A 56,790-nucleotide genomic window follows, 5' to 3' on the forward strand; every position below is an offset into this window, starting at 1 on the left:
GGCCTCGACCCGCTCGGCCTGCTCCGACAGCTTGCTCAGCGCACCGAGGTCGTAAAGCAGGTCGCGGGCGCCCTCGCCCTCGGCCAGGACCGATGCCGTCACGTCCGCACCGCCGTGTCGTGCCATCTGCGCCGCGAACTGCCCCGCCTGCGAGGCGCTGCGCTCGGCGATCTCGGCGTGCTCGTCGGCCTCGGCACGGAGCTTCTGCTCGGTCTCGGCGGCTTCCTGCGCCTTGCCCTGGGCGGTGAAGAACTCGTCACCGAGGCGCTTCGCCTCGGCCTCGGCAGCCTGCACCTGGTCCGACAGGCCGGAGATGATGCCGCGGATCTGCGTGATCTGCTCCTGCTTCGCGGACTCCTGGCCCCGCGCCGCCAGGACCTCGTCCCACGAGGGGTACTTCGCGGCGCTCGCGCTCGGCGCGTCGACGAGCACCGTCGCGAGCAGGCCGGCCAGGGCGAGGCCGGTGGCAGCGATGCGGAGACGGAGAGCGGGGCGCGGGACGCGGTGGCTGGTGGAGCGAGTCACGGGGTCGAGCCTATACATCCGTACAGCCGACTCGACACGCCGCCGCGCCGCCTGTGGAGAACTCCCGACGGCTCCGGGCGCCGCGATCGTCCCGCAGGAGCCCTGTTCGTGCCTCAGAATCCCCGTTCACGTCGGATCGCGTCCGCGCTGCCCACCACGTCGCGCTGCAGCACCGCCGCGCCGACCGTGCCCGCGTAGTCGTAGACGTCGAACCCGGTGCAGTGCGTGATGGTGGCCGGGGCACCGAGCGAGTCCTCGACCGCGGTGGTCCAGACGTCGTTCGCACCGATCACCACGAAGGTCGGCTCCGCGTCCCGGTAGGCACCGAGGTCGACGAGCCACGGGTAGGTCTCGAAGGTGTCCCGGACCTGCAGGAGCTCGACGTCGTCCGACGCGTACGCGGCCAGGGGCCGGACCGTCCAGAACTGCCCGACGCCGGTGACCTTCCGCCCGTCGGCCCAGCGGTCGAGGCACGCTGCCGGTGCGTACCGGGCCGATGCGACGGCGCCGACCGTGCTCGGTGCCACGGCCACCCCACCGACCAGGACGACCGCCGCCGCGACCGCCACGGTCAGCTGCACGCCGCGCCGCGGCCGGTGGACCCGGGTCCGGCGTACGGCGGAGCGCACGAGCTCCGCGACCGCGACGAGGGCCAGCAGCGGCACGGTCACGATCGGCTCGAGGTACCGCGGGGTCTGCGAGCCGGCGACGACCACCCCGACGGACACCGCCACGACCGTCACGAGCGGCAGCACCGTCGCGACGAGCACGGTCCGCGCCGTCCGCACGCGCCAGGCCCAGACCGTGCCGCCGACCGCGAGCACGACACCGGCGAAGAGCAGCAGCAGCTCGGCGTCGCCACGGGCCGACGCGGCGCGGTCGTCGGTCAGCGCCGCGAAGAAGGCGAGCGTCCGCCCGGCCTGCTCCGGGTGGACGTACGTCGACGGGTCGAGCGACACGAACGGCGCGAGCGGGATCCGGAGCAGGTACCCCACGACGGACCCCGCGACGAGGGCGCCCGACATCCACACCGTCGGGCGCCACGGGACACGGCGCGCGAGCGAGAGCAGCACGAGGGTCACGACGACGGGTGCCGCCGACCACGGCACGTAGAGCGGGTTCGACGTTGTGGTGCACGCCGCGACGAGCCCGGTGACGACGAGGACGGTCGCGGAGGCCCGGCCGGTCCGCACGGCACGGAGCGCCAGGACCGCGGTCCCGAGCATCGCGAGCAGCGCGCCGTAGTAGTAGGTCGTCGTCAGCAGCAGGGAACCCAGCTCGAGCGAGGTCGCGGTGGCGGTGTACTCCGTCAGCACGATCGCGGTCACGAACCCGAGCGCGAGGGCGGACACCGTGATCCGCGCCGACCGTCGGGCGGCGGGCATGAGCTCGTTCGCCGCGGCCCGCACCAGCGCGTACACGGCGAGCAGCACGAGCACGCCGTTGAGCGCCAGGGCCTGCTGCGGGGTCGCCGTGACGAGGGAGCAGAGCAGGTAGACGGGCAGCTCCGGGAAGAAGAACAGCGCCGGCGACATCGCCCACTCGAACGGCTGCCCGAGGCGGATCGACCGCTCGACGAGCGGCAGCAGGACGGAGTCGCCGTCGTACCAGAGCAGGGCGACCCGCTCGGTGACCAGGACGTGGCCGAGGGCGATGACGGACAGGGCGAGCGCGACGGCGGCGCCCAGTGCCTCCCGGCCGACCGCTGCCCACCGACGGCGGGACGGCGGACGTGGGGCGGCGATCGCGACCGGCTCCGGGGCCGCAGCGCGGCCGGACGGACCGGGCGCGACGGGGGACATGAGCGGAGCGTACCGAGCGAGCCGTGACGCCGCCTGGCGATGGCGTTCCGGGGCCGAGCGACTACCCTTGTGGGCTGTGACCGACACGCGCGACCAGCTGATCCAGCACATCTCCGCAGACGCGGTGTTCCACGGCGACTTCACGCTCACCAGCGGCAAGCAGGCGTCGTACTACATCGACCTGCGCAAGGTCAGCCTCGACCACCGGGTCGCTCCGCTGATCGGCCAGGTCATGACGGACCTGCTGCAGCAGGTGCCGGACGTGGACGCTGTGGGAGGCCTCACGATGGGCGCCGACCCGATCGCGAGCGCCGTGCTGCACCAGGCCGCGGCGCGCGGGCTCGCCTACGACGCGTTCGTCGTGCGCAAGGAGCCGAAGGACCACGGCCGCGGCCGTCAGGTCGAGGGGCCCGACGTCCGCGGCAAGCGCGTCGTCGTCCTCGAGGACACCTCCACCACGGGCGGCTCGCCGCTGAAGGCCGCCGAGGCGCTCGAGCGCGAGGGCGCGATCATCGCTGCCGTGGCCGTCGTCGTCGACCGCGACACCGGCGCGAAGGAGCGCATCGAGGCGGCCGGCTACCCCTACTTCGCGGCGATCGGGCTGGCCGACCTGGGGCTGAGCGCGTGACCGGGGAGCGTCCGGACGACGCGCGCGACCCCGACGGTACGGCCGGCCCGGCAGACGGGGCGGACGACCGGGAGGCCCTGCGCGCGTCCGCCCCGGACGCTCCGTTCCGCGGTCTCCGCAGTGCCGCCGACATCTTCGGTGCGCCGCGCGCGGCCGACGAGTGGCCCTCGCGCCGCGAGCGGCGCGAGGCGGAGCGGGCCGCGCGTGAGACCGGTGCGCCGCTGCCGGAGCCGTTCGAGCCGGCGCCGAGCGAGCCTGCCGCTGCCGCCGACGCGTCCCCGGTGCCAGCGGGACCCGACCCCGACGACGCCGGGGCGACGCAGGCGATCCGGATGGACACCGAGCTCCGCGAACCCTCGGAGAACCCGCAGGCGGCCGTCGAGCACGAACGCGAGACGCTGGGGGAGCGGATCCCGCCCGCCGCGCCGGTTCCGCCGACGAGCACGGCCTCGCACCCGTCCTCGATCTCGCTGCCCACGGCGATGCGCCACCGCGACGAGCGCGCCGCGGAGAACCGCGCCGTCGACGAGGAGCGTCGGCGCGCGGACCCCTTCGGCCAGGGGCGGAGCGACGTCGACTGGCTCGGCCGCGCCACCGGCTCGCAGGCACCGGCTCCGGCGCCGACCCCGACCGGTCCCGTCGCGCAGCCCCTCGGGGTCGGGAACGTCCTGCCGCCGGCACCGGCCGCGCCGACCAACGAGCCGCCGAGCTTCACCGAGCTGCTCCGCCTGCAGGGTGCAGAGGATGCCGCGTCGACCGGCGCGACGGAGCGTCCGTTCGACTGGGCGATCCGCGACGACGAGACCGGTGAGGTCCCGACGACGCTGACGACCGACCGGTTCGACACGACGGCCTTCGGCGGTGGGTCGTGGTCGCTCGCGGACGAGTCGGACGACGACGTCGTGTCGGGCGAGGTGGACACCCCGGCCGGGGGGCTCCCGAGCGGACTGCTCGCGGCACCGGCACCGGCGCCGGTGCCGACGGCCGAGCCGGTGCCGACGGACGCGCCGGACCCGGTTCCGGCTCCGGCCCCCGACCCGGCTCCTGCTGCCGACGTGGCTGCGGACCACGCGGCGGAGGACGGCCCGGACGATGGCGTCCGCACGACGGCGCTGCCGGCCGTGCAGGCCGAGCAGCACGACGATCACGTCGACGATCGCGACGACGATGCCCGCACGACGGCGCTGCCGGCTGTGCAGGCGGATGACCGACACGACGTGCGCGACGCCGGCTCGGGCGACGCCGACTCGGGTCTCCCGCAGCCGGTCGGTGCGGCAGCCACCCCCTGGTGGGCGGAACCCGACACCACCGTGCCCCCGACGGCAGCCCCGCCGCTGGTCGAACCGTCGCCGTCGGACGGCGCAGCGGCGTACCCGGCGCACCTGCCGCCCTCGGTCGGCCAGGACCTGCGCGGGCTGACCGGCGCGGCCGAGGACCGGCACCACGACCGCCGCGAGGACCAGGACGACCAGGTCGTCGAACGCCTGCCCGCTGCGGCTCCGGACGACCTCGACCAGGACGAGTGGGACGGCCGCGAGACGAGCGACACGAGCGTCATCAAGGACCTGTTCGGCACGGCGGCGGTCGGGCAGCTCGGCGGCACCGGGTACGACCCCGAGGACCCGGGCACGCGCATGATGCCCGCGGTTCCGGCTCCGGCCGCCACCACGGCCCGGACCCCTGGTCGTGACGCGACGACCGGCGCTCCGGCAGCGGGCGACGCCGGCGGCCGGGACAACTTCATCAACGAGGGCTTCGGACGGCTCGCGGGCGAGGGCAAGCGGGGCAAGCAACTGCTCGTCATCGGTGCAGTGGTGCTCATCGTGGTGCTGCTCGTGGCGGTCTTCGGGCTCACCCGCTGGATCCTCGGGAACTCGATCAGCGAGGAGACCGCTCCCGCGGCGAGTGCGACGTCGGCGGCTGCGTCGGCGGCTCCGTCGGACGAGCCGACGGCCGAGCAGTCCTCCGAGGCAGCGGCCGCCCCTGCGCAGCCGCTGCAGTTCGCGACGACACAGGCGACACCGGGCGAGCACGCGTGGACCGACCTCGCGGGCGGCGAGTGCCTGTCGCCCTTCACCGACGCCTGGGCGCAGACGTTCACGGTCGTCGACTGCTCGGCCGCGCACGCCGCGCAGCTGACCGCCCGGATCCAGGTCGAGGCGGGGGCGTGGCCCGGGCCGGAGGACCTCGCGGCCCAGGCTGCGAAGGTGTGCCAGACGTCACAGGCGATCGACACCGCAGCGGCGGCGGACTACGGCGACGTGCAGGTGCAGGGCTCCTACGCGCCGGACCAGGAGACCTGGGACCGCGGCAACACCTTCATCTCGTGCTTCGCGACGCGCTCGTCCGGCGGGCAGCTGACGGGCTCGTTGGCCCCCGACGGCGCCTGACCACCCGCCCGCCGGGTTCCTCATCCGCAAGACGCAACGTCGGCGGCTGTTCGCAGCGCTCTCCCGCTGCGAGGAACCGCCGACGTTGCGTTTCGCGAGAGCGCCTGACCGCCCGCCCGCCCGCCGGGTCAGGACGCGGCGGGGACCTCCGCGGACGCCTCGTCCAGGGTACGGAGCTCGTCGGCGCTGAGCTCCAGGTCCGCGGACGCCAGCAGCGCCGGCAGCTGCTCGGTGTTGCGCGCACTGGCGATCGGCGCGACGACGTCCGGCTGTGCCTGCAGCCACGCGAGGGCGACCGATGCGATCTCGACCTCGTGCGCCTCGGCGATGCGGGAGAGTGCATCGACCACCGCGAGCCCCTCGTCCGAGAAGTAGCCCGACACCTGCCCCTCGCGGTCCTTGCCGGCGAAGTCGTCCTTCGTCCGGTACTTGCCGGTCAGGAACCCGGCGGCCAGGGCGAAGTACGGCACGACGCCCAGCCCCTCGGACGCCGCGAGCGGGGCGATGTCCGACTCGTAGGGCTCACGGTTCACCAGGTTGTAGTGCGGCTGGATCGCGACCGGCAGCGCCAGCCCGTTCTCCTTCGCGATGCGGATCCACTCCTCGGCACGCGACCGGGAGTAGTTCGAGATCGCGGTGTGCCGGACGAGGCCCTCCTGCACGAGCTGGTCGAACGCGCGCACGGTCTCCTCGAGCGGGGTGTCCTGGTCGTCGAAGTGCGCGTAGTACAGGTCGATGCGGTCGGTCCCGAGTCGCTCGAGGCTCGCACGGGCAGCCGCAGCGACGTTCGACGCCGACAGGCCGCTGTACTGCGGGTGCTGCGAGACCTTCGTCGCGATCACGACGTCGTCGCGCTTCCCGGACGCGCGGAGCCACGAGCCGATGACGCGCTCCGACTCGCCGCCCTCGTTGCCCGGTGCCCACGCCGAGTACACGTCCGCGGTGTCGACGAAGTCGCCGCCGGCCGAGGTGTACGCGTCGAGCACCCGGTGCGAGGTCTGCTCGTCGGCGGTCCAGCCGAAGACGTTGCCACCGAGGGCGAGGGGGAACACGTGCAGGTCACTGGTTCCGATGCGGGGCATGACGATTCCTTCCGGTGCGGTACGGGTCCCGTCCACGCTATGCCCCGGTCCCGTGCACGTGACCAGCGGGTTCCCGGTGTTGCATGAGGGGATGACGACCCTCGCCGACGACCTCACCGACCCCCGCTCGTCCGTCCGCCTCCGCGTCGTGATGGCCGCCGGCACCGAGGCGCGCCTCGAGGACCTCGAGGTGCTCGTCGACCACTGCGCCGTCGAGCCGGACCTGCAGGTGCGCGAGGCCCTGACCTGGGCACTCGTCAGGCTGCCGGCGGAGACCGTCGTGCCCCGGCTGCTCGAGGAGCTGCACCGCCCGGAGGCGCAGGCGCGCTCCCAGGCGCTCCACACCCTGTCGAAGATCCGCGACGGGTCCGTGTACCCCGAGGTCGCCGAGCGGCTCGGTGACGACGACCCCGGTGTGCGTCGGACGGCCTGGCGCGCGGCCGTCCTGCTCGCTCCGGCCGACGAGGGACCCGCCCTCGCCCGACGACTGGCACGCGAGCTCGGCCAGGGCGACCGGGAGACCCGACTCGCGCTGAGCCGGGCGCTCGTCACCCTCGGCGAGGAGGCCGTCGCCCCCGTCCTGACGGACGCCGCGGAACGCCGTGGCGCGGCCGTCCGAGAGCACGTCACCGAGACCGAGCGCCTGCTCGCCGACCCCGACGCCGGGTCGGCCCTCGCGCTCGAGCGCGCCCGACGCGAGATGGCGCTCGGACGCGGCGGGCGCGCCTCGGGGTGACCACCTGACGGACGGGAGGCTCGTGGCCGTGTCCGCCACGAGCCTCCTGTCCGTCACATGCGCGCCGAGCACGTGTCCCGCCGTTCCGGGGCGGGTCGCGGAAGACCCGGATTCGGGTCGCCGAACAGGCCCGATCGGCTTGCGCGCGCCGATCGGAGCGCGCCAAGGTGGATGTCGAAGGGGAGTAGCTCCCAGCGCGTGCATCGACACACTGGCCATCACGACGATCGGCCCGGTGCACCACCTGCCGGTCCCACCCGGCGGGCGAGCGAGACCTTCGGCCGTTCTGCCGTGCCGAAGCGCTCCCCACCCCTGCGCGATCGGTGCGGCCCTCCCAAGGGACCACCCCGTGATCGACACCGCATCCGTCCGCGCCGCAGAGGCCGGAACACCGACCGCCCGCATGGGCCGCAGCGCCTGGGGGCGCATCGCGATCTGCATCGCGATCGCCCTGCCCGCCGTCGTCTTCCGCGTCACCGGCTTCGCCCCGAACCCCGTCGTCGACCTGCTCGTCTTCGGCGGGGCCGTCGTCGCCGCCTCGTTCCTGCTCGCCTGGGCCGCCGAGGCCGCGCAGAAGGACATCTCCGGTGCCCTCGCGATCGCGATCCTCGCGCTCATCGCGGTCCTGCCCGAGTACGCCGTCGACCTGTACTACGCGTTCCGCTCCGGGTACGACCCGTCGTACGAGCAGTTCGCCGCCGCGAACATGACCGGGTCGAACCGGCTGCTGCTCGGGTTCGGCTGGCCGCTCGTCGTCGTGATCTCGCTGCTCGTCGCCCGCCGGTACGTCCGCGCCGGCACGCTGCCCCGGTCGGCCACGAAGGTGCTGCAGCTCGAGCAGTCCTCGCGGCTCGACATCGGGTTCCTGGCGCTCCTGGCCGTCGTCGCGTTCCTCATCCCGCTGATGGGCTCGATCCCGCTGTGGTTCGGGTTCGTGCTGCTCGCCGCGTTCGTCGCCTACCTGTGGCGGGCGTCGCAGGCGCCGGACGACGGCGACGACGAGGAGATGGTCGGCATGGCGGGCAACATCGCCTCGATGCCGCAGCGTGCGCGCCGGTGGACGATCGTCGCGCTGTTCGTCGTGGCCGCCGCCGTCATCCTGTCGTCGGCGGAGCCGTTCGCCGAGGCCCTCGTCGCCTCGGGCAGCGCGCTCGGCATCGACAGCTACTTCCTCGTGCAGTGGCTCGCGCCGCTCGCGACCGAGGCGCCAGAGTTCATCGTCGCCGCGCTCTTCGCGCTGCGGGGCATGGGCGGCGCGGCGATCGGCACGCTCATCGCGTCGAAGGTCAACCAGTGGTCGCTGCTCGTCGGTTCGCTGCCGATCGCGCACGTGCTGGGCGGTGGGACCTCGGGCGGGCTGCCGCTCGACGGCCGGCAGGTCGAGGAGTTCGTGCTCACCGCGTCGCAGACCGTGCTGGGCGTGGCGATCATCATCGCGCTGCGCTTCCACCGGTGGTCGGCGATCGCGCTCGTGGCGCTGTTCGCGGTGCAGTTCGTCGTGACGGACACCAGCGGGCGGTGGGTGTTGAGCGGCGTGCACGTGGTCGCGGCGCTCGTGGTGCTGTGGGTCAACCGGAAGGACGTCGTGCCGACGCTGCGGGCACCGTTCCGGCGGGGTGGGGTCGCCGGCGCTCCGGCCGCGTAGGCGGCGGCAGCGGGGCGGCGGGGCCGAGGCGGCGGGCTTGCATCGCACCGCGCCCGCCGAGCGGGCAGGACACGCCGCGTGCGTTCCGACGTGTGCGCAGGATCCGTCGCCTACGACCGTCGAGGGTGACGGAACGGGCTCGCTCGGGCCAGCGCACGGACGGGAGGCGCGGGGCGGGCTGGCACCGCGCCTCCCGTCCGGCCGTGGGGCACCAGCCGCACCGAACGGGCAGGACATGCCGCGTGCATGCCGTTGGGCGGGCGGGATCCGTCGGCAGCAGCCGCCGAGTGCGACAGGAAGTGCCCGCTCGAGAAGCGGGCGGGCCGGCGGGCCGGCGGGCCCGGGCGGCGGCGGCCTCAGTCGGCGTCGGGGGCGAGCCAGATGGCGGAGGCTGCGGCGGCGGGCAGGTCGACGAGGGACTCCTCACCGTCGGGAGTCCGGCGCGCGACGGCGATCACCCCCGCGTAGTCACGGACGCGCTCCACCCGCAGGTGGGTCCCCAGGGCGACGCCGAGCTCGTCGAAGTACCGCAGCAGTGCCGGGTCGTCGTCGGACACCCGGTCGACGGTCCCGCACGCGCCGGGCTCGATCGACCCGAGCAGTGTTCCGGGCGACGACGGGACCGAGCCGTCCGCCGCCGGGATCGGGTCGCCGTGCGGGTCGTGCGTCGGGTGGCCCAGGTCGGCGTCGACCCGGTCGAGGAAGGTCTCGGACACCGCGTGCTCGAGCGCTTCGGCCTCGGTGTGGACCTCGTCCCACGAGTAGCCGAGCCGCTGCACCAGGTAGGTCTCGATGAGTCGGTGGCGGCGGACCATCGCCACGGCGACCTGCTGCCCGAGCGGGGTGAGCACGACGCCGTAGTAGGGGGTGTGCTCGATGAGGCCGTCGCGGTCGAGCTTCCGGAGGTTGCCCGACACCGTCGACGCCGAGACCCCGAGCGCCGCCGCGATGTCCCGCGTCGCGAGCCCCTCGCCGCCACGCTCGCCGGCCTTCCACACGAGCTTCACGTAGTCCTCTGCCATGGTGGAGAGGGAGGGCAGGCGCATGCGTCAATGGTACGGACGACGGGCGACCACGACGGCATCCGTCCGGCGTCGCCGCTGGCCGGTACCCCCGTCGATCCTGCTCGGCCTGTTGCCGCTCGTCGCCTTCGCCGCGGTCAGCGCCTGGCGCTCGCGGCCGAGCGACGACTACGGCACGCTCGGGCAGACGGTCGACAGTGTCGTCGGGGCACTCGTGCTGCCCGAGGGCATCGCGGTGCTCGTGCTCTGCGCCTACGTCACCGCCCTCGGCTGGTGGCCGATCGCGACCGTGGACCGGCGCCGGACGACACTGCGCTGGACGCTCACCGCGCCGGCCCTGATCGCCGCGGTGTGCCTGGCCCGACTGCCGCTCGTCGAGTGGGACGCGCAGCCGGTGCGGTACTTCGTGCTGCTCGGGGTCGGGGTCCTCTTCGTCGGGGTGTTCGAGGAGCTGCTCACGCGCGGCGTCCTGCTCGTCGGGCTCCGACGGCGGCTGCCCGAGTTCGGGGTGTGGATCGCGTCGTGCGCGCTGTTCGGGCTGCTGCACTTCCTCAACGTCCTCGCGGGTGCGGGGGTCGGCGTGACCGTCGTGCAGGTCGTCTTCGCGGCGTCGTTCGGGTCCACGCTGTACCTGGCCCGGCGCCTGACCGGGAACCTGCTCGCGCCCGTGCTGCTGCACGCCGCCTGGGACTTCGGGTCGATCGCGGTCTCGGCGACCGTGCCGACGCAGGACCTGGCGCGGATGGCGCCCGCCGGGTTCATCGGGTTGTTCGCCTTCGCGGTGCTCGCCCTCGGGCTGGCCGCCGGCGGCGTGGTCGCGTGGCGGGACGACCGGGCCCGTCGCCTCGGGCGCCGGTGGCGGACGGTTCCGCCCATGGGGGCGCTCGCGGTGCAGGTGGACGAGCCGCGCCTCCCGTCCGCGGTCTGACCCGGCAGCCGCCCGAGGGCCGGTCTCCCCCGCGAGAGCGACAGGCTGCCGCGAACAGTTGCGCGCGTTCTGTCGCTTTCGCGGAGAACCCGCCCGCGCCCGCGCCCGCGCCCGCTGCCCCCGCCCCCGCCCCCGCCCCCGGCCGCTACCGGGCGCTGCGAATGCGCACAGCCTGGGGCCCGGTTCACCCCCGGGTGGGGGACCGTTCGCCGTCCGGCAACCACCCGTCCCTAGGTTCACCCTGTTTCCACACCGGTACAACAGGAAGGGGCGTCGCCCCCGGGCGACCACCACCACATGCGCAGATCCGCCGTCCGCGGAGTGACCGTCGCCACCGTCGCGACCGCACTCGTGCTCGGGTCACCGCTCGCCGCCCAGGCCGCGACGTACCCGAGCGACTCCACCACGCCCGACCTCGTGTCGCTGCTGAACGGGTACGACCAGTACTGGACGTCGAGCGGGGGGAACGACCTGCACGGCACGGTGAACGACCCGGCGACGCTGGCGAAGAACGACCAGCTGACGTCGTGGATCAACCAGCACGCCACGACGGCGCAGCAGTTCCGGGCGCTGCAGGACGCCGAGTACGACAACACCGCCCGCACTGCCTACGACCAGTCGTTCACGGTGTCGCAGGGGCTCGGCGCCGAACTGAGCAAGCTGTTCGTCGACGGGCGTCACGCGGGGGAGCTGCCCCTGACCGACGCCCTGATCAAGTCCACCGGCGGCACGAGCGGCGGCTACGTCAACACCGGTGACGCGAAGGCGCACTACAGCTACCCGCGGCCCTACCTGCCGTCCGACACCGCGGCGACGCTGCCCGCCGGCGACGACACCGTGAACTGCAACCCGGCGAAGATCAACGCGTCGTCGCTCGCGGCGAACCGCACCGGCAAGGCCTGGGCGGACGCGAAGGGCAACCTCACGATCACGCGGGTGCCGGCCACGACCGACACCACGCACGAGTTCTCGCCGAACGACGTCGTGCTCGACGCCGGCTACGGCCAGAAGGGCATCTGCACCGGCGGCTCGTACCCGTCCGGGCACACCACCACCGCGTACCAGGCGGGGATCACGCTCGCCACGCTCGTGCCCGAGCTCGCACCGGAGATCCTCGCCCGCGCCTCCGAGGCCGGCAACGACCGCATCGTCCTCGGCGTCCACTACCCGCTCGACATCATGGGCGGACGCATCGACGGCGAGGCCGCCCTGGCCGCCCGCTGGTCCGACACGCAGTACCGCACCGAGGTCCTCGAGCCGGCCCGCGCCGAGCTCACGAAGTACCTCGAGGCGGAGTGCGGCGACACCCTCGCGAACTGCATCGCGGCGGAGCAGCCGTACACCGACGACCCCTACGGCGGCCAGGCGATGCCCGGCGGCACCGCGCAGGTCGTCACCGACCGCGCCTCGGCCGCGCAGGTCTACCGCGAGCGCATGACCTACGGCTTCGCGCAGACCGGGACCGCTGGTCTCGCCCCGTCGGTCCCGACCGGCGCGTCGAACCTGCTCCTGTCGACCTTCCCGACCCTGACCGACGCGCAGCGCGAGCAGGTGCTCGCACAGACCGAGATCGCGTCGGGGTACCCCCTCGACCAGTCCGGCACCGCGAACGGTTCGTGGGAGCGGCTCGACCTCGCGGCCGCGACGAGCGCGACCGTCGCCGTCGGCGCGGACGGCACCGCGAAGGTCGTCTCGACCGGTGGTCAGGCGCGCGTCGTCTCCGGTGTGCTGACCGCCCCGGAGGGCACCTCGGTGCAGGCCGGCAAGACCCTCGCCCTCGCCGGCACCGGTCTCCCCGCCGGCGCCACCCTGCAGGTCGTCCTGCACTCCGACCCGGTCGTGGTCGGCACGCTCACCGTCGGCGCGGACGGCACCGCGACCGGCTCGGTCGTGATCCCCGCGGACGCCGCGGTCGGCGCGCACACGCTCGACCTGGTCGACGCGTCGGGTACCTCGGTGCTCGTGTCGCCGCTCGCGATCACCGTGACCGCGGCGCCGAGCCAGGGTGGCTCGACCGGCGGCACGGGCACGGCGAGCGGCACCGGCGCCACCGGGACGGTCCCCGCCGGCGTGCACCTGCCGGTCGTCAGCGGCTGACCCACCGGACGGGAGGCGCGGGACCGGACCGTGGCGTGCCTCCCGTCCGCACCCACCCGACGGGAGGCACGGGACCGGCCCGCCCCGTGCCTCCCGTCCGTCGCCCCTGACCCCCTCGCCCCCTCGCACCACCGGAGGCCCCTGTGCCGTACCTCAAGACCTGGACCACCGTCGGCATCGCCGCCGTCGTGGTCGCCGCCGCCGCGATCGCCGTCCCGGTGCTGACCGGCGGCGACGCTGTGCCCTCCGCGGCGGACCGCACCCCCACGGCCACGGCGAGCACGATGCCGAGCGTCCCCGACGTCGACGCGACGGCGCTCGCCGCACTGCCCGAGGCCCGCTACTCGGCCGTGGTCGGCGGCCTGCTGCCCGTCGACCGGACCGTGTCGTCCGCCGAGGTCTTCCGACTCCGCGCCGACGCCCCGCTCTTCGGGTCGGACCGGCAGCACCCCGTCGCGCGCTTCGCTGCCGCCGACTTCCTCGGCCAGCCGACCACCGTCGTGGGGCTGCGGCACGAGGGGGCGTGGGAGCTCGTCCTCACGCCGGCGCGGCAGGAGCTGCCCTCGGCGGCCGACGGGCACGCTGCTGCGCAGACCGCCGCCTGGGTGCCGCGGGACACGCTCGTGCAGCAGGCGACGCCGACCTCGCACGTGGTCATCTCGACGGCCGACCAGACGGTGTCGATCGTGTCGTCGTCCGGGCAGGTCTCCCGGAGCTTCCCCGCCGGGATCGGCACGTCGGACACCCCGACGCCGACGGGGGTGACGGGCTACCTGGAGCAGCGGTACGTCGACCCCGCGCAGGGGACCGGTGACCACCCGATCCAGCTGACGTCGCTGCACTCGAGCGCGGCCGACGAACCGTACGGCGGCTCGGACGGCGGGCTCATCGGCCTGCACTGGAACGCCGCCGCCGCGGGTGCGGTGTCCCACGGGTGCGTGCGGCTCTCGTCCGACGGGGTCGCGGCGATCGACGCGCTGCCGCTCGGGACCCTCGTCACGGTGGAGTAGTCCGGTGCGGTTGCCGGTGCCGGTGCCGGTGCCGGTGCCGGTGCCGGTGCCGGTGCGGGAGCGCACCCCGGCCCGCGGTCGGGCGCTCCGGGTACGCTCGGGCCGGTGACCGACGGGACCGGACAGTTGCCCAGGACCGTGCCGTCCGGGGCCGGTGCCACCGTGCGTCGACTGGTCCACATCTCGCGGCCGGTCCTGTGGATCAACACGATCGGCTCGGGGTTCGTCGCAGTGTGGCTGACCGGCGCGCTGTTCGACCTCCGAGCGCTGCCGATCCTGATCTGGCTGACCCTGCCGTTCAACCTGCTCATCTACGGCGTGAACGACGTCTTCGACCAGGACACCGACGCCGCCAACCCCCGCAAGGGGTCGATCGAGGGCGCCAGGATCCGGCAGTCCGAGGTCCGGCTCATCGTCTGGGCCGTCGCCGTGGTCAACGTGCCGTTCCTCGTCGCGTTCCTGCTGACACTGCCGCCGCTCGCGAACGTCGCGATCCTGCTCTACGCCGCCGTCTTCGTCGGCTACTCGGCACCGCCACTGCGGTTCAAGGCCCGGCCGTACCTCGACTCGCTGAGCAACGCGGCCTACGCACTGCCGCTCGTCATCGTGCCGTACGCCCTCGGGGACGAACCGGTGTGGCCGGCCGCGGTCGGGCTGATGGCCTGGAGCGTCGCCAAGCACGCCTTCGACGCCGTGCAGGACATCGTCGAGGACCGTGACGCCGGCATCACCACGACCGCGGTGCGACTCGGACCCCGGGGGACCGCGCTGTGGAGCGGCGCCTGGTGGATCGTCTCGACGGTGTTGTTCGCCGTGGTGAGCCTCCCGGTGGCCGCCGTCAACCTGCTCATCGCGGGCGTCCTCGTCGTGAGCCTGCTCCGTGCACCGACCCCGGAGACCGGGCACCGCCTGTACCGGCTGTCGGTCGCCTTCCCGTACATCGCGGGGTCCTTCGCCGGGGTGCTGCTCCTGGTGTCCATCGTGCTCGGAGGTACGCGGTGAGTCGTGTCGTCGTCGTCGGAGGCGGGATCGGTGGCCTCACCGCCGCCGCCCTGCTCGCCCGTGCGGGGCACCGGGTGACCCTGCTCGAGGCCTCGGACCGGCTCGGTGGCAAGAGCCGGCGCATCCAGCTCGGGTCGGACCGGATCGACACCGGGCCGTCGCTCGTCACCTTCCCGGCGGTGTGGGACGAGCTGCTGCGGCGACTCGGCGGCCGCTCCGGCGAGGACGGGCACCTCGACCTGGTGCGCATGCCCGAGGTGGGGCGGTACTTCCACCGGGGCGAGGAGACCGCGCTGCCGGTGGGCCCCGACCACCCCTGGTACCCGGCGTGGCGACGGTTCGCCGACCTGCACGCGCCGCTCGCCGACGACGTCACCCGGCTCCTGCTCGCCGACCCGCTCGACCGGGCCGCCCTGCCGGCCGTCCGACGCCTGCTCTCGGTGTACGGCTCGCGGCTCACCACGCGCGCCTACCTCGACGGGCTGCCGTGGCTGCCGGACGGGCTGCGCGAGATCATCGCGATCCACACCCTGAACGCGGGGGTCTCACCCGCACGCACCCCGGCGCTCTACGCGAGCATGCCGGCGATCATGGCCGAGACCGGCGCGTGGGTACCGGAGGGCGGCGTGTACGAGGTCGTGCTCGCCCTGCAGCGCCTGGCCGAAGCAGCGGGTGTCGACGTCCGCACCGGCGAGGCCGTCACCCACATCGACCGCGGTGGGGTCACCACCGAGGGCGGACGCCACCCCGCCGACCTCGTGGTCAGCGCGCTCGACGCCGACCGGCTGGCCGCGCTGACCGGGCCGTCCCCGCTGACCGCGCTGCCGCGCCCACGCTCCCGGCCCCGGGCGCTCTCCTGCTCCGCCGTCGCGCTGTACGGCGTGCTGCGCGAGGAACTGCCGGAGGGCCTCGCGACGCACAGCGTGGTGCTGCCGACGAAGCCGGACGCACTGCACCGGAGCCTCGAGGCGGGCGACGAGCCGGCGGACACCATGGTGTTCGTCAACCACTACCGCGCGGGGGAGCTCTCGCCGAACCCGCACGGCACCGTGGGGGTCCTGCTCACCGCGCCGGCGGACGGCGGGCACTACGACATCGACCACCCCTTCGTGCGGCGCGAGGTCGAACGGGTCTCGGTGGCGCTCGGCCTCGACCGTCCGATCACGGACCTGCTCGACGACCACGTGGTCCTCGACCCGGAGTACTACGGCACAGGGGGTGAACCGCACGGGGCGCTCTACGGGGCCGCGCGTCCGCCGTGGCAGAGCGGCCCGTTCCACCGGCCCTCGTACAACGACCGGTGGCGGCCTTGGCTCTGGCGGGTGGGCGCATCCGTGCACCCCGGTGGCGGGATCCCGGCGGTCGTCGGCGGAGCGATGATCGCGACGACACGGCTGCTCCGGTCGAACCCGGCCTGAGCGCGCCCGCGCCGTCGCGCCCGCACCCTCGCTACATCTCCACCTCGATCGGCTCGGCACGGACGAGCTCGTGCACGCCCGCGATCACCTCGCTCGGGCGGAACGGGTAGCGGTCGATCTCGGCCTGGTCGCTGATGCCCGTCATCACGAGGACGGTGTGGAGTCCGGCCTCGATGCCCGCCTGCACGTCGGTGTCCATGCGGTCGCCGATCATGCCGGTGTTCTCGGAGTGCGCGCCGATCCGGTTCATCGCCGACCGGAACATCATCGGGTTCGGCTTGCCGACGACGTACGGTTGCTTGCCGGTGGCCTTCTCGATCATCGCGGCGATCGCCCCCGTCGCGGGCAGGACGCCCTCGGCGCTCGGCCCGGTGGCGTCGGGGTTCGTCACGATGAACCGCGCGCCGTCGCGGATGAGCCGGACGGCCTTGGTGATCGCCTCGAACGAGTAGTTGCGGGTCTCGCCGACGACGACGTAGTCCGGAGCGGTCTCGGTCATGATGAAGCCGGCTTCGTGCAGGGCCGTCGTCATGCCGGCCTCGCCGATCACGAACGCCGACCCACCGGGCATCTGCGAGCGGCAGAAGTCCGCGGTGGCGAGCGCCGACGTCCAGATGCGCTCCTCGGGCACCTCGAGCCCGGACCAGCGGAGCCGGGCGCTGAGGTCACGTGGCGTGAAGATCGAGTTGTTCGTCAGGACGAGGAACTCGGTCCCCTCGTCCAGCCACTGCTGGATGAGCTCGGGAGCCCCCGGCAGGGCCTGGTTCTCGTGGACGAGCACGCCGTCCATGTCGGTCAGCCAGCACTCGACTTCGTCGCGGGTCGCCATGGCCACAGCGTACTGGGGCGGCCTCGCGCCGGACCCGGTGGTCACCCGGCTGTGGAGAACTGGCCGACCGGACACCGAGCGGCGTTCGGCTTTGGGCTACGATTTTCGGGACACGTACCGGATCAAGGAGGCCCCCTGTGCTCGTCGACCCCGGCAACCCGACCGCCCAGCCGCGGACCGCGGCCGACCCCACCCTGCGCGCGCACCCGCAGAGCGGCACCGAGTCGGCACCGACGCCCGCTGCCGCCACCGCACCCCGTCGCCGCCGCGGCCGCCCCAACGTCCTGAGCCGCGAGCAGGTGGTCGACGCCGCCACCACCATCGCGAACGAGGAGGGCCTCGACCGCCTGTCCTTCCGCGCCCTCGGCGCGAAGCTCGGCGTCGCACCGATGACCGTCCACCGCACCATCGGCGGCCTCGACGACCTGCACGCCGAGCTCGTCCGCCGCACCGTCGACGAGTTCACCGCGACCTTCGTCTGGCCGGACGACTGGCGCTCCGTCGTCCACGTCTTCGCGTGCACCTTCCGCGACCTCATGCGCACCCACCCCCTCGTGCTCGAGTCGCACAGCCAGCGCGCCCCGCTCGCGTCCACCGAGTCCGACGCCGTCGTGGCGAAGGTCGTCGGGGCGCTGCAGCAGGCCGGGCTGCCCGAGCGCGAGGCCATGTACGCCTTCTTCGTGGTCTACGACTTCGTGGTCGGGCACGCCGGCGTGCAGGTCGGCCGCGGCGACTCCGAGGCCGGGCGCCCCGAGCGGCACCGGGTCGTCGGCGAGATCCTCGGCGAGCACTCCTACGACGAGCGCTTCACCCTCGGGCTCGAGATCATCACCGCCGGCATCGAGGCCCGTGTCCGCGCGCACGGCACCGCGACGTCGTGAGCACGGTCGACCCGCAGCAGGCGCGACGCGAGCGCGAGGCCCGGTACCGCGGTTCGACCACCGCGCTGACGATGACCGTCGTCGGCGCGCTGCTCGTCGCCGCCGCGGGGGCGGTCGGCGGACTCGCGGTGTCGGAGTTCGTCCTGCGCTTCCGGATGATGATGGTCAACAGCGTGTTCTCGGACAGCCCCGATCCTGAGACGCACTGGTGGGCGGTCCCGGGTGCGGTCTTCGGCACCCTGGTGGCCGTCGGCGTGTACGCGAGGTGGAACCACCGCTGGTCCGGACGCACCACCGACCTGGTCGGGCTCGGGCCGCTGCCGCTCTGGTTCGTCGGGGCCACCGCGTGCACCTGGTGGGCGACGACCACGCAGTGGCCCGCGCCGGACCGCGTCGGCGTGGCCGTCGACCCGACGTTCGGACACGACGAGACCTGGGGCATCGGCACCTGGATCTGGTACACCTCCGTGTGGTGGTTGCCGGGGCTCCTCACCGTCGTGACGGCCCTCGCGCTCGTGGCCGGCGGTGCGACGCGGGTCGGCCGCGGGAACCGTCGCGCCCGGCTCACCGACGTCATGGCGAACGGTCGACGCACGACGGGTGAGGTCACCGCGATCAGCGGCGGCACGACCCCGGACGCGTCGCGCACGCTGCTGCGGTGGACGTTCGCGTTCGTGGACCTGCACGGCGTCCGGCGCTGGGTCGAGCGGACCGAGGGCTTCACGCACGGCGCGGCACCGGTGCTCGGCGGGACGGTCACCGTGCTCTACGACCCGGCCCGCCCCGGCGACCGGAAGCGCATCTTCACGACGACCGGCAGCGGCGACGAGCCCGAGGACTTCCTGCGCCCCGGCACGACGTGACGACGGTCGAAGGTTGGCACTTCTCCACGAAAACTCGAAGCTCCTAGGCTCGTCAGCCGTGTCAGAACAGAACGCCCAGACCCCGCAGGACCAGTACCAGCCGTACGCAGCGGCGCCGGCCGCCCCGCAACGCACGAACACCCTCGCGATCATCGCGCTCGTGGCCGCGTTCGTCGCTCCGATCGTCGGGTTCGTCCTCGGCTTCGTCGCGATGTCCCAGACGAAGAAGCGTGGTGAGGGGGGCCGTGGCCTGGCGCTCGCCGCGGTCATCGTCGGCGGGGTGATCACGGTCTTCTACGCCGTGCTCTTCATCGCGCTCGTCGCGGTCGCGATGTCCGAGCCGTCGGTCACGTACCCGACGTCGTACTGACCCCACCCGGCCGCCGGCTGACGACGGTCGCCGGACGGGAGGCGCGGGGCACGCGCCCTACGCTGGTCAAGTGACGGGACGGCTGAGTGTCGAGCGGGCGCTCGCCGTCTTCGCCGCCGGCGACCGTCGCGCCGCCTGGGAGCAGCTGACAACCTTGGCGCGACGCGAACCCTCCGAACCCGCCTACCGTCGAGCCCTCGTGCAGACCTACCGTGCCGCCGGTCACCCCGACCAGGCGGCACGGTGGGGTGCCGCCGAACCAGCGCTCCTCGACGAGCGAGAGCGGCGGATGCTGCACCGCGCCGCTGCCCGTGCACGGTCAGCGTCGGAACTCCGGTCGTACCTCGCGCTGCCGGTCCTGCCGCCGGAGCTCGAAGCGTTGCTCCCGCCGCGCGCCGAGCAACGCCGACACCGGTCGGAACCGCTCGCCGACGGACTCGAGAAGGGCGCCGTGGTCGTGTCGGCCTTCCTCGCGGGGCCGGCGATCGCGATCGGCGTCGTCGTGACGCTCGTGTCGGCCTTCCTCGGAGACCCGTCCGCGCACGGGGCGGCGCAGGCCACGGCCTCGGGCGTGCTCTTCGCCGCAGCGGGGGTCGGGGTGCTCAGGCTCGCCGCGTCGGTGCTCCGCGGCCGCTGGGTCGTGGCGGCGCTCCTGCTCGTGGTGGTGGTCGTCGCGGTGGTCCTGCTGTCGGCCGCCGACCTGACCTCGTCGGCGCCGTTCGACCGGGCGGCCCTACCCTGGGGACCGTGAGCGCACTGCCCGAGCCGACGCACGAGGCCACCACCAACGGCGTCGGGCCCCACCCCGAGCCGTGGCCGGACGACCCGCGGCTCGACCCGGAACTGCTCGCGGCGGGGGACACCCGGAACGTCGTCGACCGCTTCCGGTACTGGTCGATGGACGCGATCGTCGCCGAGCTCGACACCCGCCGGCACGCCTTCGACGTCGCGATCGAGAACTGGCAGCACGACCTGAACATCGGGTCGATCGTGCGGAGCGCCAACGCGTTCCTCGCCGGCACCGTGCACATCATCGGACGGCGTCGCTGGAACAAGCGCGGGGCGATGGTCACCGACCGCTACCAGCACGTGCGGTACCACCCGGACGTCGCGGCGTTCCTGGTCGCGATGCACGAGGAGGGTCGGCCGGTCGTCGCCGTCGACAACACCCGCGGGGCCGAGCGCATCGAGACCGCGGCGATCCCGGAGCGCTGCGTGTTCCTGTTCGGGCAGGAGGGGCCGGGTCTGACCGACGAGGCCGTCGCCGGAGCCGACGCGCACCTCGAGATCACCCAGTTCGGGTCGACGCGGAGCATCAACGCCTCGGCCGCGGCGGCGATCGTCATGCACGCCTGGGTCGTCCAGCACGCGGTCCTGCCCACCGACTGATCCGCGGACGGCGCGAGCGTCGCGGGCGTGCGCGTCAGCGGGCGGCGGTCGTGCGGCGGGCGACGAGCCGGGGCTCGACCAGGGTCTCCTGCCCGGGAGCACCCGGGTCGGCGATGCGCGCGAGCAGACGCTCGCCGGCGCCGCGGCCGATCTCCACACTGCGGTCGTCGATGCTCGTCAGGCCGACGTAGGACGACGCCGCGAGCGGGGTGTCGTCGTAGCCCATCACCGACACGTCCTCGGGGACCCGCAGCCCACGCGCGGCGAGCCCGGACATCGCGCCGAGCGCCATCACGTCGTTCGCGGCGAACACCGCCGTCACGTGGGGGTGGGCGTCGAGCAGGTGCCCGACGGCCTCGGCCCCGGCCTCCTCGGTGGGCTCCACGGGCATGACGTGCGTGACGAGGGAGGCGGGCGACGGGGCGGAGGTGATCCGTGCCTCCAGGCCGGTGAGCCGTTCCGCGGACGCAGCCGAGCGTCCGCCGACGAAGCCGATGCGCGTGTGCCCGAGCGCGAGCAGGTGGTCGGCTGCCATCCGGCCGCCGGCGCGGTCGTCGTTCGCGACGGTGTCGGCGCGGGGGAGCACCGCGCGGCCGCCGGCGACCACGACCGGCATGCTCGCGGGGATCGCGAGGTCGGTGTCGGGCTCGCCGGCGATGACGATGCCCTCGACGCGCATGGACAGGAAGCCCTCGACGGGGGAGACGTCGAGCCCGGTGTTGAGGAAGCGATCGGCGACCACCAAGCGGTGCCCCTGGTCCTGCAGTGCCTCGCGCAGGCCGGTCAGCAGGTCGACGAACCACTGGTTGCGGAAGTCGTCGAGCACCACGCCGATCGTGCGGCTGCGGGTGCCGGCGAGGGAGACGGCGGCGGTGCTCGGCCGGTAGTCGAGTTCCTGGATGGCGCGGAGGACCGCCTCGCGGCGCTGGTCGCTGACCTTGGGGGAACGCTGCAGCACGAGCGAGACGAGGGACTTCGAGACGCCTGCGCGTGCGGCGACGTCGTAGATGGTCGCCGGTTTGCCGTCTGCGGTGGCGGACCTGCCGTCTCCCATGATCTCCCTCGACCGGTAGTGGTGTCCCTCGATGGTAGCGGGCCGGCCGCGCGCAGTTGTCAGGACATGGGGGGCAGCGCTCGCGGCGTGGAGGCGGCCCGGCGTGGAGGCGGCGCGTGGTGCCGCGTGCCCGCGCACAACCGGAAGCACGTCGCGCCACGGGGTTCCGTGGCGCGACGTGCTTTCCGTTGTGCTGACGACGACGCCCCCGCCCGCCGCTCCCGCCGCGCTACCCGATCAGGCTCGGCCGCAGGTCGCGCAGCGTCCGCGAGCGGGTCTGCCGCGCGGTGACGACGTACGACACGAGCAGCGCGCCGAGCAGCCAGCACGCGAGCACTCCCGCGTCGGACCACACCGCCGCGAAGGACCCGCCGTACATCGTCTGCCGGATCGCGTCGACGGAGTAGGTCATCGGCAGCGCGAAGTGCAGCGCAGCCAACGGCCCCGGCAGCGTCTGCCACGGGAAGGTCCCGCCGGCCGTGACGAGCTGCACGAGCATGAGCACCAGGCCGAGGAACTGTCCGACCGAGCCGAGCAGCACGTTCAGCGCCATGATGATCGCCGCGAAGGTCGCCGAGGCGAGCACCATGATCGCCACCGTCGGCCCGGCGTGCACCACGTCGAGGTCGAGCGCGAACCGCACGATCAGGAACAGCGCCGCCATCTGCACGAGCCCGAGGAGCGCCGGGGTGAGCCATCCACCGAGCACCACCCGCAGCGGCTTCCTCACGGCGGTGATCGCCCGCTTGGAGATCGGCTTGAGGATGAGGAACAGCGCGTACATGCCGATCCAGGCGGCGAGCGAGATGAAGAACGGCGCGAGGCCGGCGCCGTAGTTCGACGCAGCGGCGACGTTGTCGTCGCCGACCTTCACGGGGTCCGAGATGACGGACGCCTGCGAGGAACGCTGCGACGCCGTGGAAGCCGGGATCTTCGTGCGCCCCTGGTCGAGCTTCGTGGCGAGCTCCTTCGAGCCGTCCTCGAGCTGGTCCACCCCCGATGAGAGCTGCGAAGCGCCCGACGCCGCCGACGCCGCACCGCTCGCGAGCGAGGACGCCCCGGACGACAGCGTCGGTGCCGCGGCGGCGAGCTTCGACGTGCCCGCGGCGACCTGCGACGAGCCCGACGCCAGCTGCGACGCACCGGCCGACGCAGACGCGATGCCGTCCGCCAGCTGCGGCGACGCCGAGGCGAGCGCCGACGTGCCGGCCGCGACCTGCGCCGACCCGTCGCGGAGCTGGTCGACGGCGGACTTCGTCGCCGCGTAGGTCTGCTTGGCCGAGGCGCCGGCGCTGTTGACGTCGCCGACCGCCTTCGCGATCGCCTCCTGCTGCGAGGGGGTCAGCGTCGCACCCTCGGGCAGGTTCGCGGTGATCTGCGCGAGCAGCGCCTCGGCGTCGATCGGCTGCACCGCGTCGACGCCGGGGCTGACCGAGTCGACCTTGTCGGCCAGCGCGGCGTTCCCCGCGGCGACCCGCTGCGCGCCGTCGTTCAGCTGCGCGGTCTGCGCCGGCAGCGACGCGGTCTGCTGCTGGGCGGACTGCAGCCCGGACGCCAGGGTCGAGGCGCCCGACGCGACCTGCTGTGCGCCCTCGTTCAGCTGTGCCGTCTGCGACGGCAACGAGGCGGTGCCGGAGGCGAGCTGCGACGCACCGGCCGACAGCTGCTGGGTCCCGCTCGCCAGCGATGCCGCACCGTCGGCCGCCGTGGTCGCACCCGAGGCGAGCTGACCGGCCCCGTCGACGGCGTCGCCCAGGCTGTCCCGCACGTCGGCGAGTCCGACGAGCAGGCTCTTCGCGGCCTGCTTGCCGACCCGCTCGGCGACGGCCGTGCGCATGGTCTTGCCCGCCTGCTCCGCGATCGTCGAGGCCAGGTACGAGTTCGTGTCCGCGGTCGTCATGACGAGTTCGGCCCGCTTCGGGTCGTCGCCCTGCGCCGACACCAGGGAGTCGGAGAAGTCGTGCGGGATCGTCACGACGAAGTCGTACGTCCCGTTCCGCACACCCGAGCGCGCGTCGGCCGCTGTCGTCTCCGTCCACTTGAAGTCGGCGCCGTCGATCGCCTCCTTCGTGACGTCCTTGCCGTAGTCGACCCGGTCGCCGTCGAGCGTCGCGCCGGCGTCCTGGTCGACGATCGCGGCCGGGATCTGGTCGAGCTTGGCGTAGGGGTCGCGGTTCGCCCACAGGTAGGCACCGCCGTAGAGCAGCGGCACCACCATGAGGGCGACGAACGCCAGCCGGGCGAGCGGCGTGGCGGTGAGGCGCGCCAGTTCGGCGCGGATGAGCGAGGGGATGGTCACGCGGGTGCCTCCGTCGGGACGGTTGCGGGAGTCTCGGGGTCTGGACGGTCGGACTGGAGGCGCTGGTCGCCTCCGTCGGTCCGGGTCGCGTCGTCGGGACCCTCGGTGTGGACGGTGTCGAGCAGCTGCTCGACGGTGGCTGCGGCGGCCTTCGACGTCACGAGGACGACGGTCACGCCGCGGCGGGCGACGTCGCGCACCACCGCGAACCAGTCGGCCACGGCGCCCCCGTGTCGCTCGGGCGCGGTGAGCACGATGCCCGTGACCCCGTCCCGCAGCAGCGCGAGCTCCACGAGCAGCCGGACCCGCACGTCGGTCGGGACCCGCTGCACGTGCGTGTCGGCGTGGTCCCGCATCCCGAGCTCGTCGAGCACGGTGTCGACGTGCTCGCGGGAGGGACGCTGCCCGGCGAACGCGAGCTCCTCGCGCACGATCTTCCTGAGCGACATGACCGGGAACGGCTCGGCGACCCCGGGAGTGTCCACGAGCGCGAACTCCGAGCGGATCGCGGCGGCGTCCTCGTGCCCGTCGAGCAGCACCCGTCCGGTGTCGGGCCGCATCCGCCCACCGGCGACGAGCGAGGCGAGCACGGGCGCCTGTTCGGTCTCGACGGCGACGACCCCGGGGCGCCCGGGAGCGGCGACGGCGGAGACGACGGGCAGTGCGGCACCGGGCTCGTCGCCGATGCCGACGTGGTCGAGTTCGAGCGTCATGCGCGGGTCTCCTGCTCGGTCTGCGGTGCTGGGGCGGGGGCGGGGGCTGCCGGTTCGGACAGCAGTGCCGTGCGCCAGTCGATGCCGGCGGTGCCGAGCGCGGAGAGCACGACCGTGCGCCGACCCGACTCGTCGCTCGTGCCGGAGCGGGTGGCCTCGTCGAGCACGGCGATGCACGCGGCCTCGACGAGCCGAGCCAGCGACGCGGCGTCGACGTCGTCACGCATCGAACCGTCCTCGATGCCGAGCGCGCATGCCTGCCGGACCTGGGCGCGCAGCGGTGCGAAGACCTCGGCCACCGCCTCGGCGAAGGGGCTGCGGACGGCGACGCGCGCCATCGGGCGGACGTGCGACACCTCGGACCACAGCGCGACCGCGAGGGCGGCGAGTCGAGCGGCCGGCGGAAGCGCCGCGAGTGCGGACGAGTCGGGCATGGCTGCGGCGATCCGTGCGGCGCCGGCGGTCACGACCTCGCGCACGAGGTCGTCGCGGGAGGGGAAGTGTCCGTAGACCGCACGCCGCGAGAGTCCGGCGGCGGTCGCGATGGTCTCGAGCCCGGCGTCTGGTTCCTGCTGCAGGACGCGCTTCGCCGCCTCGATCAGGGCAGCGCGGTTCTCGGCGGCGTCCCGTCGGGGAGCGCGCCCGGGCTGCTCGGTGGCGGTCCCGCCACTGGTCGTACTGGTCACGGCATCCAGCGTAATAACCTGCACACCCCTGTGCAAGTTATCGGGTTACGTACCCCCGAACGAGGGACAGTCCCCCAAAGTGCGGACTGTTCCACCTGTGAACGAGCGCATAACTTCACAGGAATTCCCACCACGGACAGAGCCCGAGGAGTGCGCCCTGTGACACGTGCAACACCCAACCGTGCAGTACCCGAGCAACCACCCATCACGGAGCGCACCACGCGGTCACGCGTCGCACGCCTCCTGACCGCCGGGATCGCCGCCGTCGCCCTGTCCTGCGGCGGCCTCGCCGTCGGCGGAGCGGCGAACGCGGCACCGACCGGTCTCTCCCCGGCCGACCTCAAGCTCGCCGCACCCCTGCGCGATGCCAAGCCCCAGAAGACGGTCGCCGCGTTCGTGCGCACGACCGGCCAGGGTGCGCTCGAGGTCGACGCGAAGGCGAAGGGCGGCGACCTGACGAAGTCGAAGACGCCGTCGTCCGCCGCGCAGGAGCGCGTCCAGGCGATCACGTCGACCGTCGACGCCGTCCGCGCCGCCGTCAAGCGCTCCGACGCCAAGGCGACGGAGCTGTACTCGACCGAGTACACCGTCCCCGGTGTCGCGGTCGTCGCCGACGTCGACGCGCTGCGCGACATCGCGAGCCGCTCGGACGTCGAGAGCATCATCCCGCTCACCCCGAAGAAGATCGTCGACCCGACCCCGGGCGACGCCTCGAAGGCTCCGAGCGGTGTCGACCCCGACCTGGTGCAGCCGGGCGCGGACGGCGTCAGCCCGAAGAACGCGGCGAGCGACGTCTACACGCGTTCCCTCGACGCGTGGCAGCAGACCGGCCGCACCGGCAAGGGCGTCAATGTCGCCGTCCTCGACACCGGCCTCGACTACACGCAGGCCGACTTCGGCGGCCCGGGCACCACGGCCGCGTACGAGCAGGCCCTGGCGAGCACGAGCGCACCGGACCCCAGCTGGTACGACGCGGGGAAGTACCTCGGCGGCTACGACTTCGCCGGCCCCACCTACAACGCGGACTCCTCGAGCGCGGGGTACGACCCGACGCCGAAGCCGGACGCCAACCCGATCGACGGCAAGGGCGGCGACCACGGCACGCACGTGTCCGGCACCGCCGCGGGCTACGGCCTGACCGCGGACAAGAAGACGTTCCGCGGCGACTACACGAAGCTCACGAACCAGTCCGTCCAGGACATGTGGATCGGTCCGGGCACCGCGCCGGAGGCCGGCCTCTACGCCCTCAAGGTGTTCGGTGACGGCGGCGGCTCGACCGACCTGACCGGTGCCGCGCTCGACTGGGTCGGCCAGGCGCTGACCGAGGGCAAGGACATCAACGTCCTCAACCTGTCGCTCGGCTCCGACTACGGCGCACCGGACGACCCCGACAACGCCAAGATCGACGCGCTCACCGCCCGCGGTGTCCTGCCCGTGATCGCCTCGGGCAACGCCGACGACTTCACCGACATCGGTGGCTCGCCGGGCAACGCCGAGGGCGCCCTGACCGTCGCCGCGAGCGCCACCGGCCAGTCGCTGTTCGACGGCGTGAAGGCCACCGCGCCGTCCGACGTCGCGGGCACCTACCGCGCGCAGTACTCGCAGAACTACCAGGGCACCCTGCCGGTCGAGGGCGACGTCGTCGTGCCGACCACGAACATCGACGGCTGCCAGGCGTTCAGCGCCGACGAAGCCGCGAAGGTGAAGGGCAAGGTCGTCTGGCTGAAGTGGACCGACGGGGCGCTCGAGTGCGGCTCCGGTGTGCGCTTCAACAACGTCCAGGCAGCCGGCGGTGTCGGCGTCCTGCTCGCCGGGACGGTGACGAGCTTCGACTCGGGCGTCGCGGGGAACGCGACCATCCCGGGTGCCGAGCTGACCTCGGACAGTGCTGCGAGCCTCCAGGCCGCCGCGCAGGCCGGGACCCTGCACGTGCAGTTCGCACAGGAGCTCAAGGGCTTCCAGCTGGCGACCGACCAGGCGAACGTGAACACGCTCGCTCCGTTCACCAGCCGTGGTGTCCACGGTTCGTTCGACGACATCGTCAAGCCGGACGTCGCCGGCCCCGGGGTCAACGTGATCTCCGCGGCCAACGGCACCGGTGACGGCCGCATGTCGATGAGCGGTACCTCGATGGCGACCCCGCACGTGGCTGGCATCGTCGCGCTGACCTTCCAGTCGCACCCGTCGTGGACGGCACCGCAGGTGAAGGCCGCCGTGATGAACACCGCGACCCACGACGTGAAGCAGGGGGACCGGAACGCCACGCTGCTGCGCCAGGGCACCGGCCGCGTCGACGCGCTGCAGGCGGTCACCGCCGGCACCACGGTGCGCAGCATCGAGAACGACCAGCTCGTCACCGCCTCGTACGGTGTCGTCGAGGTCAGCGGGAAGACCACCGAGTCCCGCACCCTGCAGATCCAGAACACCGACGGCCGTCCGCACACGTACGACGTGGCGTACCAGGCCCAGGTGGACCAGCCGGGTGTCGCCTTCGCGCTGAGCACGAAGCGGGTCACCGCTCCGGCGCACGGCACCGCGACCGTCAAGCTCACGTTCACGATCGCCGACCCGACGCAGCTGCGTCGCGTCATCGACCCCACGCAGGAGTCGGTGCAGTCCGGCTACCAGCGTGAGTTCGTCGCCGCGGCGTCCGGCGTCGTGTCCTTCACGCCGACCGACACGAAGCTGAACCCGATGCGCCTCGGTGCGTACGTCGCGCCGAAGCCGGTCAGCGCCGTGCACGGGAAGGACATCGCGTTCTCGGGCTCGACCACGACCGCGGAGCTCGCGCTCACCGGCCGCTCGGTCGACCAGGGCGACGCCGTCACCGGGTACCACTCGGTCGTCGCACCGTTCGTCCTGGGCGGGACCGACCCGCAGGAGCCGCTGCCCGCCGGTTCGGCGCAGCAGTCCCTGCAGGCCGCCGACATCCGGGCCTACGGCGCGAACTACGACAAGGCGTCCGACACGCTGGCCTTCGGCGTCCAGACCGCTGGTGCCGACGCGAACCCCGGCGCGGTGACCAACGTCGAGGTCCTCATCGACACGAACCGCGACGGTGAGCCGGACTTCCTGGTGTACGACGCCAAGTCGACCACCATCGACGCGACGCTCGCCACCACGGTGGACCTGGCGACCGGGAAGACGGTCGACGCGCAGCCGCTCAACGGCGGCACCGCGGGGCAGGACGTCAACACGTTCGACAGCGCCGTCAAGGTGCTGACGGTGTCGGCGTCGACCATCGGTGCGACCGGTGCGTTCGACTACTCGGTGCTCACCGAGTCGGCGTACGCCCCGGCCCTGGCCACCAGCGGCTCGAACGTCGTGGACGAGACGGAGTCGGCCACGTACGACCCGTCGAAGCCGGCGCTCGCCTTCGCGCAGGGCACCGCCACCGGTGTGCTCTACGCCGACACGGGCTCGCTGCAGGTCACGCGACAGGCCGACGCCACCAACGCCCGTGTCCTGCTGCTCCACCTCGGCAACGCGGTGGGCGACCAGGCGGACGTGCTCCAGGCCGCGCAGACCGCGCCGACGCTCACCCTCCGCGAGGGCAGCGCCGTCACGATCTCGGGCACCCCGAAGGTCGGGAAGTCGCTCAAGGCGAACCCCGGCTCGTGGGACGGCAAGAAGGTCTCGTACTCGTACCAGTGGCTCCGTGACGGTGTCGCGGTGCAGGGTGCGACCGACCGGCGCTACACGCCCGGCACGACGGACGCGGGTCACCGCTTCTCCGTCACGGTGACGGCGAAGGCGACGGGCTACCAGGACGGGACGGCGACCTCCGCCGAGACCGCGAAGGTGGCGCCCCGCAAGTAGTCATCGACACGGACGCCCCGTCACACCATCCCGGTGTGACGGGGCGTTCGTCGTTCCCAGCGGGCGAGGAGTGCGGCAAAGGGACATGTAGTTAGGCGAACTAGGGAATCGGTGCGAGAGTGAGGCCATGCGATCCCACACCTCCCTGATGCAGCTCCGGGCCAACCCGATGGAGTGGCGGCGCCGTGGGCTGACCCCGCCCGATGCACTCCAGGCCATGGTCGAGGAACGCCTCGCACAGCCGGGTCACGCCCAGCCGGTGGGGGACCCGTCGTACCAGGACTTCTTCCGCGCCTGATCGCGGAACGTCACCACCTGACGGACGGGAGGCGCGGTGCCAGCTGGCACCGCGCCTCCCGTCTCGTTCGTGGTCCGGACTACTGCCCGATCTTGTCGTCGGCGGCCTGCTCGGCCTTGTCGACCTGGTCGCCGTGGCCACCGCCGGTGGCCTTGTCGGCCGCGTCCGCGGCCTTGCCGAGACCGGCGTCGGTCGCCTGCTCGCCCTTGTCGCTGTTCGCGAAGTCCTTGGCCTTGTCACCGAGGTCACTCATGTGGTGCTCCCTTGCTCGTCCGATCTGACACGGACGACGGTGCGCCGGGAGTGCCGGACGGGCTCCCAGGTGCGGGACCGGTTCTCCACAGGCGGGTGGCGTGCAGGTGGACAGCCGATAGACTCGGGTGGACCATCGGCCCAGCCCGCCGGTGCGGTCCTCCGCCAACGTGAGGAGAACCTCCATGCCCGCAGCAGTCATCATCGGTGCCCAGTGGGGTGACGAGGGCAAGGGGAAGGCAACCGACCTCCTCGGCTCGCGCATCGACTACGTCGTGAAGTTCAACGGCGGCAACAACGCCGGCCACACCGTCGTCGTCGGTGGCGAGAAGTACGCGCTGCACCTGCTGCCGTCCGGCATCCTGACGCCCGGCGTGACCCCGATCATCGGCAACGGCGTCGTCGTCGACCTCGAGGTCCTGTTCCAGGAGCTCGACGCGCTCCGTGCCCGTGGTGTCGACGTCTCGAAGCTCCTGGTGTCCGCGAACGCGCACGTCATCACGCACTACCACCGCACCGTCGACAAGGTGACCGAGCGGTTCCTCGGCAAGCGCCAGATCGGCACCACCGGCCGCGGCATCGGCCCGACCTACGCCGACAAGATCAACCGCGTCGGCATCCGCATCCAGGACATCTTCGACGAGAACATCCTGCGGCAGAAGGTCGAGGCGGCCCTCGACCAGAAGAACCACCTGCTGGTCAAGGTCTTCAACCGTCGCGCGATCGACGCGGACGAGGTCGTCGAGTCGCTGCTGTCCTTCGCCGAGCGCCTGCGCCCGATGGTCGCCGACACCGCGCTCGAGATCCACCGCGCGCTCGAGCGCGGCGACACCGTCCTGTTCGAGGCCGGCCAGGCCACGATGCTCGACGTCGACCACGGCACCTACCCGTTCGTGACGTCGTCGTCGGCGACCGCCGGTGGCGCCGCGACCGGTTCGGGCATCGGCCCGGGCAAGCTCGAGCGCATCATCGGCATCGTCAAGGCGTACACGACCCGCGTCGGCGCCGGTCCGTTCCCGACCGAGCTGTTCGACGAGTCGGGGGAGTTCCTCCGCGCCAACGGCTTCGAGTTCGGCACCACGACCGGTCGTCCGCGTCGCTGCGGCTGGTACGACGCCCCGATCGCCCGGTACACGGCCCGCATCAACGGTGTGACCGACTTCGTGCTGACGAAGCTCGACGTGCTGACCGGCCTCGAGACCATCCCGGTCTGCGTGGCGTACGAGGTCGACGGCCAGCGCGTGGACGAGGTCCCCGTGAACCAGTCGGACTTCCACCACGCGAAGCCGATCTACGAGGAGTTCCCCGGCTGGACCGAGGACATCACCGGCGCCCGCTCGTTCGACGACCTGCCGAAGACCGCGCAGGACTACGTGCTCGCGGTCGAGGCGATGTCGGGCGCGCGGATCTCGGCGATCGGCGTCGGCCCGGGCCGTGACGCGATCGTGGTCCGCCACGACCTGCTCGGTACCGGCGAGACTGCTGCGTGAGCATGCGGATCCTGTTCGTCTGCAGCGGCAACATCTGCCGCTCGCCCCTCGGCGCCCAGGTGCTCGAGGCTCGGCTCGGCCCGGACGCCCCGGCGTTCACGGTCGAGTCGGCCGGCACCATCGCCGACGACGGCGCCCTGATGGACGAGACGGCTGCGGCGCAGTCCGCCCGACTCGGCGGTGACCCCACGACGCACCGGTCGCGCTACCTGACCGAGCAGATCGCGGCGTCGGCCGACCTCGTGCTCACCGCGGAGCGCTCGCACCGTGCGGCCGTGGTGTCGCTCGCGCCGCGGGCAGCGAAGCGGGCGTTCACGATCAAGCAGTTCGCGCGGGTGCTCGACGGGCTCGAGCCGGGCGACCTGGCCGGCATCGAGACCGCGCAGGACCTGGTCGACCGGGTCGCTCGGCTCCGGGGGACCGTGCTGCCGCCCGCCGACCCGGCTGACGACGACGTGGACGACCCCTACCGTCGGTCCGAGGACACGCACGTGCGGGTCGCCGACGAGATCGACGCGGCGCTCACGCCCATCGCGGACGCCTTGCGCGCGCTGCGCTGACCCCGCCCCACTCCGGGAACGACGAAGCCCCCGCCTCGGTGGCGGGGGCTTCGTCGCGTCTGCTCACGCCTCCGGCAGGCGGTACGTCCCGACGGTGATCGTGTGCGCGCCCTGGCCGGCCAGCTGTCGCACCACGGCGTCGGTGCGTGCCCGGTTCGGCACGGCGTGCTTCCGGGCCAGGTCCATCACGAGGCCGCGCAGTTCGTTGTCGTTCGTCACCACGGCCGTCGTCGCCGAACGTCCGGTCGGTGTCGTGCTCGTGCTGCGGTCCTCCGGGTTGACGTACGCAGCGGCGTCGCCGGAGTAGAACACGCACGAGTCGACCCACTGCGGCCCGTTGCCGTCCGCGTCGGCCAGGAACCGCTGCAGGCGTCGGGCCTGCTGGCGGACCTGACGGGTCGGGGCGTTCCCACCGGACTGCACGCGGACCTGCCACCAGTGCTCGACGTCGTCAGCGTGGTCGAGGACGCGACGACTGCGCACCTGGATCGCGAAGGACCCGGTCAGCGACGACTCGTCGAGCAGGTTGCGGAAGGCGTGGTGCACGGCGCTCGGCTTGCGACCGTCGAACACGATCCCGTTCCACCGCTTGTTCTCGATGACCAGCACGTGCCCGGACTCGAACACGAGCACGTGGTCGAGCTGTGCGGCGTAGCTGCGATCACGGTCCCGCTCGCCCTGGGCCACGGGCACGAAGACGACGTTGGTCAGCAGCGCGCCGTTGATGCCGGCGGCCTTGCAGACCTCGAGGATCGTGCGCTGCGAGGCCTCCTCCCACCGCATGCCCGTCCGGGCGAGGGCACGACCGGCCTCGGCCTCGGTGAGGGCCTGCTGCCGGGCGGCCTCGACACCGGCGAGCTGACGGCCGTGCTCGGCCTCGGCGGCGGCGGTCTGCTCGCGGTGTTCCCGCTCGAGGGTGCCGGTGCGGTGGTCCAGCCGGACCTCGGCGTCGGACAGGGCGGCACGGTGGGAGGACTGGGTCCGCCGCAGGACGATCACCAGGACGACCACGACGATCGCGAGCCCCCCGGCGACCACCCACGGCACGAGGTCGCTGGTCATGGGACCACCTCACCACGACGCAGCGCGCGCGGGGCCGCGGGCTGCGGCGAGTCCGGCAGGACGCCGTGCGGTCAGCGCGGCCAGGCCGGTCCGGGCTCAGCGCGGCCAGGTCGCGACGACCGCCACCGCGTTGAACAGCACGTGCGCCACGATCGCGCCCCCGATGCGGTTCGTCATCGCGACCAGGGTGCCGGTGAGCAGCCCGAGCACGAAGGTCGTCAGGAACACCTGCACCCCGCCGAGCGACGTCGTCGCCGACCCCAGGAACAGGTGCGCCAGCGCGAACAGGAACGCCGTCACGAGCACGGCCAGCCAGCGCGTCCGCGGAGTGAGCTCGGCGGCGAGCAGGCGCTGGAACAGTCCGCGGAAGAACAGTTCCTCGAGCACGGGGCTGATCAGCACGATGCCGACCGCCGACACGAGCAGCAGCCCGACGTCGGGGGTGCCGAGCGACGGTGCGGGCTGCAACCCGGTCGTCCCGGTGAACGACAGCGCGAGCACGGCGTCGAACACCCGCGCCAGGATGACGATCCCGAGCGCGAACACGAGGTCGCCGAGCTCGATGCGGAACCGCCCGAACAGGTCGCGGCCCGTGCGACGAACGACCCAGATGATGCCGAACACCAGCGGCACCCAGACCGCGACGTTGCCGAGCAGCACCTGCAGCACCGGGCCGGGGATGGCTCCGCGCAGCGTCAGGTTGCTGACGATCCGGGCGAGCACGACGGCCACGACGAGGGCGATCAGCAGGGCGACGAGGTCGCGTTGCCGGGTGGTCGAGGGCTCGGTGGCGGCCGCTTCCGGCTCGGAGGTCATGGGGCGAGCGTAGAGGACGACCGACGCGGATCGGCGAGAACAGCCGAGCAGACCTCATCCGTGTGACACTATTCACTAGCCGACTGCTGGGAGAACCCCTGCGGAGCCTGTGCGGGACCACGGGAACGGCGAGGATCGGGGAAGGCGGGCCGCGTGGAACTGCGCGACTACATCACTGTGCTCCGCAAGGGGTGGGTGCTCATCGTGGTGCTCGCCCTGGTGGGCGTCGCGGCGGCTGCAGGGTTCTCCCTGCTGAAGAAGCCGGTCTACTCCGCCTCGGCACAGGTGTTCGTCTCCACCGAGACGTCGGGCAGCGCGAGCGACCTGGCGCAGGGCAACACGTTCACGCAGCAGCGCGTGCTGACGTACTCGAACCTGGTGCAGACGCCGATCGTGCTCCTGCCGGTCATCTCGTCGCTCGGGCTCGACATGAACGCCGACCAGCTGGCGACGATGGTCTCGGCGACGGCGCCGACGAGCACCACGCTCATCTCGATCACCGTGCAGGGCACCGACCCGGTGCAGGCGACCGAGATCGCCAACGCGACCTCGCAGAGCCTGACGAACGTGGTGCAGGACATCGAGGCCACGGACGCGAACGGCACGAGCACCGTCAAGCTCACCCGCGTGAAGCAGGCCGACGTGCCGCTCAAGCCGGTCAGCCCCAACGTCCCCGTGAACATCGCCCTCGGTCTGCTCGTCGGTCTGGCGCTCGGCGTCGGCATCGCCGTGCTGCGCGAGACGCTCGACAACCGCGTCCGCGTCGAGACCGACGTCGAGAAGATCAGCGACAAGCCGGTCGTCGGCGGCATCGCGTTCGACAGCAAGGCATCCGAGCGGCCCCTGATCGTGCAGGTCGACCCGCGCAGCCCGCGTGCCGAGTCCTTCCGCACGCTCCGCACGAACCTGCAGTTCCTCGACCTCGGCACCGGCTCGCGCACGTTCGTCATGACGTCGTCGATGCAGTCCGAGGGCAAGAGCACCACGGTCGCGAACCTGGCGATCGCGCTCGACAGCGCCGGCTTCAAGGTCATCCTGATCGACGCCGACCTCCGCCGCCCCCGCGTCGGCGAGTACATGGAGGTCGACAGTGCTGTCGGCCTGACCGACGTGCTCATCGGTCGTGCGACCCTCGAGGACGTCGCACAGCCCTGGGGCCGTGGCAACCTGGTCGTGCTCCCCGCCGGTCAGATCCCGCCGAACCCGTCGGAGCTCCTCGGCTCGAAGGCCATGCAGGACCTCATCACGACGCTCGAGCAGCAGTTCGACTACGTGCTGTTCGACGCACCGCCGCTGCTGCCCGTCACCGACGCCGCGATCCTGTCGAAGAAGGCGTCCGGCGCCATCCTCGCGGTCGCGTCCGGCAAGACCCACAAGGGCCAGCTCGCCGCTGCGGTCGCGTCGCTCGAGAACGTCGGCGCCCCGATCGCCGGCTTCGTCATCACGATGATGCCGGTCAAGGGCCCGGGCGCGTACGGCTACGGCCGGTACGGCTACGGCTACGGGTACGGCCTGGACGAGGCGGAGCCGCCCCAGCCGACCACCAAGGCGCCGAAGAAGGCGCGGGGCAAGCTCGGCACGCTGCGCCGAGCCGACCGCTGAGACCAGGGGGACGACATGCGTGCAGGCCGGGGGGCCCGAGGCCTCGGCGACACCACGAGACGCAACACCCTGATCGGCGCCGCCGTCGCGGTGGTGCTGCTCGTCGTGGTCGACGTCGTGCTCGTCGCGATGGCGCTCGGCCACACCACGCCCGGAGCCGTCGGCACACCCCGTCCCGCCCCCACGTTCGGGGTGTCGCCCGAGGGGACGCCGTCGGCGTCCCCCACCCCGTCGCCGAGCGCGACCGCACAGGGCGAGGCGGCGGGGGAGAGCCGCCGCCTGCTGTCCGCAGTGGACGGACGGGAGGCATGGCGCGCCTCCAGTGCGACCTGTCCCGTCGCGCAGGTGGTGCTGGAGCACACCGTCGACGGGGGAGCGACGTGGACGCCCGTCACGCTCGGTGAGGACGTGCGCGCCCTGTGGGGCATGCGTGCGACGACCGACGGGCTGTCGCTGCTCGAGGCCGTCGGTGACGACTGCGCGCCGACGGAGCGGACGACCACGGACGACGGTGCGACCTGGAAGGCGGCCGCTGCCGGCGCGGCAGGCGCCGGCATCACGCCGGACGGCGTGCGACTCGGCAGCACCACGGTGGCGAACCCGTGCCCGCAGCCGCTCGACGCGTTCCAGGGCACCACCACCACGGTCGTCGTCTGCGACGGCCAGGTGGAGTGGCGGACCGGGACCGCGGCGTGGGTGGACGTGCCGCTCGGCGGCGTCCGCGGTGTCGCGGTCGACGGGAGCTCGTACACGCTCGCGCGCATCGGGAACCCGGAGTGCGACGGCGTGCAGTTCGAGACGATGACGGCGGTCGGCGTGACGCCGGCGACGCCGACCACCCCGGTCGGGTGCAGTGACGCGCGGACCGAGGGGCCGATCGCGATCGACCGCGCCGGTCAGGCCGTCTGGATCTGGGCGGGTGACGAGGTGCTCGTGTCCACGGACGGCGGCAAGACGTGGTGAGCCGGAGGTCCTGGTGACCGTGCAGGGCGAGCGCGCCGCGACCACTCCGGCGAGCACGCTGGAGTGGAGCCGTCGGTACTCGCGCCGCGTGCTGGTCACCGACCTGCTCGCCCTGATCTGGGTCGTCTTCGGCGTGCAGATCGCCTGGCTCGGCTTCAGCTCGAACCTCACGACCAACACCGCCGACCTGCGCTTGAGCTACTTCGCGATCTCGATCGTCGTCATCGCCGTGTGGATGACCGGCCTGGCCGTCTACGACACCCGAGGGCCGCGCGTCATCGGTGTGGGCAGCACGGAGTACCGCCTGGTCGCCGACGCCAGCGTGCGCGTCTTCGGTTTCATCGCCATCGCGGCGTACCTGCTCCGCGTCGACCTGGCCCGTGGGTACGTCCTCATCGCGTTCCCCGTCGGCATCCTCGTCCTGCTGCTGTCCCGCTGGATGTGGCGCCAGTGGCTCGTGGCCGAGCGGAAGCACGGCGGGTACTCCGCCAGGGTGCTGCTCGTCGGCTCGACCGCGAGCGTCCTGCACATCGGCCGCGAGCTCGCACGCTCACCGGAGGCCGGCTACCGCGTGGTCGGCGCTGCCGTGGCCAGCGGCACGAGGGGCGTGCTGCCCGGCTCCACCATCGAGAGCCACGGTGGCATCGACGACGTCGCCGAGGCCCTCGCGGCCACCGGCGCCGACACGGTCGTCATCACCAGCTCCGACGACCTGCCGCCGGAGCGCGTGCGGCAGCTCAGCTGGTCGCTCGAGCCCGGCCGGCAGCACCTGGTGGTCGCACCGAGCCTGACGGACATCGGTGGTCCCCGCATCCACACCCGCCCGGTGCAGGGTCTGCCCCTCATCCACGTCGAGACACCGACCTACTCCGGCCGGAAGCTCTACACGAAGCGTGCCTTCGACCTGGTCGGCTCGGCGCTGCTCATCATCGTGCTCTCCCCGGTCCTGATCCTGCTCGCGATCCTGGTGAAGGCCGGCTCTCCAGGGCCGGTCTTCTTCCGCCAGGAACGTGTCGGGCTCAACGGTGGGACCTTCCACATGATCAAGTTCCGCTCCATGGTGGTCGACGCCGAGGCCCGCCTGCAGGAACTCAGCGCGCTCGACCGAGCAGAGGGCAACACCGTCCTCTTCAAGATGAAGAACGACCCCCGCGTCACCCGTGTCGGTGCGTTCATGCGGCGGTACAGCCTGGACGAGGTGCCGCAGCTGTTCAACGTGCTGCTCGGCAACATGTCGCTCGTCGGGCCTCGCCCGCCGCTCGCCAGCGAGGTCGAGCGGTACGACTCCCACGTCCATCGGCGCTTCCTCGTGAAGCCGGGGATGACGGGGCTGTGGCAGGTCAGCGGACGGTCGGACCTGTCGTGGGAGGACTCGGTGCGGTTGGACCTCTACTACGTGGAGAACTGGGCCATCGTCGGGGACCTGGTGATCCTCTGGCGGACTGCGCGCGCTGTAGTGCGCTCGCAGGGGGCCTACTGATGACCGCCAGGGATGCCGCGTCCCCGTCTCTTGGTGGCCAGGCGGCTCGTGGTGCCGGAAGTACCATGCTCGGGCAGGTCATCCGCATCGCCCTGCAGCTGCTCTCCGTCGTCGTGCTGGCCCGATTCCTCGACCCCAGGGACTACGGCATCGTCGCGATGGTCACGGCGGTGATCGGTATCGCCGACGTCGTGCGCGACTTCGGCCTGTCTTCCGCCGCGGTGCAGGCGGCCTCACTCAGCAAAGCTGAACGAGATCAGCTCTTTTGGACGAACACCGGCCTGGGTGCTCTGCTCACCGGACTGTGCTGTTTATGCGCTCCGCTCCTCGCGGCTCTGTATGGCGACCAATCGATCGTCGCGGTGACGATTGCGCTTTCAGGCACCTTTCTCGTCAACGGTATGGCCAGCCAATACCGAGCCAGCTTGATGAGATCGTTACAATTTGGACGGGTCGCGACGGCGGACGTGTTGGCAGCTGCAGTGGGGCTCGCGGCGGCGGTTGTCTACGCGATCTTGTCACCGACCTACTGGGCCATCGTGGTGCAACAGACGAGCGTGGCGGTCGTGGGGCTTCTAGTTGTGGTTGGTTTCGCGCGATGGTTGCCTGGTCGTCCTCGTAAGGCGGTGCCGCTTCGTCGCTTCTACCGGTACGGCGGGAATCTGAGTGCCGCGCAACTTATGGTGTACCTCACCAGCAATCTTGATTCGGTCCTGTTGGGCGTCATGGCCGGGCCGACGGTCCTCGGGCAGTACAATCGAGCTTTCCAGCTGTTCATGTTGCCGCTACGGCAGATCAGCGCACCCGCCACGCGCGTCGCATTACCGGTGCTGTCGCGACTGCAACACGACGCCAAACGATTCGATGAATTCCTGTTGCGGGGACAAGCCGTTGTCGTCCACGTCGTGGTCTTCGCCTTGATGTTCGCGGGCGCCTTCGCAGATTCGCTGATCCCCTTGGTGCTCGGCCCTGGGTGGGAAGGCGTCATCCCGATCTTCCAAATCCTGACATTCGCTGGGATAGCGCAGGTTGCGGGATACGCCTCCTACTGGGTCTTCCTGGCGAGGGGGCTGACCGGTTCCAATCTCCGCTTCTCGCTCGCGACTCGGCCCTTCTTCATTGCAGCCATCGTCGTCGGGAGTTTCTACGGGGCGGCAGGGACTGCTGTTGGGGTGGCCGCAGGGACCGCGCTGGCTTGGGTGGCTGGCCTCGCGTGGGTGTCGCGCGTCGCAGAGGCGCCTGGAATCCAGATGTTCATCAACGCGGCGCGTCCGGTCCTGGTGTACGGCGTAGCGAGCTACGGCGCCTCCTGGGCGATCCGACAATACGACCTCAGCTCCGCTCCTGTCGGTGTCACGGGTATCGGCCTCGTCGCAGTACTCGCGATGGCATGTATGGCGTACTTCTCCTGGCCCGGATTCCGGAGGGATGTGCGCGGTTTGGCGCAGGTTGTGTCTTTGATGAAGTCCAGGGGAAGGCTCAGCGGGTCATGATTGAGAACGTCACGGGGGTTCCAGTCTTGTTCTGGAACCCGCGGGAAAAGGCAGGTCCAGGAATCGCGGGACGCCGTGTGAGGTACGGGCGCCGGGTGCAGAACTTCGGTGACTTACTCGGCCCGCTCGTAGTGCGGCGCATGGTTGCACGCCTTGATCTCGCTCGACCTGTCTTTCCCAGGCGCCGACGTCTGGTAGCGATAGGTTCCGTCATCCATCTGGCGCGGGGGAAGGATGTCATATGGGGAGCCGGCGTGAACGGCAAGATGTTGCATGCGCTGGGCAGAGTCCAAACCCTGGATGTTCGGGCCGTTCGAGGGCCTCGGACGCGCGAGCGCTTGTTATCGCTTGGAGTGCCCTGCCCGCCAATTTACGGCGATCCGGCACTGCTGATCCCTCACCTGATGCAGGCCGATCACGATGGCCGACCGCAAGAGCGCGACATCGCGCTGACGCATGTTCCAAACCTGAACGACCGCGAGAGCCACGGTCCGGTGACGCTCGATCCCCGGTCCTCGTTGGAAGATTGCATCGATCGCATCAGGCGTAGTGAGCTGGTGGTCGGGTCGTCGCTTCACGGCGTCATCATTGCGGAAGCGTTCGGGGTGCCAGCGATATTGATCGCTCCCAAGCACGAGGACATGTTCAAGTACGAGGACTACTACGGCGGAACTGGGCGTCAGTCGTTCCAAGTGGCCGGAAGCATTGATGAAGCGGTCAACGCTGAACTCAACGACCCGCCGGTGTTCGACCCTGCTGCGCTGATGGGGGCTTTCCCAGTAGACCTGTGGCGAGCTTGAACCTGGCTGTTCCGCGACCAGCGCACGGTCCGGTCACGCAGTTCTGACGATCTGCGACAGGCCGTCTCGGAAACGCTCCTCCGAAAACTCTCTTGCCCGCTCCTGAAGCCGTCCCGCACGCGTCCGATCGTCGGCGGCACGGATCGCGGCGTCGAAGTCCGTACCGGTTGCAGTCGGGTCGAAGAACACGTTGCCCTCCCCTGTCTCCCGCAGGATGGGCTCGTCTGCGCAGAGTGCCACGACGCCCTGGCTGTTGGCCTCGAGGATCGGCCAACAGAACCCCTCGTACTTTGAGGTCTGGATGAGAAGACGCGAGGATCGGTATTCCTCGAGGAGCGTCGCGTCCGGAACGTTCTGCACAGTACGGACTTGACTCGAAGGATGACCGTTTGCCCGGATTATGAGCTGTTCCTCCGGTGTCAACGACGGTCCAATGATGACGAGATCGAGTTGTTGCGTCAATTGTCGATTGAGTTCGCACCAAGTCCTGATAGCAAGATCTCGGCGCTTCCGCCAACCCACGGTCGAAACGATCAGGGCTTGAGTCCGGTCCTCCCGGTCGACGCTGTGCTCGAGGAATCGATCGTCCAGGGGATTCGGCAGCACGGGGTCGCCTGTTCTCCCCGTCAGGCGCTCGAGATCGCTGGCGGTTGCGCGACTGACCGAAACGATCGTGCCGGCTCGTGCAAGAGATGACAGGATCCATCTCTGGAGGATCCTCCCGCTACCACGCGTCTGATGCTCGGGCAACTCGCCTACAGCGGCACGGACGGCGATGAGGTCATGGCATGTGACGATCGCCCTCTCCGTTGACCTCAGGAAGGTGAGGTACGGGCTGTCGCTGTGGTCCGCGACGTGGATGATCCCTTCGCGGTCGAGCCGCCGGAGACGAAACGGGAAGAGCAGATACTTCTCTACGTAGCCGACCCATTTCTGTAGACGGCGAGGAGCGCGTTTGCTCAGGATCGACGGGGGCCTCACGATCTCCGGTCGGTAGCCGAGCGCCTCGTAGGAGCGAGCGAGCAGTTGTGTGTAGCGGTGCATGCTCGGATTGTGACTCTGATGTGCGCCGATGATGAATACGCCACTGCTGTCAGCCACTGATTCGCTCCCTGGTCGACTCTTGATCGGCAGTGTCGCCCGCGTCGCTTGCGCGGACCGATGCCTTTTCGCGGAAGAACCTGTCGAAGGACCGAGTGAACGGAAGGATGAGGAGGAGCACTGCGGAGAGCAGAATGATCCGGTTGACCCGTTGGAGCATGCCGAGCGCACCAAGTTCAAAGAGAGTGGTCGAGAAGACGAACACACACGCTATGAGGAGCGAGTACGGACGACGCGACGCTAGTCCGATCCCCAAAAGAACTGTGGCGATACCCATCAACCCGTTCTCAACGAACACTCCGGGCCAGCCGCCGAGAGCATACCCCTCAGCCGTAGAGCCGGCGGCCAACGAGACATCCTGATACTGGTGCGGGATCGACGAGGTGCGCACCTCGCGTGTCCATCTCTGACCGAGAGCGACATCCTCCGACATTCCCGGGACAACGTATGAGACCGATCGAGAGAGTAAAGCCGGAGCAGACAGCCAGTTGTTGGGTCCGTGTGCCAGCGCGTCCTGCACCGCGCTCACGCCGTCGAATCGCTCGATCAGGGCCACTGACTGTGCCTGAATCTTGCCCAAGGGGCCGGGGTTCACCGCCTCGACACGTTCCGCTGTGTCGATTCCCTTGAGCGGCTGAATGATGAGGAAGCCGATGAGCACGAGGGAACCGAGGAGCAGCAACCGCCTCCTCAGGTGCGGGACACCTCTCCGGTTCCATCGAAGGACGAGCGCCAGCGCCGGGACGATCAACGCGGTCTTCGAACCCTCGCCGAGAGCCGTGACGACCTCCCCGAGAAGGACCGGGACCAACACGAGCGGGAGAGCGCTGTTGCGTCGGTCACGGACCAGGAGGATCAGCATGCCCCCGCCGATCGGTGCGAACGACCTCGCGATCGATGACACTGCCTCGAAGTCCTCAGCGAGAGGCAGGCGGAAGAGCCAGCCGACGCACCAGAAGGTGAAGGCGGCGTACACCAGTGCGCGTGGCTCGCCCTCGGTCACAGGAGTGAAGTTGACTCGATGCTTTGGGAGCAATGTCAGAGCGAGGACGACCGCGACCGTGAAGACGAGCTGACCCGCGCAGACCAGCGCCAGTACGTGCATCAGCGCTTCGGCGTAGCCAACACCCATCATCCGCGAGTCCGCCAGCTCATCCGCGGTCGTTGGGCGCGCGATTACGAGGTAAGCCGGTCGCGCCACGTAGGCGAGGCCCCAGAACACGGCTTGCCCGGTGAGGATCACACTGAGCGGGCCCTTGACATGTCTGGCGATACGAAGCTGCACGACCAACATCAGCGCTTCACAAGCGATCAAGGCCCACGTCGTGATTTCAGGCGTCATGATTCATCCAGGTGTGCCGCAATCTCTCGTGCACGATCGGCGTAGGTGTACGGTCCTTCAATCATCTTCCGCCAGCCGTTCGAGGCGACGGCGGAACTCGTGCGCTGGTCCCTGACAAGTTTCGGAATCAGATCCCAGAGCTCATCGCGATCCTCGAAGAAGAATGCTTCAGATCCTTCGTCGAAGAGTTCAAGGTGCTCTGAGGTACGCTCACCGACGAGCAGCTGACCGGTCGCGGGTGTTTCGAAGGTCCTGTTCGTGTGGGCGTCACGATTGTCGGAGTTCAGGAGAACCAATCCGATCTGCATCGAGTTCGCCGCGGCTGTGTACTTCTCACGTAGGGCCAAAGGCCTGAGGGACACGCCGCGCTTCCCTAAGGGGTACGAACGACGCCACCTCGGTCCGTAGACGATGCTGTCTCCCCGCACGTGAGTAGCGAGGTCGCTCGGAAGGGTGACGCGATCCGGCCGTGCCGCCCCGATGAAGCCGACCTTGAAGTGGCGCTTTTCGAACGAGGTCGTCCTGTGGCGATATCGAGGATCGAAAGCTCCCCAGATGTACAAGACGTCGCGCGCGCCCCTCGAATACAGCTCGGGAACGTTATGTCGTTTGGTGGTGACGATGAGGTCCCACTCCGACTCGTGCATCAGGTACCGAGGAGAGGTGTTCTCTGGATTGCTCACGTCATCGAAGGACAGATGCGCCTTCCTTCCTGGAAGTTCCAGGATGCGCGTCTGGTCGTGATGAATCGTCTTGATGGCGAGCGTGAGATCTGGGGACCAGGATGTGGTCGCGCTCGTCAACTCGGCGTCGAACCGACGTTGCTCGGCCGGTGCGACTTGTTGGAGGCGTCGCTTGTACCACCAGTTTGAGCTGCCCTTAGAAGCATGCACGACACGCGCAGTGCTGACCGACCTCACATCGAAGCCTGCATGCGCAAAGCCTTCGCGGACGCTCCTCGCATTCCGTCCGAGACTCATGTCGCCGAGTACTAGGACCCTCATGGTCGTTCCTTTGACATCGTTGTTGTAGCCCTTTGTCGATGAGGGGGATACGTGCCAGCAAGGGACTCGTAAACCGCGATGTGCGCTGCGATCGCTTCCGGCCAGAATCGGCGCCGGAGCGAGGGACGGTCCGAGCGGACATCCTGGATGCTGGCTTCGAGCAGATCAGCGGCGTCGAGGGGAGGGGTGAACAGACGCACCCATTGCTCACCGAATTCGTCCTGCAAGGCTCTGTTCGAGGGAGTGACCGGTACGAGGAGTGGCTTCCCCAGGCTCAGCGCGAGGATGGCTGCTCCTGAGTTGTACATCTCTGGGTTCGGAAGCACCACCCATCGCGTTGCTCGGATGGCAGCTTGCAGGTCGGGTTCGGACAGGAAATGTGGTTCGACATCGATGTTGCCCGGTCCGGAGGATGCTGCATCGCGGAGGTGTGCGGCGTACGCAGTAGACGCTTGGCCGACCAAACGGAGCGAGAACTCCGCTGGCATCTGGTTGAAAGCCCCGATGAGTTGCTCGATCGCTTTGTACGGTCGGAGAAGGCCGAAGAAGAGGAAATCACATCGCTTCGCTGCTGCAAGTGCCTCCTCCGGTACCTCGACCTGTTTGTACTCGCCGTGAAGAATTGTGGACGACGCAATGTCGAGGTCGTTTTCGGGCGACGCATTGATGTAGACAACGTGATCTACGCGGCTGCGGAATAGGCGAAGGAACAGGCGTTCGAGAGCCCCGCCGTTTTCATGCGGATCGCGATTGTGCTGCGTCCAGACGATCTTCGCTCGGAGTCGGCGTGGTAGCAGGAAGAAGACAATTGCAAAGCAGTACTTCGCAACCCTCTTCGGCCGACTGCCACCCCGGATCAAGCTCTCCGGCCAATGAACATGAAGCACGTCGACCTTGCGGCCGACGAGTTTGATCCGGTCGAGCAGGAGAAGGTCCGTCACCGGTCGTAGGCCGGCGGCCAACATCGAGATGTAGGGATTTGTCTCGGAGGTCATCTCCGGGACGGACAGCATCACGGTCAGGCGCGATCGATTCCTGTTCCGTCGACGCCTCTGCGTCGAGATTTTCACCTCTTGGTCCTCATCCGGCGTTCCGAGGAAGACAGCCGAGATCGAGTTGTGTAGATGTCCGTGAGTGATCTTCGAATGGCGTCATCGCCAAATTCACGGTCACTCAACCGCAGCGCGGCTTCGCTGAAGTTCTTGTAGTCCGGCGAGTGAAGGATCTGATGGACGGCCGCGGCGACGGCGCCCGCATCGCCGTCAGGAGTGACGATCCCCGCCCCGTTGTCGCGGACCTTTCCGGCGAGAGCGGACGACTCGGACACCACCACGGGGACACCCGAAGACAAGGCGGCGACCAGTACATTGCCCCAGGGTTCGGCCTCCGCCGTCAGGACGAAGACTCCGGCTCGACGGAGCCGGTCCGGAACGTCCGATGCAGGGAGAGTGCCCTCGTACCGCAGGTTGGTCAGCTCGCGGTGGAGGGCGGCCTGCAATTCGCCCTGGTCTGGCCCGATCAGTGCGTACTGCTCTGGCCAGCCATGTCCGAGAGCGGCGGCGGCCGCGTCGGCGAAGACCCCGACTCTCTTTCGGGGATGGAGCCTTGCGAGGAACAACGCCTCAAGCGTGGAGGGAGCCTGTAGCGCGTTGCCCGGGTTCGGCGCGGTCACGCCTCGGAGGAGTGGGTTGCCGAGGACAGCGATGCTGCCGGGACGGATGTTGAACCTTCGTTCCAGGTCGTCGCGTTCTTTGCCGGTGAGAGCAAGGATGACGTCCGCACCCCTCATGAGCGGACCGAGGGCGAGGTCGAAGATGCGGTGCGGGACGCTCGAACGGGAGGTGAGCATTCCGTGAGGCTGCGCGATCACCGGCTTGTGCAGGACGAACGCGAAGAGGAGCGCCAGTATCGGGAGCGGCTCGCGGCCGACACTGATGTGCACGACGCGGGCGCGGTGGATGGCTCGAAGGAGGCTACCGGCCGCGCGGAACGAGAAGATCGACGGTGTTCCCAGCCGAGCGATCATCGAGACCGGTGGAGAGGCTGTCAGATACCGTCGTCCTGCGGTGTCCTTGAAGCTGTCGGCCGTTAGGTGAGGTGCGAATAAGACAGACGACGGGAAGACTGCGCTCATCAATTCGATCTGAGCACGGGCTGTGTCGAACGGTCCGCCGTATCGACCCGTACTGCTACCGAGAGCGACCACTCGGAGAACTCCGTCTTCGCGCTCTGCCCGCTTGCTCATGCTTGCTGCTGACGGAAGCGCGGGCGGGTCACGTACGCGGAACGGTCGCTACCGAGCACGGTGTTGCATGGCACGTTCTGCTGCACGACTGTCATGGGCTCGATGAGCGACGACCTGCCGATCGTGACGCCTCCCAGGATCATGCATCTGGATGTGACCCATGTGCCCGCCTCAATGAGGATCGGTCGTGTCACGAGGCCCATATCTGACCTGTGGCGGTGGCTGCCGGTGGTCAAGAAGCTCTCCTGAGAGATGACGACGTCGTGCTCGATCACGACCTGATCTTGGTTGTGAATCCAGACCCCCTCTCCGATCCAGGTGTCTGCACCGACGACGAGCTTCCAAGGGAACCGCACACGCGTTCGCGGGCGGAAGATGACTCCCGGTCCGATCTGCGCTCCGAAGAGGCGGAGGACCGTGACCCGCAGTCGCGAGCTAATCTGCCAAGGATTCGTGACGAACAGCAGTTCGGCCACGCTCCATGCATAGACGCGGACTCGCGACACCCCCCAGGTCTGGCGATCGCCGGGTGCATCACGTAGACGCACGATCGGAGGGAAGACCGATGTGTCATCCGCTCTCATAAGTGGCCCCTGTCTTTGGTCGCTGGCGCCGCGCCAGCATGTCGAGCGGCCGAGCCACCCGAGCGTCCCTCGTGTACATAGTAAGCAGGTGCGTGCGGAGGGCCCACTCGGAGCGTCAGCCGGATGGCGAGCCCGGCCCGCTGGGCAAATCAGGTGCAAAGTGAGCACCTGTTACCATCGCGTGTGCAGAGCGCTGGATCCGTGACGGTCGTCGGGCTCAACTACGGACCCGAATCAACGGGGATAGCCCCGTACACCAGCGGGTTGGCCAGGGAACTCGCTTCTCGTTCGTGGCGTGTCCGGGTGCTGAGCGGATTCCCGCACTACCCGCAATGGCGCTTCGTTGACGGGCCGATCCCGCGTTCGCGAACCTCTGTCGAGGACGGGGTGATGGTGGTCAGACGTCGTCATCGCCTCCCGGCGAAGCCCGGTGGCATGGCCCGTGCGCTTTCCGAACTGTCCTTCGGCGTCGCGGCGGTCTCGACACCCTTCGGGCGGCCAGACGTCGTCGTCCTGGTGTCACCAGCGCTCATCTCGTCCGCGGTCGCGTTGGTGAAGGCGCGTCTCGTGACGCGGCGTCCGGTGGTGGTGTGGGTGCAGGACTTGTACACCCTCGGCCTTCGAGAGCTCGGTGGCGGGGGTTCGAGCCTCTCGAGCCTGGTCGTCGCCGCGATCGAGAGATGGACACTGCGCTCTGCCGACTCCGTCGTCGTCATCCATGAGCGGTTCCGCGACACCATCGTCGAGGAACTCGGTGTTCGTCGTGCCTCCGTCGCGGTCGTCCGGAACTGGTCCCACCTCGACGACGACTGGCAGGTCGATCGCGACGCGTCACGCGCAGCTCTCGGTTGGGGGCCGTCGGAATTCGTCGTGCTGCACGCCGGGAACATGGGCGTGAAGCAAGGGCTCGAGAACGTCGTGGAAGCAGCACGTCTGGCCGCTGCGATCGGTGCGAAGGTGCGCTTCGTCCTGCTCGGAGACGGGAACCAGCGGTCGGCCCTCGCTGAACTCGCTGCCGGAGTTCCCAACATGGAGATGATCGGATCGCTCCCCGATGATGAGTTCCGCGATGCGCTGGCATCGGCGAACGCACTGTTGGTGAACGAGCGTGCTGGTGTGGCGGGGATGGCCGTTCCGAGCAAGCTCACCTCGTACTTCAGCACGGGGCTGCCTGTCATCGCCGCCACCGATTCCGGCAGCGTCACCGAGAGCGAGGTCCTCCTCGCGGGAGCCGGGCCGATCGTGCCCGCCGGAGATCCCCAAGCTCTGCTCGACGCTGCGCTGGCGCTTGCCGGTGACGCTCAGCGAGCCCGGGATATGGGGGAAGCCGGGCGACGGTTCCGGGCAGAGCGTCTGACGGCAGCGGCCTCATTCGATACATTTGCTCAGCTGTTGAAGACGCTGGCGAACGGCCGCCGTTCAACCGCGACTAGGGAATCGGGGACTGCTTGACCAAGCGCGCACTCATCACGGGCATCACCGGACAGGACGGGTCGTACCTGGCCGAACTGCTCCTCCGCAAGGGGTACGAGGTGCACGGCGTGATCCGTCGCGCGTCGACCTTCAACACCTCGCGGATCGACCACCTCTACGTCGACCCGCACAACCCGGACGCCAAGCTCTTCCTGCACTACGGCGACCTCGGTGACGGTGCTCGGCTCGTGAGCCTGCTCGGCGAGCTGAAGCCTGACGAGGTCTACAACCTCGCGGCGCAGTCGCACGTCCGCGTGTCCTTCGACGAGCCGGAGCACACCGGTGACGTGACGGGAGTCGGCTCGATGCGCATGCTCGAGGCTGTCCGCATGTCCGGCATACACACGCGCTTCTACCAGGCGTCGTCGTCTGAGATGTTCGGAGCGACCCCGCCGCCGCAGAACGAGGAGACGCCGTTCTGGCCGCGCTCGCCTTACGGCGCCGCGAAGGTCTACAGCTACTGGGTGACCCGCAACTACCGCGAGGCCTACGGGATGTACGCGGTGAACGGCATCCTGTTCAACCACGAGTCGCCTCGACGCGGTGAGACCTTCGTGACCAGGAAGATCACCCGGGCTGTGGCCCGGATAAAGGCCGGCCTCGAGGACCACCTGTACCTCGGCAACCTCGACTCCGTGCGCGACTGGGGCTACGCGGCCGAGTACGTCGAGGGCATGTGGCGCATGCTGCAAGCCGACGAGCCGGACGACTTCGTGCTGGCCACCGGTGGGAACTTCACGGTCCGCGACTTCCTCGAGACCGCCTTCTCGCACGCCGGCCTGAACTGGGAGGAGCACGTCCGGTTCGACGAGCGCTACCTCCGCCCCAGCGAGGTCGACGCGCTCGTCGGCGACGCTTCGAAGGCCAAGGAGAAGCTCGGGTGGGAGGCGACCGTCGACACCGCCGAGCTCGCTCGTATCATGGTCGACGCCGACATCGAAGCGCTCGAGCACGAGGGCCGGCCGTGGATCGACACCGTCAAGCTCGCGAGCTGGGAGTCCTGATGACCGACGTCACCTTCGAGCCGGGGCCGCTCGACCGATCGGACCGTGTCTACATCGCCGGTCACCGTGGCCTGGTCGGGTCCGCGGTCCAGCGGAAGTTCGAGGCCGAGGGGTTCTCGGACATCGTCGGTCGGACCTCTGCGGAACTCGATCTGAAGGACCGCGGAGCGGTGTTCGACTTCTTCGCGCGGGAACGTCCGAAGCACGTCGTGCTCGCCGCCGCGAAGGTCGGCGGCATCCTCGCGAACAACACCTACCCGCACGACTTCCTTAGTGAGAACCTGCAGATCCAGGTCAACGTCATGGACGCCGCGGTCGAACACGGTGTCGAGCGCCTCGTGTTCCTCGGGTCGTCCTGCATCTACCCGAAGATGGCCGATCAGCCGATCCACGAGCATGCGCTGCTCACCGGGCACCTCGAACCGACGAACGACGCGTACGCCATCGCCAAGATCGCCGGCATCCTGCAGGTGCAAGCGGTCCGACGACAGCACGGACTCCCGTGGATCTCCGCGATGCCCACGAACCTCTACGGCCCAGGCGACAACTTTTCGCCGAAGGGCTCCCACGTCCTGCCGGCGCTCATCCGTCGGTACGACGAGGCAGTGAAGAACGGTGTCGATCGAGTCGAGAACTGGGGCACGGGGACGCCTCGGCGCGAGTTCCTGCACGTCGACGACATGGCCGCTGCTGTGTTCCACCTCATCGAGCACTACGACGGTCCGGACCAGGTCAACGTCGGGACCGGTTCCGACGTGACCATCCGCGAGATCGCGGAGACCATCGCGAAGGTCGTCGGCTTCGAGGGCGAGACGGTGTGGGACACGTCGAAGCCGGATGGCACACCGCAGAAGCTGCTCGACGTGTCCAAGCTCGCCGAGGCGGGGTGGACAGCGCAGATCGGGCTCGAGGACGGGCTGCGTAGCACGATCGACTGGTTCCACGAGAACGCTGACTCGATCCGTCAGTGACTGACTGCGGACATGAGGGACCGTAAGATTGCCCTCATGTCCGACCTGCCCGAGTCGCGACGTACTGCTTCACGCCGGGGGAACAGGGCCCGGACCGTGCTGTGGATCGTCTTGGCCATCGTCTTGCTCGTCATCCTCGCCGTCGCTTGGGTGGGGGTGCGTGGTGTGCTCGCGAAGGGCCACTTGGAGAACGCCGTCGCCGACGTCCAGACGCTTCGGACCCAGCTGACGGGCGGCGACACCGCGAGCGCGGAGAACACGGCGGCGCATCTGGAGGACGAGGCCGGCGCGGCCCGCTCGTTGACCGGCGACCCGATCTGGCGCGCGTCCGAGCATGTTCCCTTCTTCGGCACCAATCTGCGTGCCGTCCGTCAGATCGCTGGCGTGGTCGACGATGTGTCGCAGGACGCGGTCAGCCCAGTCGCGAGCGTCGTCGGCAAGCTCGGTACGGATTCGTTCGCGCCGAAGAACGGCAAGGTCGACCTGCAGCCCCTTGTGCAGGCGCAAGCACCGGTCGCGAAGGCGACCGCGACGATCGACACGGCGGTCAAGAACGCCGACGCGATCGACACGGCGAACACGCTCTCCCCGGTGACGTCCGCGGTGAACCAGCTCCGGAACGCCCTCACTTCCGTGCACGGTCAGGTCGACGCCGCCAACCGCGTTGTGCAGCTCGCCCCGGCGATGCTCGGTGCCGACGGCGACCGCCAGTACCTGCTGCTCTTCCAGAACAACGCCGAGCTCCGTGCGGGCGGTGGGATCCCCGGTGCTGTGGCGCTCCTCAACGTGAGCGATGGCTCCGCCGGCCTCGGTGACCAGCGATCGGGCTCTTCGTTCGGCCCGTACCCCGAGCCGGTCCTCCCGCTCGACGACGGCACGAAGGGGTTGTACGGCGACATCACCGGGCAGTACATGCAGAACGTCACGTTGACTCCACGCTTCGATGTCTCCGGCAAGCTCGCGCAGGCGATGTGGCAGCGCGAAACGGGGCAACAAGTCGACGGCGTGATTGCGATCGATCCGGTGACGCTCGGGTACCTGCTCAAGGCGACTGGCCCGGTGCCGCTCGCGACCGGTGACACGCTTACGTCCGACAACGCCGTCAAGCTCCTCCTGAGCGACGCGTACGCAAAGTACTCCGACCCGAAGATGCAGGACGCGTTCTTCGCTTCGGCGGCCAGCGCAGTGTTCGAGAAGGTCTCGAGCGGTGGTTTCGATGCGAAGCAGTTCGTCGCGGCCCTGACGCGTTCCGCGGGGGAGGGGCGGCTCCGTCTCTGGAGCGCCGACGGGGCAGAGGAGCAGCTCATCGACGGAACGGCTGTCTCCGGCGCCCTGCCGACGGCGGACGAGGAGACTCGACAGTTCGGCGTCTACCTGAACGACGGCACCGGCTCGAAGATGGACTACTACCTCGAGAAGACCGTCTCGGTCGGTTCGTCGGTCTGCCGGCAGGACGGTCTGCCGACCTCCGCGGTGGAGGTCACGATCACGAACACCGCGCCGGCTGATGCCGCAACGAGCCTGCCGAAGTACGTCACCGGTGGCGGTTCGTTCGGGACCGAGCCCGGCATGATCAAGACGCTCATCGCGGTCTACGCGCCGAAGGACGCGATCTTCCTCGGTGCCTCGCAGGACGGCAAGGCGGTCGGCGTGCAGACGGCGATCGACGACGGACATCCGGTCGCGCAGCTCCGGACGGTGCTGGCCCCGGGCGAGAGCGCGACGTTCCGGGTCGCCTTCCTCGGTGAAGCGAAGAACGCGCACGCCGGTACCGAGGTCGTCTCGACCCCGGGGGTCGAGCAGACGAAGACCCTGCCGCTCCGGTTCGACTGCACGAAGCCGATCCCTGCGGGCTGAGCGCGAACTGTAGACCCGTCGCCCCTGTATCGCGGGGACCGTTCGTCGTGTTGCGCCGCAAGACGCGCTCCGACGTGTCCCCAGAACAGGGGGCACGAAGCGCGGCTGAGTGCGTCCGAATCACTGCACAGTGCATGCCCAGGGGCCCCGCGAGCGTTCGAGCAGGAGCAGAAAGCTCCCTCTGATCAGGGCTTCTCGTCATTCATCGCGAGGTCCACCGTGCTCCGGCGGCCCCTGGTCGACGTCCACCGCGTTGTCCTCGTTGCGTTACATCTATCGAAACTTTTCAATCCGGTGGCAACAACCTGAGGATTCCCGCTAGATTGAGGGAACTTCGCCATCGCAACTGTGTGCAGCACGGGTCTTGCGAGCGGTGTACGGGCTCTGGGTGTCAGGGTCTGACGGATCAGATCACTAGGGGAAAACACTTCTATGAAGAAGCTCATCGCCGCTGCCCTCCTCGCGGGCGCAGCCTTCATCGCGGTTCCGACCGCCGCCAACGCTGCCGGGTACACGCCGGACTCCGACGTCTCGGTCTCGGGTGACTACGTCGCCGGTGGCACCGCTGTCGTCGCCTTCACGCCGGGTGCCTTCATCGGCGGCGAGACCGTCCGCGTCCAGGTCACCGGTGCCGGCACCGTCACCCTCGGTGCGCTCCCCGTCACGACCACCTCGCGCGACTACACCGCGAACGCCGACGGCTCGCTGAACGTGCGCGTCACGTTCCCGGTCGGCGGCTCGGGTACCTACAACCTGACCGCCACGGGCGTGCAGTCCACCACCATCGGCCGTGCGGTCTTCACCATCGCGCCGGCTGGCACGGCGGGCACCGTCGGCTCGACGGGCAACTCCGGCACCCCCGGCCAGCTCGCCTTCACCGGTGGCACCATCTCGACGCTCGGCCTCTGGGCTGCCGGCGGCGCCATCGTCCTCGGTGGTGGCCTCCTGGTCGTCCGCAAGTCGGTCCGTCGTCAGCACGACGCCGCCTGAGCTCAGCTCGACTGAACGAGGCCCCCGGCACTTCGGTGCCGGGGGCCTCGTTGCGTCGTCAGCGGGCGACGGGTCGGGTCAGGTGACGATCAGCGCGATGGCCACGACGGCGATCACGGCGAGCGGCGCGACGACCCACAGCCACCAGGGGAACATCGAGGGTCGCCGGTAGGGGCGCGGTTGCTTCCGATTCGGGTTCGGGTCCATGTGCTGACAGTAGGTCGCAGTGTGCCGGGGTGGTTCGAATGTCTCCAGATCTTCATGCAGCGGCGCGCGGATGTCCCTGAGCCGCACTCACGCGGGCACGACCGAGCACCACGATCCCCACCAGCACCCCGAGCACCGCCCCCGAGGTGTTCGCCAGCACGTCGTCCACCGACGCGAACCGCGCCGGCAGGAACAGTGCCTGCACCGTCTCGATCGCGCAGCTCGCCAGGAACCCGCCGAGCATGCCGACCCACCACGCCCGCGCCCCGAAGAGCAGCAGCACGAAGAACCCGAACGGCGCGAAGAAGACCACGTTCGCCGTGAACTCGACCGCGTCGTACCCGAGCCACCCCGGCGCTCCGAGCCGGTGCCCCGCCGCGATCGCCCGCACCAGCCAGGGGTGGATGCCGCCGTCGACGGGGGAGCCCGCCGTGGCCACCAGCACCACGACGAGCGCGTACGCGGCCGCGAGTGTCCACGCCACCCGCCTGGTGCGCCCCGACGCGTGCGCGGCCCGGCGGCGTACGTGCCAGGCCGCGTCGGCGAGCGACCCGATTGCCACGCCGACGAAGCCGGCGAGCACGACGGACCGGAAGCGCCCACCTGGCGTCGCGGACTGCGCCGCCACGACGGCGGCGGCCACCAGCACGACGACCGCGCTCACCAGCGCGCGCCGGAGGACCCCGTCCGGCCGGGAGGCCCGGCTCGCCCCCGCCAGCAGCACCGGCAGCACGGCGGTCACCAGGGACACCGCGATCGCCGTCACGAACCCGTCACCGAGTGTCAGGGTGCCGTGTCCGAGCGCGCGCAGCGCGCCCACGACGTGGAGCAGAGCGGACCGCACCCGGTCGGCGAGACCGGGCACCAGGAGCACCAGGCCCACGAGCGCGACCGCAGCCAGCATCCCGCTGCGCACGATGGTGGTCCTGGTCGTGGTGGTCATCGGGAACGACGGTAGTGGGCCGTGCCTCCCGGCCGGGCAGGACGCGAGGGTGCCTCGAGAAGCCGTGGAAACCAGTTCATCCACGAAACGAGTACCCCGATCGTCTCCCTGTACCCCGTTCTCGTGTTCCCCTGGCCCGGAAATCCGGGGGTGTACCCCGACGCGTATGCACGGAACCCGTGAAAGGGCGGGCATCGCTGGCGGGGCCGGGGGACGTTCTCGTACGGTTGACCCAACAGCAGATGTACCCCGGATCGCGAAGGAGAGCGACATGAGCACCACGGTCACCACCGACACCCGCGAGGTCACCCTCGACACCGACACGGTCGACGTCATCGCGATCCTCGAGGCCGAGGCAGAGCACTCGGGCCGCGCCGCACGCGCCAAGACCACCTGGACGCAGGAGGACGACGGCGAGTGGGTCGCCAACTACGGCGGCTACTTCGGCGGCAGCGTCGACAAGCGCGACGGCCGCTACGTCGCCTCGGACACCTTCGGACTCGTGGTCGGCGACTTCGCCACCCTCGACGAGGCCCAGACGAAGCTCTCGGACCAGCTCCACGTGATGCTGCCGTCCGTCATCCGCCCGATCGCGTAGTGCCCGACGACCATCCGGCACTGACCGCGGCCGGGACCACCAGCCAGACCCGGAGCACCAGCATCACCAGCATCACCAGCACGATCAGCGCCACCAGCACCGTCCAGCACCACAGCAGCACGAGGAGCACCACCATGAGCACCAGCGTCGCCAACAGCCAGCAGGCCGAGGTGACCGTGGACACGGCGACCATCGAGGTCATCACCGGCATCGCAGCCGGCGTCGTGTCCCCCGATGCACCGGCCCGGGCGCACGTCGTCTGGTCCGAGGCCGACTCGGGGCTCTGGGCCGCGAACTACGGCGGCTACTACGGTGGCGTGATCGACCAGCAGGGCGCGCACTTCTTCGTGTCCGACACGTACGGGCAGTACGTCGGCGACTTCCGCTCGCTGCACGAGGCACAGGACCGCCTGGCCGAGCGCCTGCACGACCTGCTGCCGGACGTGCGCCGCACGCTCGACTGACCTGCTCCGACGAACCGCTCGGAACGGCGGAGGGCCGGGACACCGTCTGGTGTCCCGGCCCTCTGCCGTTGTGGGTCAGCCCCTCGCGGGTCAGCGCTCCTGTGCCGTGCGGCGGCGGTGCAGCAGCACCATGCCCAGACCGATCGCCATCAGGACGAACGAGGCACCGAGGCCGGGCCACAGCACGTCACTGCCCGTGAAGGCCAGCCGGTCGCCGCTCGGGGTGGTGACGATGACGCCGCCGTCCTTCGCCGGGTTCTGCGTGATGCCGGGCACGACCGGGATCGTGACCGAGACCGTCGCGGTGGCGCGGCTCCCGTCCTCGCCCGCGACCGAGTAGTCGACGCGCGCGGTGCCGGCGTAGCCGTCGACCGGGACGAAGGTGACCGTGCCCGAGCCCTGGACCGTGAAGGTGCCCTCGCCGGCGATCGTCACCGTCTCGACGAGCTTGCCGGTCCTCGGCTCGACCAGGCGGACCGACGCGGGGTCGATCGGCGCGGTGCCGGCGCTGTCGTTGCCCAGGACATCGACGACGGTGGCGGCGCCGGGCTCGCCGTCCCGGTGGTCGGCCTCCGCGGTCGGCGGGGTGCCGACGACGACGGTCATGACCGCGTCACTCGTGCTCCCGTCGGTGTCCGTGATCCGGTAGTTCCCCTTCGTCGGACCCGAGAACCCCGGCTCCGGTGTGAAGGTCACCGTCCCGTCCGCGTCGTCCACCGACCAGACACCGTTCCGCGGAACGGCGATGCGGGAGACCGCTGCCCGCGAGCCGTCGAGCAGCCGCACGGTGGTCCGGACGATCGGCGTCGCGGCGTTCCCGGCGTCGTCGTTGCCCAGGACCGACATCGTCACCGGGGTGTCCGTCGGAGTGCTGGCCCAGTCGTCGTGTGCGAGGGGGACGACCGAGGTGACCGTCACGGTGATCGTCGCCGTCGCGGTGACCCCGCCGGTGTCGGCGACCTGGTAGGTCACCGCCGCCGTGGTGCCGGTGAAGCCCTGGGCGGGGGTGAACGTCACCGTTCCGGTGGTCGGGTCGACCGCGTACGTGCCCTGGCCGGCGACGACCAGCTGCCGTCCGTCCGTGCTGACCGTGGCGTCGCTCGGCTGGCCGGTCGCCGGGAAGACGACGCTCGCGGGGTCGAGCGGCGTGCCGCCCGCGACGCCGGGTGCGTCGTTGCGCAGGACCTCGATCGACACCGGGGTGTTCTGCTCCGTCGTTGCGTCGTCGTCCTTCGCCGCCGGACCGACGGGCCTGACGGTCGCGGTGATCGTCGCGGTCGTCGTGGTGCCGTCGGTGTCGGCGACCTGGTAGGTCACCGACGACGCGGTGCCGCGGAACGTCGGCTCCGGGGTGAACGTGACCGCGCCGGAGTCCGGGTCGATCACGTACGTGCCCTGACCGGGGACGGTGAGCTGCTCCGCGTGCGCGGCGGCGACGGCGCCCGCGGGCTGACCGGCGGCCGGGAAGACGACGCTGGTCGGGTCGAGCGGGGTCGCCGCGTTGCCGCCGTGGTCGTTGCCGAGCACGTCGATCGTCGCGGAGTCGCCCTGCGCGATCGTGGTGGCGTCCGGCTCTGCGGTCGGGGACACCGCGGTGACCGTGGTGGTCAGCTGACCGGTCGAGCTCTGCCCACCGGTGTCGCTCACCTGGTACGTGACCGGGGTGGTCGTGCCGGAGAACCCTGGCGCGGGGGTGAAGGTCACCACACCGGTCTTCGGGTCCACCGAGTACACACCTTCACCGCGGACGGTGAGCTGCTTGCCGTCGGCCGACACCGTGGCGCCGGACGGCTGGCCGTCCCTGGGGAACACGACGCTCGCCGGGTCGACCGGTGTGCCGCTCTGGACACCGGGGCTCGCTGCTCCGGCGACGTCGAACGTGGCCGGGGTGTTCTGTGACGTGGTGGCCGCGGTGTCCTTCGCGACCTTCGGGGCGACGGGCTTCGCCGTGACGGTGATCGTCGCCGAGGCGGTCGTGCCGTCGCGGTCCGTGGCCTGGTACG

52 protein-coding genes (2 of these 52 cut by a window edge) are annotated in these 56,790 nt (G+C 70.5%); 30 read left to right on the forward strand and 22 right to left on the reverse strand.

Features of this window, described 5'->3' with window-relative positions; translation table 11 throughout:
* Together ACIPEQ_RS05060 and ACIPEQ_RS05065 are read right to left on the reverse strand one after the other, a co-directional pair.
* Window positions 1-525: the beginning of a peptidoglycan DD-metalloendopeptidase family protein gene (locus ACIPEQ_RS05060; RefSeq protein WP_402714330.1), read on the reverse strand. The gene continues 819 nt to the left of window position 1, outside the view; 525 of the gene's 1,344 nt are visible here — the first part of the coding sequence; the start codon lies at window positions 523-525; its stop codon lies off the left edge, out of view.
* A 113-nt stretch (window positions 526-638) separates the two neighbouring features.
* On the reverse strand, window positions 639-2,327 hold the full coding sequence (locus ACIPEQ_RS05065) for a hypothetical protein (RefSeq protein ID WP_402714331.1): 1,689 nt from the start codon (window positions 2,325-2,327) through the stop codon (window positions 639-641).
* Window positions 2,328-2,403: 76 nt separating this feature from the next.
* Here ACIPEQ_RS05065 and pyrE point away from each other — a divergent pair, with 76 nt between their 5' ends.
* Window positions 2,404-2,955 carry an orotate phosphoribosyltransferase gene (pyrE, locus tag ACIPEQ_RS05070; RefSeq protein ID WP_058729844.1) on the forward strand — a complete coding sequence of 184 codons (552 nt, stop codon included), beginning with the start codon at window positions 2,404-2,406 and terminating at the stop codon, window positions 2,953-2,955.
* Window positions 2,952-5,345 carry a septum formation family protein gene (locus tag ACIPEQ_RS05075; RefSeq protein WP_402714332.1) on the forward strand — a complete coding sequence of 798 codons (2,394 nt, stop codon included), beginning with the start codon at window positions 2,952-2,954 and terminating at the stop codon, window positions 5,343-5,345. Before pyrE ends, ACIPEQ_RS05075 begins: the two co-directional genes overlap by 4 nt.
* A gap of 128 nt (window positions 5,346-5,473) precedes the next feature.
* Here the strand turns inward: ACIPEQ_RS05075 and ACIPEQ_RS05080 are convergent, their stop codons facing one another.
* Window positions 5,474-6,427, reverse strand: a complete 954-nt coding sequence (locus tag ACIPEQ_RS05080) for an aldo/keto reductase (protein ID WP_402714333.1) — start codon at window positions 6,425-6,427, stop codon at window positions 5,474-5,476.
* 91 nt (window positions 6,428-6,518) lie between these two features.
* Here ACIPEQ_RS05080 and ACIPEQ_RS05085 point away from each other — a divergent pair, with 91 nt between their 5' ends.
* On the forward strand, window positions 6,519-7,163 hold the full coding sequence (locus ACIPEQ_RS05085) for a HEAT repeat domain-containing protein (RefSeq protein WP_402714334.1): 645 nt from the start codon (window positions 6,519-6,521) through the stop codon (window positions 7,161-7,163).
* Between the two features lie 349 nt (window positions 7,164-7,512).
* Window positions 7,513-8,808, forward strand: coding sequence for a sodium:proton exchanger (locus ACIPEQ_RS05090; RefSeq protein WP_402714335.1), 1,296 nt, complete (start codon window positions 7,513-7,515; stop codon window positions 8,806-8,808).
* A gap of 356 nt (window positions 8,809-9,164) precedes the next feature.
* On the opposite strand, the gene ACIPEQ_RS05095 is transcribed toward ACIPEQ_RS05090, so the two are convergent.
* Complete coding sequence (locus tag ACIPEQ_RS05095) at window positions 9,165-9,854, reverse strand: metal-dependent transcriptional regulator (protein ID WP_402714336.1); 690 nt, start codon at window positions 9,852-9,854, stop codon at window positions 9,165-9,167.
* Between ACIPEQ_RS05095 and ACIPEQ_RS05100 the strand changes: the two genes are divergently transcribed.
* The 5 genes from ACIPEQ_RS05100 to ACIPEQ_RS05120 all read left to right on the forward strand — a co-directional run bounded on the left by ACIPEQ_RS05100 (window position 9,853) and on the right by ACIPEQ_RS05120 (window position 16,285).
* Complete coding sequence (locus ACIPEQ_RS05100) at window positions 9,853-10,758, forward strand: lysostaphin resistance A-like protein (RefSeq protein ID WP_402714337.1); 906 nt, start codon at window positions 9,853-9,855, stop codon at window positions 10,756-10,758. The two genes, ACIPEQ_RS05095 and ACIPEQ_RS05100, sit on opposite strands and share 2 nt — an antisense overlap.
* Window positions 10,759-11,055: 297 nt before the next feature.
* Entirely contained in the window at window positions 11,056-12,855 is a 1,800-nt protein-coding gene (locus ACIPEQ_RS05105; protein WP_402714338.1) for a phosphatase PAP2 family protein, read from the forward strand.
* 143 nt (window positions 12,856-12,998) lie between these two features.
* A complete protein-coding gene (locus ACIPEQ_RS05110; protein WP_402714339.1) occupies window positions 12,999-13,865 on the forward strand; it encodes a L,D-transpeptidase in 867 nt (288 codons plus the stop codon).
* Between the two features lie 105 nt (window positions 13,866-13,970).
* Window positions 13,971-14,867 (forward strand): UbiA family prenyltransferase, encoded by an 897-nt coding sequence (locus tag ACIPEQ_RS05115; RefSeq protein WP_126890133.1) that lies wholly within the window; start codon window positions 13,971-13,973, stop codon window positions 14,865-14,867.
* Window positions 14,864-16,285 carry a phytoene desaturase family protein gene (locus tag ACIPEQ_RS05120; RefSeq protein WP_402714340.1) on the forward strand — a complete coding sequence of 474 codons (1,422 nt, stop codon included), beginning with the start codon at window positions 14,864-14,866 and terminating at the stop codon, window positions 16,283-16,285. Before ACIPEQ_RS05115 ends, ACIPEQ_RS05120 begins: the two co-directional genes overlap by 4 nt.
* A gap of 31 nt (window positions 16,286-16,316) precedes the next feature.
* On the opposite strand, the gene ACIPEQ_RS05125 is transcribed toward ACIPEQ_RS05120, so the two are convergent.
* Window positions 16,317-17,114 carry an HAD-IIA family hydrolase gene (locus ACIPEQ_RS05125; protein WP_137766440.1) on the reverse strand — a complete coding sequence of 266 codons (798 nt, stop codon included), beginning with the start codon at window positions 17,112-17,114 and terminating at the stop codon, window positions 16,317-16,319.
* Between the two features lie 137 nt (window positions 17,115-17,251).
* Here ACIPEQ_RS05125 and ACIPEQ_RS05130 point away from each other — a divergent pair, with 137 nt between their 5' ends.
* The 5 genes from ACIPEQ_RS05130 (at window position 17,252) to ACIPEQ_RS05150 (ending at window position 20,617) form a co-directional block, all read left to right on the forward strand.
* Window positions 17,252-17,995 (forward strand): TetR/AcrR family transcriptional regulator C-terminal domain-containing protein, encoded by a 744-nt coding sequence (locus ACIPEQ_RS05130; protein ID WP_402714341.1) that lies wholly within the window; start codon window positions 17,252-17,254, stop codon window positions 17,993-17,995.
* The gene (locus tag ACIPEQ_RS05135) at window positions 17,992-18,858 is read left to right on the forward strand and encodes a DUF3592 domain-containing protein (RefSeq protein WP_402714342.1); all 867 of its coding nucleotides are present in this window, start codon (window positions 17,992-17,994) and stop codon (window positions 18,856-18,858) included. Before ACIPEQ_RS05130 ends, ACIPEQ_RS05135 begins: the two co-directional genes overlap by 4 nt.
* 58 nt (window positions 18,859-18,916) lie before the next feature.
* Window positions 18,917-19,228 (forward strand): DUF4190 domain-containing protein, encoded by a 312-nt coding sequence (locus ACIPEQ_RS05140; protein ID WP_209676480.1) that lies wholly within the window; start codon window positions 18,917-18,919, stop codon window positions 19,226-19,228.
* Window positions 19,229-19,298: 70 nt separating this feature from the next.
* The gene (locus tag ACIPEQ_RS05145; RefSeq protein ID WP_402714343.1) at window positions 19,299-19,979 is read left to right on the forward strand and encodes a hypothetical protein; all 681 of its coding nucleotides are present in this window, start codon (window positions 19,299-19,301) and stop codon (window positions 19,977-19,979) included.
* On the forward strand, window positions 19,976-20,617 hold the full coding sequence (locus tag ACIPEQ_RS05150; protein WP_402714344.1) for a TrmH family RNA methyltransferase: 642 nt from the start codon (window positions 19,976-19,978) through the stop codon (window positions 20,615-20,617). Before ACIPEQ_RS05145 ends, ACIPEQ_RS05150 begins: the two co-directional genes overlap by 4 nt.
* A 34-nt stretch (window positions 20,618-20,651) precedes the next feature.
* Here the strand turns inward: ACIPEQ_RS05150 and ACIPEQ_RS05155 are convergent, their stop codons facing one another.
* The 4 genes from ACIPEQ_RS05155 to ACIPEQ_RS05170 form a co-directional block, all read right to left on the reverse strand.
* Window positions 20,652-21,671: a LacI family DNA-binding transcriptional regulator gene (locus ACIPEQ_RS05155; protein ID WP_402714345.1), complete on the reverse strand. Its 1,020-nt coding sequence runs from the start codon at window positions 21,669-21,671 to the stop codon at window positions 20,652-20,654.
* A 229-nt stretch (window positions 21,672-21,900) separates the two neighbouring features.
* The gene (locus ACIPEQ_RS05160) at window positions 21,901-23,970 is read right to left on the reverse strand and encodes a YhgE/Pip family protein (protein WP_402714346.1); all 2,070 of its coding nucleotides are present in this window, start codon (window positions 23,968-23,970) and stop codon (window positions 21,901-21,903) included.
* Complete coding sequence (locus tag ACIPEQ_RS05165) at window positions 23,967-24,683, reverse strand: hypothetical protein (RefSeq protein WP_402714347.1); 717 nt, start codon at window positions 24,681-24,683, stop codon at window positions 23,967-23,969. The genes ACIPEQ_RS05160 and ACIPEQ_RS05165 overlap by 4 nt, the downstream gene beginning before the upstream one ends.
* Window positions 24,680-25,369 carry a TetR/AcrR family transcriptional regulator gene (locus ACIPEQ_RS05170; protein WP_402714348.1) on the reverse strand — a complete coding sequence of 230 codons (690 nt, stop codon included), beginning with the start codon at window positions 25,367-25,369 and terminating at the stop codon, window positions 24,680-24,682. Before ACIPEQ_RS05170 ends, ACIPEQ_RS05165 begins: the two co-directional genes overlap by 4 nt.
* Window positions 25,370-25,528: 159 nt before the next feature.
* Between ACIPEQ_RS05170 and ACIPEQ_RS05175 the strand changes: the two genes are divergently transcribed.
* Window positions 25,529-29,188 (forward strand): S8 family serine peptidase, encoded by a 3,660-nt coding sequence (locus ACIPEQ_RS05175; protein WP_402714349.1) that lies wholly within the window; start codon window positions 25,529-25,531, stop codon window positions 29,186-29,188.
* Window positions 29,189-29,315: 127 nt separating this feature from the next.
* Complete coding sequence (locus ACIPEQ_RS05180) at window positions 29,316-29,486, forward strand: hypothetical protein (protein WP_153257418.1); 171 nt, start codon at window positions 29,316-29,318, stop codon at window positions 29,484-29,486.
* 79 nt (window positions 29,487-29,565) lie between these two features.
* Here ACIPEQ_RS05180 and ACIPEQ_RS05185 read toward each other — a convergent pair whose 3' ends face one another.
* Window positions 29,566-29,739, reverse strand: coding sequence for an Rv0909 family putative TA system antitoxin (locus tag ACIPEQ_RS05185; RefSeq protein ID WP_402714350.1), 174 nt, complete (start codon window positions 29,737-29,739; stop codon window positions 29,566-29,568).
* Between the two features lie 184 nt (window positions 29,740-29,923).
* Between ACIPEQ_RS05185 and ACIPEQ_RS05190 the strand changes: the two genes are divergently transcribed.
* Both ACIPEQ_RS05190 and ACIPEQ_RS05195 read left to right on the forward strand, forming a co-directional pair.
* Complete coding sequence (locus tag ACIPEQ_RS05190) at window positions 29,924-31,228, forward strand: adenylosuccinate synthase (RefSeq protein ID WP_209680057.1); 1,305 nt, start codon at window positions 29,924-29,926, stop codon at window positions 31,226-31,228.
* 2 nt (window positions 31,229-31,230) lie between these two features.
* Window positions 31,231-31,788: a low molecular weight phosphatase family protein gene (locus ACIPEQ_RS05195; protein ID WP_250366825.1), complete on the forward strand. Its 558-nt coding sequence runs from the start codon at window positions 31,231-31,233 to the stop codon at window positions 31,786-31,788.
* Window positions 31,789-31,851: 63 nt separating this feature from the next.
* Here ACIPEQ_RS05195 and ACIPEQ_RS05200 read toward each other — a convergent pair whose 3' ends face one another.
* Together ACIPEQ_RS05200 and ACIPEQ_RS05205 are read right to left on the reverse strand one after the other, a co-directional pair.
* Entirely contained in the window at window positions 31,852-32,850 is a 999-nt protein-coding gene (locus tag ACIPEQ_RS05200; RefSeq protein ID WP_402714351.1) for a nuclease-related domain-containing protein, read from the reverse strand.
* A 96-nt stretch (window positions 32,851-32,946) separates the two neighbouring features.
* On the reverse strand, window positions 32,947-33,666 hold the full coding sequence (locus ACIPEQ_RS05205; RefSeq protein ID WP_402714352.1) for a lysostaphin resistance A-like protein: 720 nt from the start codon (window positions 33,664-33,666) through the stop codon (window positions 32,947-32,949).
* A 153-nt stretch (window positions 33,667-33,819) separates the two neighbouring features.
* Here ACIPEQ_RS05205 and ACIPEQ_RS05210 point away from each other — a divergent pair, with 153 nt between their 5' ends.
* The 5 genes from ACIPEQ_RS05210 to ACIPEQ_RS05230 all read left to right on the forward strand — a co-directional run bounded on the left by ACIPEQ_RS05210 (window position 33,820) and on the right by ACIPEQ_RS05230 (window position 40,004).
* The gene (locus tag ACIPEQ_RS05210; protein WP_126890155.1) at window positions 33,820-35,268 is read left to right on the forward strand and encodes a polysaccharide biosynthesis tyrosine autokinase; all 1,449 of its coding nucleotides are present in this window, start codon (window positions 33,820-33,822) and stop codon (window positions 35,266-35,268) included.
* A 15-nt stretch (window positions 35,269-35,283) separates the two neighbouring features.
* Entirely contained in the window at window positions 35,284-36,231 is a 948-nt protein-coding gene (locus ACIPEQ_RS05215) for a hypothetical protein (protein WP_209680044.1), read from the forward strand.
* A 13-nt stretch (window positions 36,232-36,244) separates the two neighbouring features.
* Window positions 36,245-37,711, forward strand: a complete 1,467-nt coding sequence (locus ACIPEQ_RS05220) for a sugar transferase (protein ID WP_402714353.1) — start codon at window positions 36,245-36,247, stop codon at window positions 37,709-37,711.
* A complete protein-coding gene (locus tag ACIPEQ_RS05225; RefSeq protein ID WP_402714354.1) occupies window positions 37,711-39,204 on the forward strand; it encodes a lipopolysaccharide biosynthesis protein in 1,494 nt (497 codons plus the stop codon). The genes ACIPEQ_RS05220 and ACIPEQ_RS05225 overlap by 1 nt, the downstream gene beginning before the upstream one ends.
* Before the next feature lie 140 nt (window positions 39,205-39,344).
* Window positions 39,345-40,004, forward strand: a complete 660-nt coding sequence (locus ACIPEQ_RS05230) for a polysaccharide pyruvyl transferase family protein (RefSeq protein WP_402714806.1) — start codon at window positions 39,345-39,347, stop codon at window positions 40,002-40,004.
* Window positions 40,005-40,037: 33 nt separating this feature from the next.
* Here ACIPEQ_RS05230 and ACIPEQ_RS05235 read toward each other — a convergent pair whose 3' ends face one another.
* From ACIPEQ_RS05235 to ACIPEQ_RS05260, 6 genes are all read right to left on the reverse strand, one after another.
* A complete protein-coding gene (locus tag ACIPEQ_RS05235; protein ID WP_402714355.1) occupies window positions 40,038-41,048 on the reverse strand; it encodes a glycosyltransferase in 1,011 nt (336 codons plus the stop codon).
* A gap of 49 nt (window positions 41,049-41,097) precedes the next feature.
* Window positions 41,098-42,447, reverse strand: coding sequence for a hypothetical protein (locus ACIPEQ_RS05240; RefSeq protein ID WP_402714356.1), 1,350 nt, complete (start codon window positions 42,445-42,447; stop codon window positions 41,098-41,100).
* Complete coding sequence (locus ACIPEQ_RS05245) at window positions 42,444-43,451, reverse strand: glycosyltransferase (RefSeq protein WP_402714357.1); 1,008 nt, start codon at window positions 43,449-43,451, stop codon at window positions 42,444-42,446. Before ACIPEQ_RS05245 ends, ACIPEQ_RS05240 begins: the two co-directional genes overlap by 4 nt.
* Window positions 43,448-44,446 (reverse strand): hypothetical protein, encoded by a 999-nt coding sequence (locus ACIPEQ_RS05250; protein WP_402714358.1) that lies wholly within the window; start codon window positions 44,444-44,446, stop codon window positions 43,448-43,450. The genes ACIPEQ_RS05245 and ACIPEQ_RS05250 overlap by 4 nt, the downstream gene beginning before the upstream one ends.
* Window positions 44,447-44,517: 71 nt before the next feature.
* A complete protein-coding gene (locus ACIPEQ_RS05255) occupies window positions 44,518-45,696 on the reverse strand; it encodes a glycosyltransferase family 4 protein (protein WP_402714359.1) in 1,179 nt (392 codons plus the stop codon).
* Window positions 45,693-46,172 carry an acetyltransferase gene (locus tag ACIPEQ_RS05260; RefSeq protein WP_402714360.1) on the reverse strand — a complete coding sequence of 160 codons (480 nt, stop codon included), beginning with the start codon at window positions 46,170-46,172 and terminating at the stop codon, window positions 45,693-45,695. The genes ACIPEQ_RS05255 and ACIPEQ_RS05260 overlap by 4 nt, the downstream gene beginning before the upstream one ends.
* Before the next feature lie 231 nt (window positions 46,173-46,403).
* Between ACIPEQ_RS05260 and ACIPEQ_RS05265 the strand changes: the two genes are divergently transcribed.
* The 5 genes from ACIPEQ_RS05265 (at window position 46,404) to ACIPEQ_RS05285 (ending at window position 52,575) form a co-directional block, all read left to right on the forward strand.
* Window positions 46,404-47,732 carry a glycosyltransferase family 4 protein gene (locus tag ACIPEQ_RS05265; protein WP_402714361.1) on the forward strand — a complete coding sequence of 443 codons (1,329 nt, stop codon included), beginning with the start codon at window positions 46,404-46,406 and terminating at the stop codon, window positions 47,730-47,732.
* A complete protein-coding gene (gmd, locus tag ACIPEQ_RS05270) occupies window positions 47,729-48,757 on the forward strand; it encodes a GDP-mannose 4,6-dehydratase (RefSeq protein WP_402714362.1) in 1,029 nt (342 codons plus the stop codon). The genes ACIPEQ_RS05265 and gmd overlap by 4 nt, the downstream gene beginning before the upstream one ends.
* Window positions 48,757-49,728, forward strand: coding sequence for a GDP-L-fucose synthase family protein (locus ACIPEQ_RS05275; RefSeq protein ID WP_402714363.1), 972 nt, complete (start codon window positions 48,757-48,759; stop codon window positions 49,726-49,728). Before gmd ends, ACIPEQ_RS05275 begins: the two co-directional genes overlap by 1 nt.
* Before the next feature lie 111 nt (window positions 49,729-49,839).
* Window positions 49,840-51,585 (forward strand): DUF4012 domain-containing protein, encoded by a 1,746-nt coding sequence (locus tag ACIPEQ_RS05280; RefSeq protein WP_402714364.1) that lies wholly within the window; start codon window positions 49,840-49,842, stop codon window positions 51,583-51,585.
* 432 nt (window positions 51,586-52,017) lie between these two features.
* Window positions 52,018-52,575: a sortase gene (locus ACIPEQ_RS05285; RefSeq protein WP_250366765.1), complete on the forward strand. Its 558-nt coding sequence runs from the start codon at window positions 52,018-52,020 to the stop codon at window positions 52,573-52,575.
* Between the two features lie 78 nt (window positions 52,576-52,653).
* On the opposite strand, the gene ACIPEQ_RS05290 is transcribed toward ACIPEQ_RS05285, so the two are convergent.
* Entirely contained in the window at window positions 52,654-52,782 is a 129-nt protein-coding gene (locus tag ACIPEQ_RS05290) for a hypothetical protein (protein ID WP_284445394.1), read from the reverse strand.
* A 52-nt stretch (window positions 52,783-52,834) separates the two neighbouring features.
* Window positions 52,835-53,725, reverse strand: a complete 891-nt coding sequence (locus tag ACIPEQ_RS05295) for a VanZ family protein (protein WP_402714365.1) — start codon at window positions 53,723-53,725, stop codon at window positions 52,835-52,837.
* Window positions 53,726-53,996: 271 nt separating this feature from the next.
* On the opposite strand from ACIPEQ_RS05295, the gene ACIPEQ_RS05300 reads away from it, so the two are divergent.
* Window positions 53,997-54,323, forward strand: coding sequence for a hypothetical protein (locus tag ACIPEQ_RS05300; RefSeq protein ID WP_402714366.1), 327 nt, complete (start codon window positions 53,997-53,999; stop codon window positions 54,321-54,323).
* Here the strand turns inward: ACIPEQ_RS05300 and ACIPEQ_RS05305 are convergent.
* Window positions 54,304-54,459: a hypothetical protein gene (locus tag ACIPEQ_RS05305; RefSeq protein WP_402714367.1), complete on the reverse strand. Its 156-nt coding sequence runs from the start codon at window positions 54,457-54,459 to the stop codon at window positions 54,304-54,306. The two genes, ACIPEQ_RS05300 and ACIPEQ_RS05305, sit on opposite strands and share 20 nt — an antisense overlap.
* On the opposite strand from ACIPEQ_RS05305, the gene ACIPEQ_RS05310 reads away from it, so the two are divergent.
* On the forward strand, window positions 54,458-54,787 hold the full coding sequence (locus ACIPEQ_RS05310; protein WP_209822958.1) for a hypothetical protein: 330 nt from the start codon (window positions 54,458-54,460) through the stop codon (window positions 54,785-54,787). The two genes, ACIPEQ_RS05305 and ACIPEQ_RS05310, sit on opposite strands and share 2 nt — an antisense overlap.
* A gap of 90 nt (window positions 54,788-54,877) precedes the next feature.
* On the opposite strand, the gene ACIPEQ_RS05315 is transcribed toward ACIPEQ_RS05310, so the two are convergent.
* Window positions 54,878-56,790: the 3' end of an Ig-like domain-containing protein gene (locus ACIPEQ_RS05315; RefSeq protein WP_402714368.1), read on the reverse strand. The gene runs 2,995 nt beyond the window's last position; 1,913 of the gene's 4,908 nt are visible here — the last part of the coding sequence; its start codon lies beyond the right edge, outside the window; its stop codon occupies window positions 54,878-54,880.

The organism is Curtobacterium sp. NPDC087080 (assembly GCF_044745105.1).
In the GTDB taxonomy this organism is placed as follows: domain Bacteria; phylum Actinomycetota; class Actinomycetes; order Actinomycetales; family Microbacteriaceae; genus Curtobacterium.

Excerpts from the sequence above, each read along its gene's own strand:
- ACIPEQ_RS05065 (WP_402714331.1), bottom strand. The coding sequence starts at position 2,327 with ATGTCCCCCGTCGCGCCCGGTCCGTCCGGCCGCGCTGCGGCCCCGGAG.
- ACIPEQ_RS05080 (WP_402714333.1), bottom strand. The coding sequence starts at position 6,427 with ATGCCCCGCATCGGAACCAGTGACCTGCACGTGTTCCCCCTCGCCCTC.
- ACIPEQ_RS05085 (WP_402714334.1), top strand. The coding sequence starts at position 6,519 with ATGACGACCCTCGCCGACGACCTCACCGACCCCCGCTCGTCCGTCCGC.
- ACIPEQ_RS05100 (WP_402714337.1), top strand. The coding sequence starts at position 9,853 with ATGCGTCAATGGTACGGACGACGGGCGACCACGACGGCATCCGTCCGG.
- ACIPEQ_RS05095 (WP_402714336.1), bottom strand. The coding sequence starts at position 9,854 with ATGCGCCTGCCCTCCCTCTCCACCATGGCAGAGGACTACGTGAAGCTC.
- ACIPEQ_RS05105 (WP_402714338.1), top strand. The coding sequence starts at position 11,056 with ATGCGCAGATCCGCCGTCCGCGGAGTGACCGTCGCCACCGTCGCGACC.
- ACIPEQ_RS05125 (WP_137766440.1), bottom strand. The coding sequence starts at position 17,114 with ATGGCGACCCGCGACGAAGTCGAGTGCTGGCTGACCGACATGGACGGC.
- ACIPEQ_RS05155 (WP_402714345.1), bottom strand. The coding sequence starts at position 21,671 with ATGGGAGACGGCAGGTCCGCCACCGCAGACGGCAAACCGGCGACCATC.
- ACIPEQ_RS05165 (WP_402714347.1), bottom strand. The coding sequence starts at position 24,683 with ATGACGCTCGAACTCGACCACGTCGGCATCGGCGACGAGCCCGGTGCC.
- ACIPEQ_RS05180 (WP_153257418.1), top strand. The coding sequence starts at position 29,316 with ATGCGATCCCACACCTCCCTGATGCAGCTCCGGGCCAACCCGATGGAG.
- ACIPEQ_RS05185 (WP_402714350.1), bottom strand. The coding sequence starts at position 29,739 with ATGAGTGACCTCGGTGACAAGGCCAAGGACTTCGCGAACAGCGACAAG.
- ACIPEQ_RS05190 (WP_209680057.1), top strand. The coding sequence starts at position 29,924 with ATGCCCGCAGCAGTCATCATCGGTGCCCAGTGGGGTGACGAGGGCAAG.
- ACIPEQ_RS05195 (WP_250366825.1), top strand. The coding sequence starts at position 31,231 with ATGCGGATCCTGTTCGTCTGCAGCGGCAACATCTGCCGCTCGCCCCTC.
- ACIPEQ_RS05200 (WP_402714351.1), bottom strand. The coding sequence starts at position 32,850 with ATGACCAGCGACCTCGTGCCGTGGGTGGTCGCCGGGGGGCTCGCGATC.
- ACIPEQ_RS05205 (WP_402714352.1), bottom strand. The coding sequence starts at position 33,666 with ATGACCTCCGAGCCGGAAGCGGCCGCCACCGAGCCCTCGACCACCCGG.
- ACIPEQ_RS05215 (WP_209680044.1), top strand. The coding sequence starts at position 35,284 with ATGCGTGCAGGCCGGGGGGCCCGAGGCCTCGGCGACACCACGAGACGC.
- ACIPEQ_RS05225 (WP_402714354.1), top strand. The coding sequence starts at position 37,711 with ATGACCGCCAGGGATGCCGCGTCCCCGTCTCTTGGTGGCCAGGCGGCT.
- ACIPEQ_RS05230 (WP_402714806.1), top strand. The coding sequence starts at position 39,345 with ATGGTTGCACGCCTTGATCTCGCTCGACCTGTCTTTCCCAGGCGCCGA.
- ACIPEQ_RS05235 (WP_402714355.1), bottom strand. The coding sequence starts at position 41,048 with ATGCACCGCTACACACAACTGCTCGCTCGCTCCTACGAGGCGCTCGGC.
- ACIPEQ_RS05240 (WP_402714356.1), bottom strand. The coding sequence starts at position 42,447 with ATGACGCCTGAAATCACGACGTGGGCCTTGATCGCTTGTGAAGCGCTG.
- ACIPEQ_RS05245 (WP_402714357.1), bottom strand. The coding sequence starts at position 43,451 with ATGAGGGTCCTAGTACTCGGCGACATGAGTCTCGGACGGAATGCGAGG.
- ACIPEQ_RS05250 (WP_402714358.1), bottom strand. The coding sequence starts at position 44,446 with ATGACCTCCGAGACAAATCCCTACATCTCGATGTTGGCCGCCGGCCTA.
- ACIPEQ_RS05255 (WP_402714359.1), bottom strand. The coding sequence starts at position 45,696 with ATGAGCAAGCGGGCAGAGCGCGAAGACGGAGTTCTCCGAGTGGTCGCT.
- ACIPEQ_RS05265 (WP_402714361.1), top strand. The coding sequence starts at position 46,404 with ATGGCGAGCCCGGCCCGCTGGGCAAATCAGGTGCAAAGTGAGCACCTG.
- ACIPEQ_RS05275 (WP_402714363.1), top strand. The coding sequence starts at position 48,757 with ATGACCGACGTCACCTTCGAGCCGGGGCCGCTCGACCGATCGGACCGT.
- ACIPEQ_RS05285 (WP_250366765.1), top strand. The coding sequence starts at position 52,018 with ATGAAGAAGCTCATCGCCGCTGCCCTCCTCGCGGGCGCAGCCTTCATC.
- ACIPEQ_RS05290 (WP_284445394.1), bottom strand. The coding sequence starts at position 52,782 with ATGGACCCGAACCCGAATCGGAAGCAACCGCGCCCCTACCGGCGACCC.
- ACIPEQ_RS05295 (WP_402714365.1), bottom strand. The coding sequence starts at position 53,725 with ATGACCACCACGACCAGGACCACCATCGTGCGCAGCGGGATGCTGGCT.
- ACIPEQ_RS05300 (WP_402714366.1), top strand. The coding sequence starts at position 53,997 with ATGAGCACCACGGTCACCACCGACACCCGCGAGGTCACCCTCGACACC.
- ACIPEQ_RS05310 (WP_209822958.1), top strand. The coding sequence starts at position 54,458 with ATGAGCACCAGCGTCGCCAACAGCCAGCAGGCCGAGGTGACCGTGGAC.
- ACIPEQ_RS05305 (WP_402714367.1), bottom strand. The coding sequence starts at position 54,459 with ATGGTGGTGCTCCTCGTGCTGCTGTGGTGCTGGACGGTGCTGGTGGCG.